This window comes from Arthrobacter sp. 05T410 (assembly GCF_056396505.1).
This window is the reverse complement of record NZ_JBFTLP010000007.1, coordinates 112,847-164,130: the sequence shown is the minus strand read 5'-3', so window position 1 is coordinate 164,130 and position 51,284 is coordinate 112,847. Positions and strand designations below refer to the sequence as shown.

The following is a 51,284-nucleotide window of genomic DNA, read 5'->3' as shown; positions in this document are numbered from 1 at the left end:
CAGGACCCCGACTACCGGGACCCGAAGTACTGGCAGGAATGGGTCAACCTGATCGCGCTGGCCGTGAACGAGGAAAACGCCTCCGGCGGCCGCGTCGTCACCGCCCCCACGAACGGCGCCGCCGGCATCATCCCGGCCGTGCTCTACTACGCGCTGCACTTCGCCCCCGGCATGGACCAGGCCACCCAGGCCGACCGGGACGAGACGATCGTCAGGTTCCTGCTGACCGCCGGCGCCATCGGSGTGCTSTACAAGGAGCAGGCCTCGATCTCCGGGGCGGAAGTCGGCTGCCAGGGCGAGGTGGGCTCGGCGTCGTCGATGGCGGCCGCCGGCCTGGCCGAAGTCATGGGCGGCACGCCCCAGCAGGTGGAGAACGCCGCGGAAATCGCGATGGAACACAATCTGGGCCTGACCTGCGATCCGATCGGCGGCCTCGTGCAGGTCCCGTGCATCGAACGGAACGCGATCGCCGCCGCCAAGGCCATCAACGCCGCCAAAATGGCGCTCTGGGGCGACGGCACGCACCGGGTCTCCCTCGACGAGGTCATCGTGACCATGCGCGAAACCGGCAAGGACATGTCCTCCAAATACAAGGAAACCGCAATGGGCGGCCTCGCCGTCAACGTCGTCGAATGCTGAAGGAAAGAGAACTAATGACACTGGCACCAGAAGGCCGGAAGATGCTGCGCATTGAGCAGCGAAACGCGGCCACACCGGTGGAACGGAAGCCGGAATGGATCAAGGCCAAGGTCCAGATGGGCCCGGAGTTCGTCCAGCTCAAAAACCTCGTCAAGAAGGAGGGCCTCCACACCGTGTGTGAGGAGGCCGGCTGCCCCAACATCTTCGAGTGCTGGGAAGACAAGGAAGCCACCTTCCTGATCGGCGGCTCCGAATGCACCCGGCGCTGCGACTTCTGCCAGATCGACACCGGCAAGCCCTCCCCCGTGGACATGTTCGAGCCCACCAAGGTGGCCCGCTCGGTCCAGGCCATGGCGCTGCGCTACGCCACCGTGACCGGCGTGGCCCGCGACGACCTCGCCGACGAGGGCGTCTGGCTCTACGCCGAGACGGTCCGCAAGATCCACGAACTGAACCCGGGCACCGGCGTCGAACTGCTGATCCCCGATTTCTCCGGCAAGCCCGAGCACATCGCGGCGATCTGCGACTCCAAGCCCGAGGTCTTCGCCCACAACGTCGAGACCGTGCCCCGGATCTTCAAGCGGATCCGCCCGGCGTTCCGCTACGAGCGCTCCCTGGACGTCATCACCCAGGGCCGCAAGCTCGGCATGGTGACCAAGTCGAACCTGATCCTGGGCATGGGCGAGACCCGCGAGGAAATCTCCGAGGCGCTGCGGGACCTGCACGAGGCCGGCTGCGACCTGATCACCATCACCCAGTACCTGCGCCCGTCCGAGCGGCACCTGCCGGTGGACCGCTGGGTCAAGCCGCAGGAATTCGTCGACCTGCAGAATGAGGCGGACGAGATCGGCTTCCTGGGCGTCATGTCCGGGCCCCTGGTGCGTTCCTCCTACCGCGCCGGCCGGCTCTGGGCCACCGCGATGCGCAAGAAGGGCTGGGAAATCCCGGCCGAGCTCGCACACATCGAAAGCTCCGGCAGCACCCGCCAGGAAGCCAGCTCGCTGCTGGCAGCTACGGCCTGAACAACCCAACCTTGATGCCCAAAACCTGATACCCAAAAACCTGATGCCCAAAAAATCTGATGTTCAGAGAGGACCAATGATGTTCCCCATCAGAATAGAAATCATCCCTTCCGGGGGAATCGTTGAGCGCGTCACGGACCTGGTGCCGTTGACCACGACGCTCACGGTGACGTGCCTGCCCCATCACGGCATCGAGCGGACCATGCGCACTGCCGTGCAGCTTGGTGTGCTGGGCTACACCGTCATCCCGCACCTCGCCGCGCGGACCCTGCATGACCGGGCCGAGCTGACCGGAATCCTCCGCGACTGCGATGCCGCCGGCATCCGCGAGGTCTTTGTCATCGGCGGGGACCGGAAGCAGCCGGCCGGCCCGTATGAGTCCGCCCTTCCTCTGCTGGAGGACATCGCGCAGTACACAGGCGGGTTGATGCGGGCAGGCATTGCGGGCTACCCGGAGGGCCACCCCTCCGCCGGCCCCGTGGAGGTGCTGGACGCCCTCCTGGCAAAACAGCACCTAGCTTCGCATGTTGTGACCCAGATGTGCTTCGCCCCGGAGAAAATCCTTGATTTCGCGGCGCTCCTGCGCCGCGAAGGCGTTGAGCTGCCCATCTGGGCAGGGGTGGCGGGGTCCGTGCCCCGGACCAAACTGGTCTCGCTGGCTACGCAGATCGGCGTCGGAAGTTCCCTGAAGTTCCTGAGCCGGAAGGGCCCGCTGGCCCGCAAACTCCTGAGCGGCGACCACTACTCGCCGCAAAGCCTGGTGTCCGGGCTGGAAAACCAGCCTGGCAACCTCGCGGGCATCCATCTCTACAGCTTCAACAGCCTTGACTCGGTTCCCGGCGGACCGGGTCAGGCGCCCATCTCAGCAGCACTCCAGACAGCATTGATTCGAGGAGCAGCACGTGACAACTGAAACCGTAACTTCCCACCAGGAACCGCATCTTGAGCGGCAGCTCAGCAACCGGCACATCCAGCTGATCGCCATTGGCGGCGCCATCGGCACCGGCCTGTTCATGGGCTCGGGCAAAACCATCTCCGCGGCCGGGCCGTCCGTCATCTTCGTCTACATGATCATCGGCTTCATGCTGTTCTTCGTGATGCGGGCCATGGGCGAGCTCCTGCTCAGCAACCTGAACTACAAATCCTTCAGCGACTTCGCAGCGGACCTCCTCGGGCCCTGGGCCGGCTTCTTCACCGGATGGACGTACTGGTTCTGCTGGGTGATCACGGGAATCGCGGACGTCATCGCCATTGCCGGCTACTCCAAGGAACTCTGGCCGGGGCTGCCGCTGTGGATCCCGGGCCTGGCCACCGTGGCCATCCTCCTGCTCCTGAACCTCACCACGGTGAAGGCGTTCGGCGAGACGGAGTTCTGGTTCGCGCTGATCAAGATCGTCGCTATCGTGGCGCTGATCGTGGTGGGCCTGTTTATGATCTTCAGCGGGTTCCAGTCCGATGCCGGCCCTGCCAGCTTCACAAATCTGTGGAGCCACGGCGGATTCTTCCCGAACGAGTTCATGGGTTTTGTGGCCGGCTTCCAGATCGCCGTGTTCGCTTTTGTGGGCATTGAGCTGGTGGGCACCACCGCCGCGGAGGCCAAGAACCCGGAGAAGAGCCTGCCGAAGGCCATCAACTCCATCCCGATCCGAGTGCTGCTCTTCTACGTGGGCGCCCTGATCATCCTGATGTCTGTCACTCCCTGGACCCAGTTCCAGGCTGGCCACAGCCCGTTCATCGCCATGTTCTCCCTGGCAGGGCTCGGAGCCGCGGCAACGATCGTGAACCTGGTGGTGCTCAGCTCGGCCATGTCCTCGGCCAACTCCGGCATTTACTCCACGTCGCGCATGGTCTACGGGCTGGCCCAGGAGGGCGACGCGCCGTCAGTCTTCAGCAGCCTGTCCCGGCGTAAGGTCCCGCAGAACGCCCTGTTCCTGTCCTGCGTCCTCCTGCTCTCCGGCGTGGTGCTGATGTACGCCGGACAGGACATCGGCAAGGCCTTCGACATGGTGACCACCGTGTCGGCCGTCTGCTTCGTGTTCGTATGGTCCATCATCCTGGCCAGTTACCTGGCCTTCCGCCGTCGCCGCCCGCACCTGCATGACGCGTCCAAGTTCCAGATGCCCGGCGGAATCCCCATGGTCTGCGTGGTCTTCGCGTTCTTCGCCTTCGTCCTCTGGGCGTTGACCACGCAGCCGGACACACTTCTGGCACTCCTGGTAACGCCGGTCTGGTTCATTCTGCTCGGCGCCGCGTGGTTCGTGCTGCGCCGGCGCCCCGCGCACTTGGCCCGCTATGAAAGCTTCCAGGCTGAGCTCGCGCAGGACGAGGAATCAGCTGTTGCGCGAAAGTTTGAGAAGGTGCAGAAATGACCGCACAGACCCCAAACAGCCCCGATCCTGCAGCTGTGGAACCCGGTGCCACGGCAGAGCACATCCTGACCGTCGACTGTGTTGAGTCGCCGGGCATCGTCCATTCGGTCTCGGGATTCCTGCTCAACCACGGCTGCGACATCCTGGACATCAAGCAGTACGGGGACAAGGGGCAACGGCACTTCTTTATGCGCGTCCACTTTTCCTCGGGTTCCTCCTCCGACGCCTCCTTAGGGCAGGATTCCTTCAGCACCGAGGACCTGCGCCGCGACTTCACGCCTGTGGCCGAAAAGTGGGAGATGAATTGGCAGCTGGAGCCGCACGGCCGCAAACGCCGTGTCCTGGTGATGGTGTCCAAAATGGGCCACTGCCTCAACGATCTACTCTTCCGGGCACGCACCGGCGACATCCCGGTGGAAATCGTCGCGGTGGTATCCAACCACCGCGACCAGGAGGGCCTGGTCCAGTGGCACGGCATCCCGTTCTTCCACCTGCCAGTCACCAAGGACACCAAGCCCGAGGCGGAGGCCCGGCTAATGGAGCTGGTGGACGCCTTCGACGTGGAACTCGTGGTCCTGGCCCGTTACATGCAGGTCCTGAGCGATGAGCTCTCGGCTCAGCTGGCGGGACGGACCATCAACATCCACCACTCGTTCCTGCCCAGCTTCAAAGGCGCAAAGCCGTACCACCAGGCCTACGACCGCGGCGTCAAGACCGTGGGCGCCACGGCTCACTACGTCAACGCCGAACTCGACGAGGGCCCGATCATTTCCCAGCAGGTCATCGTGGTGGACCACACGTACACCGCTGATGACCTGGTGGCGGTGGGCCGGGACGCCGAATGCGCGGCCCTCCGCAACGCCGTCCGCTGGCATTGTGAAGGCAGGATCCTGCTGCTCGGCAACCGCACCGTCATCTTGCGGTAGGCCATGAAACCGACAAATGTGCCACGCTGGCGCCCAGTGTCGTGGAACGCCTTGCCCGTCGGGCAGCCGGTGAGGCTCTCGCAGGACGGACGCCCTATCGGCTCCGGCACCGTGGACGGAACCACGCCAGACGGATCCATCATCTGGGTTGTCCTTGACGGCTGGTCCGAACGGCGAATGTTCCACCGGGAGGATTATGTTCGGGTCGAAATTAGCGCGTAGCCGGCCGCGGCCAGCGCGCGAGTCATCGCACCGGAAGCGCGCTGATCGGCGGTTGCGCAGGGAAACCTGGGCTGTCATTCTCGCGGCCGGTGCCCTGTTGGCAGTGATCCTGTGGCAGGCACTGTCCTATGGAAACTGACAAAACGCCAGCGGACGACGCCGACTGGGCTCCATAGAAGGTCAAGACGACGGCATCAGAGTCCGTCGAATTCAGACTGGTTCGATTTTGCTGGGCCGGGGTTCAGCATGATGTCCGTTCTGCTTGCTCGGGATCTCGGTCGGCGCTCAGGGGGAGCGCGTACACGCGTCGGGCGTTGTCGCGTCCGACGAGTTGCACGATCCTGCGGGCGTCCGCCTCGGAACAGTCGTCGTCGTCGATCCATCCGCCGACTACCTTGGTGATTGCGTTGCGCCACAGTCTCGCTCCGAGGTAGTGAAGTTCGGCTGGGCCGCCACCGCCGCGCAGCTCGCCGCCTCCATCAACCTTCCTGCTCAGCGACGACGGCACCAACGTCAACGGCGCCACCGTCGCTCGTTTACCTGCGTCAGGAGGGCGGCGCAGCGACGGTTCAAGTCCACCCTCCGGACGCCGCGACCGGCTTTCTGGAAAAGTTGCGCAGCCAGGTGTGGGACAAGCCCGAGGTGATAGGGCAGCTGATGACGGCAGCGCCGACAGCCAGGGTTCTGGAAGAGGTGGCCCGCGAGGGCCAGGGCGCGGGCTGACCGCTGAGAATCCGGTGGTCCCCGCCGGATGAGCTAGCCGCAACTTCATGTCGTCCCAGGACGACGGCGGGACGTCCCGCCGCCGTCGGATTCCATGTCCTCCCGCGCCCCGTCGGCTCTTGGGCTCTTGACCTATATTCGGACGAGGGAAAAGGATCGGACTGCATTGCCGGCACAAAGGAAGGCGGATTTCTGAATGGCTCGAATGCCGCCAGCCACGGTGGAAGTGAGTGACGCGGTGGTCCAGCGCCTCGTCCGGGACCAGCGGCCCGACCTCGGCGATTTTCCTTTAGCGCGGGTTGCCAACGGCTGGGACAACGCGACCTTCCGGCTCGGTGACGGCCTGGCCGTCCGGCTTCCGCGCAGGGTGGAGGCCGTTCCGCTGATACTGCATGAGCAGCGCTACCTTCCCGACATAGCCCGCCGCTCCCCGGTTGCTGTTCCTGTCCCCGTCCATGCCGGCAGGCCGACGTCGGACTTTCCATGGCCGTGGAGCATCGTACGGTGGGTCCCGGGAGCCGCTGCGGCCGACGTCGGCCCGGCAGACCGCGGGCCGGCGGCTATAGGCCTGGCCGATTTCCTGCTGTCCCTTCACGTGCCCGCCGAAACGGGCGTCCCGGTCAACCCTTTCCGAGGCGTGCCGCTGGCGGACCGTGACGCTGTGCTGGTGGAACGGCTCGGGGACCGCGAACGCTACCCGCAGGCGGCCGCGCTGAGAGCAGTGTGGGCGCAGGCCTGTGCCGCCAAAGCCTGGGATGGTCCGGCGATGATGCTCCACGGGGACCTCCACCCTGGCAACATCCTGCTGGCCGACGACGGCTCCCTGGCCGGCGTCATCGATTTCGGCGACGTCGGGGCAGGGGACCCGGCTGTCGATCTTGCGGTGGGGTGGCTGATGTTCGACGCCGGCACCCGCCACCGCTTCATGGGCGCCTTTGGCCCCGCAGTAGATGGAGACACCTGGATGAGGGCGCGTGGTTGGGCCCTCATCCTGTCCACCGCCATGCTGAGCAACTCCGACGATAATCCGCGGATGTTCGCCGTAGGAAAGTTCGGGATAAGGCAGATCCTGGATGACGGACTTCGCCTGCAACTCTGACGCCAGAGTTAAATGTCAGTGGCGCCTGCCATGCTCTGAGTGTGGAAGGCAAAGCAGCTGCGGAGACGTTGGAGGCCATGGAGGCCTCCCTTGCCAGGTTGTCTGCATTTGCCGGTCGCGGAGCCGGGAACGCGGCCTCGACTGGCGCCGACCCTCTTCGGGACGAAGCGGACGCATGCCTGGACGGTATGGCTGAGGTCGCCAGCATGGAAGCCAGGCTGGCCGCCCTGAAAGTGCACTTCGCCGCCGGATATGCCCGCGCTGCCGTCGCCATGGCGGGCCCAGCCGTTTCCCCGCAGGAGCGCACCGCCCAGGAAATGGCCATGACAGCAGAGGTGGCCTGTGTCCTGACCGTGAGTGAAAGATCGGCGGCGGCGCTCCTGGCAGAGTCGGCCACCCTGACCACTAAGTTGCCCCTGACGCTGTCTGCGCTGCAGACAGGAAGCATTTCATGGCAACACGCGCGGGTGATGTGTGATGAAACGTCCGGTCTGGACCCCGCCGCGGCGGCTGCCTTGGAGGCTCATTTCCTGGACCCCGAAGCTCCCTTTGCCGCGCGTGGCTGCCCCGCGGGGGAGCTGGTGCCGGGCAGGTTCCGGGCCAAGGCGCGCAGATGGCGTGAGCTGCACCATCCCGTAAGCATCGAAGCCCGCCACCGCAAGGGTGTGGAGGACCGTCGGCTGGAATATGTGCCGGACCGGGACGGCATGGCCTGGCTCTCGGCCTATCTGACTGCGGATGTCGCGGTGGCTGCATGGTCCCGTGCCACGGAAGCGGCCCGTACCCTGCAGGAGCCGAATGAATCCCGGACCCTGACCCAGCTCCGTGCGGACGTCGCCGCCGACTGGCTGCTGGCGGGGGTGGCGGAAGGAACTCCGTCACCCAAGGCGCAGGTCCTGGTGACCGTGCCGGTGCTGTCTCTCTTGGGAGCCATGAATGAACCGGCCACGCTGGACGGGTATGGTCCCGTTCCGCCGAGCATCGCCCGCCGGCTTGTAGGGGATGGCGCCGGATCGTTCCTGCGTGTGCTGACCGATCCGCGCAGCGGAGCGCCGCTGGAGATCGGACGGACCAGCTACCGGGTTCCGAAGGCGATGCGCCAATGGTTGCGGCTTCGGGACGGCCGGTGCCCTTTTCCGGGCTGTAACAACCATTCCCTGGATAACGAAGCGGACCATCTGTTGGCTTGGTCCGAGGGAGGCGGCACCGGCGTCACCAACCTGGGCCAGCCATGCCGGCGGCACCACCGGCTCAGACACACCACAGCATGGAGGCCGGTTGACGCGACCCGGGACCATCCACCCGGCTGGATCTCACCTGCGGGACGCTCCTATCCAAGCGAACAACAAGACTGGGAACCACCACGCTGGCCGCAGCACCTCGCCCACGCGGGTGAAGGCCGGGAGTCGGAACCGCCCGACGGGCCGGACGAACTTGCCGGCGCCGTCGGACCCGGAGAGACCGGGCCGCCACTACCGTTGGATCCCTTTCCTGACTGGGCACTGTTCATCGCGGCGTAGGATCGGCGCTCCATGTTCCCCTCCCCGTCCAATTAAAGGTTCGAAGGATGTGCCGGCTATTGGCCTGCACCCCTGCCTCCGACGTGACCCTCCGACGTGACCCTGAGCCGTGACCCTGAAAGGCCGGATCGGCCAGGACCAGCGCGATTCAGGCCACTGTCCCCACGCCCATCACGGTCCGGGTCAATCTCGATTCACCGGACGGGTTCGTCGGGTCTGCTTGCTGCGGCGATCATGCGACGCATGACGCCGAATGGACGGGGAAGAAGGCCCTGATGAAAGTTTCTTCATGACCGTTTCATCCCTGCCTCATTGTTGTGGTTCACGCTGGACACACGAACGGCTTGCGCCGGAAGAGCCTGGGTATGGGGAAGCGGGGGCATGGTGGACGGAGCATGGCTGTCTACTGTTCGGGGGCACGGCACGCCTGGAACGCGTCAATCTGATGCGTCGCACCACTGGCTGGCGCCTCCGCCGGTCCATGGAATTGATTCCATGGATTGGCCCTCCGCCGTTCCGGCGTCTGCCGACGACGATACCGGCACGTCCTGGCTGGTTCAGCGGGCTTGGCCAGAAAAGACACCGGGAGAATTTGTACTGGAGGTCCGGACGCCGGGAGTGCCCGGCGTCCGGGGAGCTTATTTGCGTCACGGGCAGTTCGAACTAATCCCGTTGGAGGATCCGGGACTTCCCGCCTTGCGGGGGGAAGCGCAGCAGGGGGAACTGATTTCGTATTGGCCGTACCACCAGGCTGTCGTCCGGGCGGAGGGCCGCTATATAAAGATCTTCGGGCCCGGGGGCGCCGTCGTACCGGCCGAGCGCTGCGCGCAAATGGAGGTCCTGCTGGACGCCGGCAACTTCACAACGCCCAGAATCCTTCGTCAGAGTTCCCAGTCTGACGTCATCGTTTTCAGCGCCATACCGGGACCGACTCTGAACGAGCTGGGCCGGGTGGAAGCGGCCGTCTGCGATGAAGCGTTCGCCAGGGCATGGGAGAAATGGTCGCGCGCCTGGGTCGCGGAACTGAACGGCTCCCATGGTCCAGCAGCACGAGGTGCTCTCGACAGCCTTCCGCTCCGTTCAGCAGAGTGGGAAGCGACGAAGGTGTGTCGACGGGTGGACGACTGGTTGCGGCACAATGAAAACGTCCCCGAGTTGTCGTCTCAGCGCGCTGTCTTGCGCGCCGCCGCAGAGCACGTGGCCATGAACCTGATAGGGACGGCACCGGATCCGGTGGTATGGGCCCACGGAGACCTGTACGACAAGCAAATCATCGTTCCTGACGGCGACATCCCGCCCGGACTGCTGGACTTCGACAGTACGGCCCGGCACGAGGCCGCCCGGGATCTGGCCGGCCTGGACGTCCATCTGGAGCTTCATCTACGCAATAACCGCATGACGCCGGCACGATATCTGACGGCTCACACGCAGGTGCTGGCCGTGGCCGAGGAACTGCGCGTCAGTCCAGCCCGGTTCGATGCGTACTCGGACGCCATCTGGCTCCGTCTGGCACTTTCTCCGTTACCTGGCCGCTTCTCTCTGGCCATCGGCGTCCTCGCGGAACGGGCCGAAAGGAGCTGAGGCCCTCGAAGCGGCCAGACCGGCGAGCCCTTGGCATGTTTTGCCGGTTAGCCGCTCACTTAGGTGTAAAAGCGACAGAATGATTGCTACTCTGGATTCTGCACCTAGAGAGAGTGAGCAATGATGCTTCTCGAAAGAGACCTCATCCAGTCCGTCGGCTTCCGCAACGTAATGGACGGCGGACGTGTAACCGGCTTTCAGTTCCGGGTCCGGATGCCTTCCTACCGGGGCATGGCCGCGTCCCTCATCGATGGCATCGCCGTTCGCGTGGGCGGCATCGTCGACGTCGGACCTGACGTTCCGCTGTGGACTTTCGGCGGGCGGACCTACACCCTGCAGCAGCTCTGGGAAAGTGATGGCGTGCGCTGGCCCCTTGAGGAAGCGGCAGTGGTCACCGTTCCCCTCGACGGCGGCCTGCCGCAGGGCGTCCACGAGCTCTCCATCGAGCTGCGGCTGCGGATGTCCTACATACCAGTCGAGCACCAGCCCACCACCCACCGGACCAGCCGCAAGGTGACCCTCGCGCCGGAAGGCGGCGAAGGTACCTTCCGCTACGGCGTTTCCCTCTACAGTTTTATGGGCGATTACGGCACGGTGATGGACCTTGATACGGCGCTGGCCGCCGTCGCTGACGTGGGCGCCACCGGCGTCGAGATTCTCGGCGAGGGTCACGTTCCCAACTATCCGGAACCGTCCCCGGCCTGGATCGATAACTGGTTCGGCCTGCTGGAGAAGTATTCGCTGGAGCCGACGAACTACGGTTCCTGGATTGACACCCGTCTTCACCCGGGCCGCACCATGACGGTCGCCGAGGGTGCGGAGGCCCTGCAGCGGGACCTGCGGCTTGCCAACCAATTGGGTTTCGGCTTCGTGCGCCCCAAGATCGGCGTGGTGTCCAGCGATCTGGTCCCAGACCCCATCTGGACCGAGTCCGTGGAACGCTCCCTTGATCTGGCCCACGAGCTGGGGATCATCATCTGCCCGGAGATTCATTCGCCGACGCCCATCAGGCACCCCGTCGTCGAGGACTACATCGGCCTCATCGAACGGACTGGCACCAAGAACTTCGGCCTGCTCATCGACACCGGAATCTTCCAGGACCGGCCCATTCCGCTGCGTGCAGGTGAGACCCGCGAGACCCGGCCCGCCTTCCTCGACGGCATCGGCGTCGACCCCGCCGACTTCGCCGATATCGCCCAGTATGTGGTGTTCGTCCAGGCGAAGTTCCACGACATCAACGAGCGGCTGGAAGACCAGCAGATTCCCTGGCTGCCCGTGCTCAAGGCCCTCAAGGACTCCGGCTACACCGGTTATCTCTCCAGTGAATATGAAGGCGAACGCACGCCATGGCACGCCATTGACCAAGTGCGGCGCCAACACGCCCTGATCCGCCGCATCACCGGCGAACTTACCTGACCCATCCCCTTTTCCCAGTAAAGAGAGCAACAATGCCAAACGGACTTCTTGACGATGCAAGCCTCCGCACCCATCCCGACGGTCTCGCGCTTGCCCTGACCCTGCCGTGGTACCGAAGTCTGTGGCTCTCCTCGGTCTCCAGCCTGCGGCTCACCGTCGACGGCCAGGATATCCCCGCCGGGAACTTGTCCCTGGAACTGGGCGGTGTCCGCTATGCGCTCCCGGACCTGCCCGCTCAAAGCGAAACGCTCTGGTACCTCCAGGAACATCCCTTGCTAATCGCCACAACGGAGAGCCCTGTTGCCTTGGGCGAGCAGCACACCGTCCGGCTCATCGGTGAGCTGCGCCTGCCGTACATGCAGATTGTGCCCGGCCAGGACGGCGGTCCCGGCATGTACGTTCCCAACTTCGTGAACCAGACGTTGGAGCTGACCGTCACGGACAGGGCTGCGGCGGCACCGGAACTGACGACAGCGGTCACGCCGCCCCCACCGAAAGCGGAGGAAGATCCGTTCTCGCTGGGGCTCACCCTGTACTCGGCAAGCGCCGAATTCCGGGCCGGCTGGTACGACTTCGACGGTCTGCTGAACCGCGTGGCCGAGCTCGGCATCGGCCCCGGGATCGAGATTGTGGCATCGCAGGTCCTGCCTACCTATCCCAACGTGACTGACGACTTCGTGCGCTCGTGGCAGCGCGCCTTCGACAAGCACGGCTTCACCGCCAGCTCCTTCGGCGCCAATCTGGACATGGGACGCCGCCGTGACCGCGACATGACCCCGGACGAGGAGTACGAGTTCACGCAGACACTCTTCCACGGCGCCAAGAAGCTCGGTTTTCCGCTGGTCCGCATCCAGAGCGCGAAGCCGGAGCTGCTTCGCCGGCTGCTGCCGCTCGCCGAGGACCTCGAACTCAAACTTGCCTACGAGATCCATGCACCGCTGGGACCCAACTCGCCCGAGATCATGAAGGTCCGCGACGTCTACGCCGAGCTGGATTCACCGCTGTTGGGCTTCGTGGCTGACTTCTCCTCAACCATGCACAGCATGTCTCCCACGCTCCTGCGCGCGGTTCGCCGTGCCGGGCTGGACGATGAAGCTGTCGAAAGGCTGCAGGCTATATGGGGCACTGAGGCACCGATGCGGGTGCGGCAGGAGGAGTTCATTGCGTACCTGCGGGGACATGACTTCGATCCTGCCCGGCTTGGGTCCTTCGCCCACCTGGCGTTCAACATGCACGGCCACGTCAACCCGAAGGAGTGGGCTGACATCATGCCGCAAATCATGCACGTCCACGCGAAGTTCTACGACATTGATGAGCAGGGCAACGAGCCGGCCATCGACTATCCGGAACTGGTCCGCGTATTCGTCGAAGGCGGCTACCGCGGTTACTGGTCCAGCGAATGGGAAGGCCATGCCTTCGCTGAGCTCGGTGAGGTGGATCCGCTGCTGCTGGTGCGGAAGCAGCATGACCTCATCCGCAAGAGCATGCGGACGGCGCTGGCATCAGCCTGACCTGAAAGGCCGACGTCCCATAGCCTCGATGCCCGTCCGTTTAGCCGGCCGGGCATCGAGGCATTTAAGGGGCTTCCTTGGTTGCGGCGGCTGCCACGATGTCGGCAGCCTCTTTGAAGAGGCCCCGCATCCACTCATGCTCGGAGTCGCGGTTGTGCACGGGGTGCCACCACAAGGCATTAACCAGCGGCGTGGCATCGAAGGGCAGCGGCAGGATCCGAATCCCGCCCACGCGCAGGGCGAACGGCACCAGGGCCGCCTGGATGAGCGCGATCCGGTTGGTCCCAACCACAAAATGCGGCAAGGACTGGAAACTTTCAACAACCACGTCCACGCGGGGCTCAACGCCCAGCTGCTGGATCTGCCGTTCCGCCGACGTTGAGGCTGAGCGCGTCTGATAGGTCATCACCCAGGGAAGTTCAGCGATGTTTTCCATGGTGATTTGCTCGCCGACGGCTTCATTGGACGTGGAGACCACGGCGACCCACCCGTCCCTCCACAGGTCCAGGTAGGGCAGCCCGGTGAGGAATCCATGGGGAATCACCATGCCGTCCACCGATCGAAGGCGGTTGGCTGCATCCTCCACCACCATCGGATTGTGGAGCATGAACCGGAACCGGACTCCTGGGGCGCGCTCGGCTGCAAGCTCGGAAGCAACCCGGCCAATGGTGGTGAAGCCGTAATCCGAGCCGTAGATGGAGAACTCGCGCTCGGATTCTGTGGGCTCCCAGGTGGCCTGGCTTTCGAAGACGCGGCGTGCGGCCTCCAGCGCGGTGGTGGTGTGTTCGGCGAGCCGGAGGGCGAAGGGGGTGAGCTCGTAAGCATTGCCGCGGCGGGCCAGGATCGGGTCCCCGAAGTGGGATCGGAGCCGGGCGAGTGAGGCGCTGAGCGCCGGCTGGCTGAGGTGGAGCCGCTCGGCCGCCCTGGTAACGCTTCGCTCGGTAATGAGGGCATCCAGCGAGATCAGCAGGTTGAGGTCGAGACGGGAAAGCAGGACATGTTTCGTCACGGCGCAGCGATCCTTTGGGAGTGGAACCGTTTCAAGGGAGTGTATCAGCGGGATCAATAACGTAGGCGAAGTCATCAGGGATCTGGATAGACCTTCCGCGGACCCCCGTTAAACTTATGTCCGTCATAGCAAAGACTTATGTGTGTTTTAGGCACATCTCCTGCATACTTGTGAGTGACCGGGGTCACGACACCCGGATTTTTGGACAATGAAGTCAGAAAGGCTGGACATGACACAGCACCGTCGCTATTCAGGCCTGAAGGTCGGCGCCCTCGCCGTCCCCACCGTCGCAGCACTCATTCTTACCGGTTGCTCGGCCTCCACCGGCAGCAGCTCCTCTTCGGGTGGTTCCCAGGAATTTTCACTGTCCTTCGCGACATCCAACACCATCGAGAGCCCCTTCCAGGTGTTGGCAGAAAATTACATGAAGTCACACCCGAACGTGAAAATCACCTTCAATCCTCAGCCGAACGACTCCTATGACCAGACCCTGCGCACACAGCTCCAGGCCGGAAACGCCTCAGACGTCGTAGTGACCTCACCCGGCTCCGGCACCGGCCGCAGCATCCTGCCGCTCGTCCAGGCAGGTTTCCTTGAGCCGCTTGACGATGCCGCGAAGCAACTGCTCCCCGAGGGAAGCGCCAGCACGTTTGGAACCGACGGCAAGGTGTACGGCCAGGCCACGGAAATTACGATCTCTGCCTTGGTGAGTAATGAGACGGCTGCAGCTGCAGCCGGTGGCTTCCCTGCCGACTATTCCTCCCTCCAGCAGCAGTGCAAGGCTCTGGAGTCCTCCGGTAAATCCCTCTTTGCCCTTGCCGGATCAGCCCCTCCCAACACAGGGCTGATGGCGATGTCCCTGGCAGCCTCGCGCGTCTACGCGGAAGACCCGAAATGGAACGATAAGCGCGCTGCCAAGGAAGCCACCTTCGCCGGCTCGGACGGTTGGAAGTCGGCCCTCGAAGCAGTTAATACCTTGAAGGACGCGGGCTGCTTCCAGAAGGGTGCTGCCGGCGGCGGCTTCGATGCCATCACCAAGGGGCTTGCCAGCGGAACGTCCGTGAGCGGCTTCATCCCGGCCCCAAGCTGGAAGCAGCTGCAGTCCGCCGCTGGGGGCTCCCAGTTCGCCGTACGGCCGTTCCCGGCCGAACAGGGCTCAGGCAATAGCTACGTATTTGCCAGCGCAAACTACGCCTTCTCCATCAACGCGGCCTCCAAGAACAAGGACGCTGCCAAGGCCTTCCTCGACTGGGCCGCCCAGCCTGAGCAGACCAAGGCCTTCGCAGAAATCGACGGTGCCCTGCCGGTCAGCGGACTCGACAAGTACGATTTCGACGCCGGCGCCTACAAGAACGTCGGAGGCCTGATCAAGGACGGCAAGTACGGCCCCCTGCCCAACATCCAGTGGCCGAATTCCGCCGTCTACGACGCACTGGCCACGGGGGTCCAGGGCATCATCACCGGCCAGAAGAGCCCTGACCAGGTCCTGCAGGCCATGGACGCGGCCTGGGAACAGTAGAGTTCTTCACCATCAACGTTCCGACGACTCAAAGGGACAAGCAAGGAATACCAATGACTGCGACGATGCAACCGAAAAGCGAAGCAGCTGAAGCACCCCGGCGAGGCAAGCGGACGCCGGGGACGGGTGAGAACACCCGTCCCCGGCGGGGGCCCATGCAGTTCGGACACTGGTGGTGGGCGCTGCCCGGGATCGCCCTGGTGTTTGCCATCCACTACGTGGCAACCGGAATCGGCGGATTCTTCGCCTTTACCAACTGGACGGGCATCGGCTCGTTCAAAATCACGGGCTGGACAAACTTTGAGGCCATCTTCAAGGACCCCACGAAACTCGGAGCCCTCTCCAACACCCTCTTTCTGGCCTTTGGCTCGGTTCTCCTGGGCAACATCGCCGGGTTGGTCATTGCGCTGGGCCTGAACCGCGTCGTCAAGACGCGCTACATCCTCCGGACCCTCTTCTTCATGCCGGTGGTGCTCAGCCCGCTAGCCACGGCCTACATCTGGAAATACATCTTCGACTTCGACGGTCCGCTCAATGCCCTCCTTACGGCAATAGGCGCCGGCGACCAGGCCAAGCCGTGGCTGGCCGACCCGCAGTGGGCCATCTGGACCGTCCTGGTGGTGCTGGTCTGGTCTTCCACCGGCTTTGCCATGGTGATTTTTATGGCCGGCCTGGCCGGTGTCCCCGTGGAAGTGGAGGAGGCGGCGGCCATTGACGGCGCCAACCTGTGGCAGCGGTTCCGCAACGTTACCCTGCCCGCCATCCGCCCCGCCGTCGCCATCGCCACCACGCTGGGAATCGTCCAGGGGCTGCGCGTCTTCGATCCCATCATGGCGCTCACCGGCGGCGGACCGGCCGGAGCGACGGAAACGCTGGCCACGCTGGTTTACAAGCAGGCCTTTGCGCTCGGGAACTTCGGCGGCGGTGCCGCCCTGGCCCTGGTGCTCGCCGCCATCATCCTGATCTTCGCCGTTCTCCAGCAGCGGCTGACGCGTTCGAACCCTGAGGACTAAGCCATGTTCCGCTACACCAAACTCACCCTGCTCCGCGAAGTCGGCCTCTGGGCGCTGGCCCTGGTGTTCCTCGCGCCGTTCTACTTCCTGGTGACAACTGCCCTGAAGCCGGACAACGAGTTGTTCACCACCTCGGCCCTGGCTCCGCCAACAAGCCCCGACTTCAGCAACTTTATCGACGTCCTCACCGCCACCGGCAACTCCAACGTGGTGATGGGCCTGGTCAACAGCGCCATCATCACCGCAGGCAGCATCGTGGGGCTGATCGCACTCGGTTCCATCACCGGATATGTCATCTCCCGCAGCACCCGACGCTGGAGCAAGGGCGCGTATTACCTCTTCCTGATCGCCATCATCCTCCCCGGCCAGCTCGGCGCCGTCCCGCTCTACATGGGTGCACGGGCCCTTGGGCTCACCGGATCCGCTTGGGGCCTGATCATCCTCTACACGGGCATGCTCCTGCCGTTGTCGATCTTCCTCTACGCAAACTTCTTCCGCGGCCTCGGCACGGACTACGAAGAAGCGGCCACCATCGACGGCGCCAGCAAATCCCAGATTTTCTCCAAGGTGGTGTTCCCCATGATGGCCCCAGCCACGGGAACGGTCACCATCTTCGCCGGGCTCATCGTGTGGAACGACTTCTTCACGTCGCTGATCTTCCTGGGCGGCTCCGTCAACCAGACGCTGCCGGTGGCCATGTACTACTACATCGGCTCCCTGGTCTCCCAGTGGAACTCGATCTTCGCGATAGTGATCGTCTCCATGATTCCCATCCTGGCGCTGTTCCTGTTCGCGCAGAAACGGTTCATCCAGGGCTTCTCCGGCGGCTTGAAGGGCTGACCCGCGATGGTTGACAACCGCGCAGCGTTCGAGCGCTTCGTGGAGATCTTCTACACCCAAAAACGGGTGCGTGAAGCCTTCGACTTCCTTGTGGCCGACGACTACCGGCAGCACAACCCGACCATTCCTGACGGGCCTGAGGCGGCAGTAAGAATGCTGACGCCGAAGTTCGACGGATCGCCAGACTCCCGGTTCGAGGTTCAGCGCATCCTGGTGGACGGTGACCTGGCGTTGGTGCATGTACGCGCTTCAGGTCCCGGGCGTCCCGACGCCGCCGTCGCAGACATTTACCGCTTCGAAAACGGGCGGATTGTTGAGCACTGGGACGTGCTTCAGCCGGTTCCCGAGCACCCGGTCCACGACCACCCCATGTTTTAGACCACCATCTCAATTCCCTAGGAGACATCCATGTTTCAACTTTCGCCCAATATCGACCTTTTGTTCGCCGAAGCAGGCGAAAGTGCTGCCGACCGGGTTCGCGCGGCGGCAGCAGCCGGCTTCGACGCCGTCGAAATGTGGGGCCCAACGGGCAAAGACATCCCGGCCCTGAAGCACGCACTCGAGGAAACCGGAGTCCAGCTCACCTCCCAACTGGCGGAACCGCGTATGCAGTTCATGATCCCGCCCCGCAACCACGATGCTTTCTACACCGGGCTGGACGCCGGCGTCGAAGTGGCACAGCAGCTCGGCTGCCCCCGGATGGTAGTGGGCAGCGGTACCGGATTCGGCGGCCGCAAGCGGCAGGACCAGCTGGACGAACTGATCGAGATCTTCACCCGAGGCGTCGCGCACATCGAGGGTTCCGGCATCACCCTGGTCCTCGAACCGGTCAACGTCAGGGTTGACCACCCGGGAGCCCTCCTGGACCGGACCTCGGAAGCCGTCTATGTCGCCAAGGGCGTCAACTCGCCCAACTTCGGCGTTCTCTACGACCTCTACCACTCCACGGTCGAGGGCGAGGACGTGGCCGCCGAGCTCGCCAACGCCGGCGACCTCATCAAGTATGTTCAGATCGCCGATGCGCCGGGGCGCGGCGAACCCGGCTCGGGATCCATCGACTGGCACGCCCGGCTCACGGACCTGGGGAACAGCGGGTATGCCGGCCCCATCGGGCTCGAGTACTATCCGACGATCGACTCGGCGAAGTCCGTCCGGCGCATCCAGGAACTGGTGGCGGGATGGTGAGCGGTAACCGGTATCCCGTTGCGGTCGACGTCGCCATCGTCGGCAGCGGCCCCACGGCATCGGCATACGCGCGGATCCTCAGCGAGGAAGCTCCTGGTGCCACCATCGCCATGTTCGAGGTGGGCCCCACGGTCAGCAATCCACCCGGGGCGCACGTCAAGAACATTGAGGATCCTGAACGCCGCAGCCTCGCGCAGCGGGCATCGGAAGGTCCCGGTGCAGGTGCCGAAACCGTGAACTCACCCGGCGCGGTCAAAAGCGGGGAGCGAAGGGCCAGGCCCGGCACCTACCTGCTCCAGGATGGCTACGTCTTTCCCGGCGAGGACGGGATGCCCGTTGCCGCCATGTCCAGCAACGTGGGCGGCATGGCCGCCCACTGGACCGCTGCCTGCCCGCGCCCGGGCGGCAAAGAGCGCATTCCGTTCCTGCCGGACCTTGAAGAGCTTCTTGACGACGCCGACCGACTGCTGGGGGTGACCACCTCCGCCTTCGACGGGGCTCCGTTCTCTGACCTCGTCCGGGAACGACTCGCCGCCGCCGTGGACGCGGGCCGTGACACCGCCTACCGCGTCCAGCCCATGCCTCTTGCTGTACACCGGCGGGAGGACGGCGGCCTGGTCTGGTCAGGTTCCGACGTCGTGATGGGGGATGTGACCCGCGAAAATCCGCAGTTTGAACTCTTTGATGAGGCGCTGGTAACGCGTGTGCTCCTGGAGGATGGCGCTGCTGCCGGCATCGAAGTCCAGGACCGCCGCAGCGGCGAAACCCATCAGGTGGCCGCCCGCTACGTTGTGGTGGGTGCGGATGCCCTGCGCACGCCGCAGCTGCTGTGGGCTTCCGGGATCCGGCCTGACGCCCTGGGCCGCTACCTCAACGACCAGGCGCAGGTAGTGTTCGCGAGCCGGCTGCGCGATGTCACGGCTCCGCAGGGCCGGGCAGCCGTCAACGGCGCGCTCAGTGAGCAGAGCGGAGTTGCCTGGGTTCCCTACACGGACGGGGCGCCCTTCCACGGCCAGATCATGCAACTGGATGCGTCACCGGTTCCCTTGGCCGACGATGACCCCGTTGTCCCGGGCTCTATCGTGGGGCTTGGCCTGTTCTGCGCCAAGGATCTGCAGCGCGAGGACCGGGTGGCATTCGACGACGGTGTCCGCGACTCGTACGGAATGCCCGCCATGCGCATCCACTATCGCCTCACAGAGCGGGATCACGAGGTGCTGGACCGCGCCAAGCAGGAAATTGTCCGCCTGGGCAAGGCGGTGGGTGAACCGCTCGACGAGCGTCCGTTCGTCATGCCGCCCGGCGCATCGCTTCACTACCAGGGCACAACCAGGATGGGTGCAAGGGACGACGGCGAGAGCGTGTGTTCGCCCGACAGCCAGGTGTGGCAGGTCCCCGGCCTCTTCGTGGCTGGCAACGGCGTCATTCCCACCGCCACGGCATGCAATCCCACGCTGACCGCTGTGGCGCTCGCAGTGCGCGGCGCCCGGAAACTCACAGAAGAACTCAACAGCTCTTTACTTATGTCTGAATCAGACAATAGACTGACTAAATAATGAATAAGTGGTGCGATGCCGCTGCTATTTCGTTCCATCACAGGCAAGGCATGCCGCAGACAAGGAGGTCTCGATGATCGCCGACCGCATAATCGAGCAGGGAACACTGATCACCCAGGACGGCCGTACCGCCGTCGAAGTCCGCATCCCCTGGTACCGGGCCCTGCCGGGTTCCTGCATCGCTGGAGCTGCATTGACAGTGGACGGCGTCGCCGCCCCCGAGGGCTCACTGCGCTGGACCATGAACAACCGCACTTTCAGCTTCGAGGAACTCGTGGACGAGACCGGCGAATGGTGGTTCCCGCTGGACTCGGCAGTCCTTTCGGGTGACCTTCCCGTCCCGGACAGCCGGACCGAGCACGAGGTCAGGGTGGACCTGAAGCTCTACATCCCCTACATCATCACCGACCACGGCGTGCTGCACATTGAAGAGCACGACACCAAGACCATGAAGGTGGGACAGCGATGACCAGCCTCGGCACGCCGATCCAGGGCGTCACCCTTTACAGCTTCACCCGGGCCTTCCACGCCCGGCAGTATGACCTCGATGGCATGATCCGCAAAGTGGCGGCCGAAGGCTTCGGCCCAGGGCTTGAAGTCATCGGATTCTCCAGCCTGCGCGGCTTCCCGGACCGGATCGATGACAACTTCGTGGGCCAGTTCCGTGATCTTGTGGCCGAGGTTGACCTGGTCCCCACCTCCCTCGCAGTCAACGTTGACACCGGAATCCGCCGCGACCGGCTGATGAACCATGACGAGCTTGTCGAATACATGCGCAAGCAGATCGAAGTAGCGGCCAGGCTCGGCTTCCCGATCGCCCGGGTGCAGATCTCGCTGACTCCGGACGCCATGGAAAGCCTGCTGCCCGTGGCTGAGAAGTACGGCGTCACCCTGGCCCTCGAAGTCCACGCGGACCAGCACGGCGCCCACGAGCGTGTCCTGGCCCTTCGCGACCGCTACGAGAAACTCAATTCCCCCTTGCTCGGCTTCACCGCCGACTGGGGTGCCACCGTTACCGGTTTTGCGCCGTCCCTGCTGGAGGCCTACCGCCGCCGTGGTGCTTCGGAGGAACTTCTCGGACAGGTGGTTGACCTGTGGAATGGTTTCTACGTCGACGGACCGCCAAACACGCAAAAGGTTCACGGTGAACGCTTCGGTGCCTTCATCGGCCTGGCCGCCCGGAACGGCCGGCCCGATCTTGGCATTGACTTCGCCATCAACGGAACAGGGCTTTTCGGTCCTGCCCCGCTGGACACCTGGCTGGAGATCATGCCTTGGGTCCGCCACGTGCACGGCAAGTTCTTCGGCATCGACGAGACCGGCGAAGAGCCCTCGGTGCCGGTTCGGAGCCTTGTCCGGCAACTGGTTGAGCACGGCTACTCCGGCGCAATCTCCAGCGAATACGAAGGCTGGCACTGGAACAACTGGCAGGACCCGTTCGACATTATCCGCGGCGAGCAGGCAGTCCAGCGCTCAGCGGCCGCCAACGCCGGTTCGGCCATGATCACCGACCCTTCAGAAGCCCGCCGCATCCTCAATAGCCATCTCGCCCAGCCCGTCCGCGGCTGACAACGAAGGAACCAGAAATTATGTCAGAAGGCATCGCAGGCTCGGGCATCGAGCTTGGCATTACCCTCTATTCGCTCACCTCCGAGTTCGCCGCCGGGCTCTACACCCCTGAGACGCTGATCAAAGCTGTTGCAGATGAAGGCCTCGGCCCGGGGGTTGAGTTCAACATCGCCCAGATGCTGCGCACCTACCCGGACGTCGACGACGACTTCGTCCGCCTGTGGCGCGACAGCATGGACCGCTACGGCCTGACCCCCAGCGCAGTGGGCACCAACCTGGACATGGGCCGCCGCAAGGACCGGGACATGACACCCGATGAGGAGTACGACTTCTTCGCCGCGCAGCTGCACACGGCCAACAAGCTTGGTTTCCACCGCGTGGTGATCCGCTCCGCGGGCAAGGAATTGCTCCGCCGGCTGCTTCCCCTGGCCGAGAAATACGACCAGAAGCTCGGCTACGAAATTCACGCGCCGCAGGGGCCGAACGATCCCAAGATCCTGCAGATCCGCGAGATGTACGAGGAACTGGGAAGCGACCGGCTCGGTTTCACCGCAGACTTCAGCTCGACGATGCACAGCCTTTCCCCGACCCTCTTCCGCACGTTGACGCAAATGGGGCTGCCCGAGGAGCACTTTGCCGTCATGCAGGACATCTGGCGCAAGCCGTTGCCGATGCAGGAACGCAACCAGGAGTTCGAGGACTACCTGAACGCCAACAACTTCGACCCCGCGCGCCTTGGTCCCTTCACCCGGCTGGCGTTCAACATGCACGGACTGGTTCCGCCGGAGGAATGGCTGGATATCATGCCGCAGATCTTCCATGTCCACGCGAAGTTCTACGACATCGACGAACACGGCAATGAACCCGCGATGGACATTCCCCGCATTGTGCGCCAGTTCGTCAAGGGCGGCTACCAGGGCTACCTGTCCAGCGAGTGGGAGGGCCACGCGTTCGCCGACCTGGGCGAATCCGATCCGATCGACCTCGTCAAGAAGCAGCACACGCTGATGCGGCATGCCATCGAAGAAGCCGCTGATCCAAATGCATCCGACTCCCACGCGACCCTGGTCGAGACTGTTAAGTAAGGAAAGCCATGGCAACTCACAATTCCCTGTTCCAGGACACCGACGTCCGCAGGCACCCCGAGGGGATTGCCGTATCGGTGCAGCTGCCCTGGTACCGCAGCCTCTGGCTGTCCGCCGTTGACGACGTCGTTGCAACGGTCAATGGCGTGGAGATTCCCAAGGAGTCCCTCCGCTTCGAATTGCAGGACAAGTCCTACTCCATAGCTGAACTCCCGGAGCAATGGGAAACCCTGTGGTTCGTCGCAGACAAGCCCGACGTGATCATCCCGCTGGACCGCGTCCCCGACGCCGGCGAGGAGATCGACGTCGAGGTCATCCTCACCCTGCGCCTGTTGTATATGCAGATCGCGCCGATGCGCTACGTGGGCAACCGCGTCGCGGTTGAACGGACGGTGGTGCTCGCATGAAAACCCTGCGCGTGGCCATGATCGGTTATGGCTTCATGGGTGCTGCCCACTCCCAAGGCTGGCGGACGGCGCCGCGGGTATTCGGCCTGCCTGCCGAGCCGGAAATGGCGGTTATCGTCGGCCGTAACGCTGAAGCGGTCGCCGCCGCTGCCAGCAAGTGGGGCTGGGCCGAGTCAGCAACAGACTGGCGGGACGTGATCGCCCGTGACGATATCGACGTCGTCGATATCGTCACCCCCGGCGACTCCCACGCCGAAATCGCGATCGCCGCGCTGGAGGCCGGTAAGCACGTTTTGTGCGAAAAACCACTCGCCAACTCGGTGGCGGAAGCCGAAGCGATGGCCGAAGCTGCCGAACGGGCGGCTGCCCGGGGCATCCAGGCAATGGTCGGTTTCACCTACCGCCGCGTTCCGGCCGTCACCTTCCTCCGCAACCTCATCGCCGAAGGCGCCGTGGGCACGATCAACCAGGTGCGTGCCTCCTACCGGCAGGACTGGCTGGTGGACCCGGAGATGCCGCTGGCGTGGCGCCTGCAGAAGGAACACGCCGGCTCGGGGGCCCTGGGGGATATCGGTGCCCACGCCATCGACCTGGCCCAGTTCGTCACCGGCTTGAACCTGGCGAAGGTGTCCGGCGTTATCGACACCATCGTGAAGGAGCGGCCTCTTTTGAAGGGCTCCACTTCAGGCTCCGGACCTTCCGATACCGGGCTTTCCGGCGCTGCCGGCGTCGGCTCCGGCCAGGTGACGGTGGACGATATCGCCATCTTCACGGGCCGCTTCGAATCCGGCGCGCTGGCGTCGTTCGAGGCCACCCGGTTTGCCACCGGCCGGAAGAACGCGCTGCAGATTGAGGTTTCCGGGGACAAGGGCGCCCTGGCCTTCGACCTGGAGGACCTCAACAGCGTCCAGTTCTACGACCGCACGGCCCCTGCGGACCGCCAGGGCTTCCGGAAGATCCTGGTCACGGAAGCGGAGCATCCCTACGTTTCGGCGTGGTGGCCGGCAGGGCACATGCTCGGTTACGAGCACGGGTTCTCCCACCAGGTCAAGGACCTCGTGGAAGGCATCGTGGGCGGCGCCGTCCCGCATTCGTCGTTCGCCGACGGGCTGAGGGTGCAGCGGGTGCTCGACGCTGTCGAGCGCAGTTCCGAAAACGATTCCGCCTGGACACGGGTCGCTGCCGGCGTTCCCGTGCCGGCCAGTTGAGGAGGGGAAGTATTTGGCACGACCAATTACCTTGTTCACCGGCCAGTGGGCCGACCTGCCGTTCGAGGAGGTGGCCCGGCTCGCCGGCGAGTGGGGCTACGACGGGCTGGAGATCGCCTGCTGGGGTGACCACCTGGATCCCTGGCGCTGGGACGACGACGCCTATGTGCAGGGCAAGCTGGACATTCTTGAACGCCACGGCCTCAAAGTGTGGACCATCTCCAACCACCTCAAGGGCCAGGCCGTCTGCGACGACCCGATCGACGAACGGCACCGCGGCATCCTGCCGGACGTCGTATGGGGCGACGGCGATCCTGAAGGGGTCCGCCGTCGTGCTGCCGAGGAACTGAAGAACACTGCACGGCTCGCCGCAAAGCTGGGCGTGAAAACGGTGACCGGCTTTACGGGATCGTCCATCTGGAAGTACGTGGCGATGTTCCCGCCCGCCTCCGAAAAGATGGTCGACGCCGGCTACCAGGATTTTGCCGACCGGTGGAACCCCATCCTCGATGTCTTTGACGAGGTGGGCGTCCGGTTCGCCCATGAGGTGCACCCGTCAGAGATCGCCTACGACTACTGGACAACGCAGCGCGCCCTCGAGGCGATCGGGCACCGCGAGGCCTTTGGCCTGAACTGGGACCCGAGCCACATGGTGTGGCAGGACATCGACCCTGTGGGGTTCCTGTGGGACTTCAAGGACCGGATCTACCATGTGCACTGCAAGGACACGAAGAAGCGCCTGTCCAACGGGCGCAACGGCCGGCTCTCCTCCCACTTGCCCTGGGCTGATCCGCGACGCGGCTGGGACTTCATCTCCACCGGCCACGGCGACGTGCCGTGGGAGGATGCGTTCCGGATGCTGAACGCCATCGACTACCGCGGGCCGCTGTCCGTGGAGTGGGAGGACGCCGGAATGGACCGGCTGGATGGCGCCCCCGAGGCGCTGGCTTTCGTGCGCCGGCTCTCCGGCTATGAACCCTCCGCCGCAGCTTTCGACGCCGCATTCAGCACGAAATAATTCGCAGACAAGTGAGGCCGGCCCCGCGGGGCCGGCCTCTCCTGTGCCATGAGCTTCTTGTCTCCGGTCAGCTTTTTATATCGGTCAGAGGGCAGCCCGGGCCGCTAGTGCCGGCTCCACCGCTGCTGGCTCCGCGAGGGCTGCCCCCGCCAGGGCCAGGTGACTCCGCGTCATCTCCGTTGGGTCGTCCTGCAGCCACTCGTGGCCGCCCCATTCGCTGGTCAGCGTGCCCGTGAAGCCGGTCCCGCGCAGCAGGCTGCCGAGGTCATGCAGCGGCTGGGAAACCCGGCCGCCGTCGTCGTCCAGATCCCAGAACTTCAGATGGAAGGCGCCCACCAGGGGGAGGATGCCCTGCAGGTCTGCGGCGTCACTGCGGCCGAAGCGGATGAGCAGGTTCATGAAGACCGTGTGGATGCGCGGCGGAACCTTCCCTGCGCGGAGCAGGGCGGTAACGGCATCGTGGGTGGCGGGATCGCGCCAGTCGTTCTCCAGGCGCGCCAGAAGATCGGAAGGTACGCCGCCCCGCCGCAACTCATGAAGGTACGTGACGGGAAGGGCCGGCATGAGCATGCTGATGTCGACGAGTACCCGCACGCGCTCATCTGCCAGTCCGGCTATCGCATCCAGTGCTGGTGCCACCGAAGGGTTGTTTGGAGTCTGCTGCCCTTGGATTTCTTCGTACAGCACCAGATCGAGTTCATGCAGCAGCGGCTGCAGCAGCGTGAGCAGTTCCGTGCCCGCCTGTCCGATCGGTAACCGGATCCCGCGGGCACCCACTCGGCTGGCGGCGCTGAGCTGGGGGACCAGGAAGTCCAAACGCTCCTGCAACGAGCGGCGGTCGGTTGGGGACGTGAAGTCGTCGAGGCTGGCGCCAACGATGCTGACGCGTCCCCCTCTTGCCGCCAGCGAATCCCGCAGTTCGTCTACCTCGGCGTCCTGCGGAGCGGGGAAGGACCGCCACAGCAGCCCAGGTTCGAGCTCTATTGTCTTCGTCACGGACTCCGCGATGCCAATCACAACGTCCGCGGCTGTCCGCCGGGCTGCCGTGATCTCCGGAGTCCAGTTGAACGAGCTGGCGCAGAGGGTCCAGTTCTCAGGAAGTGCGGAGGCCATGTGATGCCTTCCCATTTATGTTTGTTAATGACAAACTTATGTCATTTTTAGGATAAAGGACGAAAGTCATGTTGCAAACCGCTTTGCGCGAAGATGCGCTGACGGCCACGCCGGAAGGCTTTGAACTCCGGCTCGGCCTGTCATGGATCCGCTCAATGCCCCTTTCCAGCGTGGCTGAGCTCGCAGTTGAGGTCGACGGCGTCCCGGTGGCACCACGGGAGTTGGTGGTGGTGCTGGGGGCCCGACGCGTGGGTGCGGACGCATTGCAGGCGGAGTCCGGGTGGTGGTTCGTGCAGGACAGGCTGGTCCTGGCCGGCAGGCGCGAGCTTTCCCTCGGGGTGCACGCCATCGCCGTCGACTTCCAGCTGCTGGTGCCCTACCTTCAGGCGCGTCCCGGTTCGCCGCTGGTCCTGCCGTTCCATCTGGAGGCCCAGCTGGAGCTTGACCGGGCGCCGGTACTCAGCGTTTCCCGCGACGTGGCCTGAGCGGCTATGCCCAGTCCACGCAGTGGACCCTATGCGGGAACGGCGTGCCGTTCCGGTGAGGGCCTGCCGTCAGCAAACCAGCGCGGGAAGGTGACATCGAACAGCTGCTCGCGCGCCAGCTCGGCTCCTCCGCGCAGGGGTTCGCGTTCATCGTTGACGGACAAGGTGATGGTGAGGTCGCGGGTGGCGAGCGGCAGGGACAGTTCGTAGACCCGCTGGCGCACTTCGGCCAGGAATACTTCGCCGGCCGATCCCATGGCCCCGCCGATGACGATGATTCCGGGGTTGAACATGTTCACCAGGGCTGCAATGGTCTCACCCGCTACCCGGGCCGACTTTTGAATCAGTGTGATGGCCAGCGGGTCCCCGGCCTGGGCCGCGAGGGTGATCTCCTCGAGGGTCAGTGTCCCCTTTTTTGCCAGCGGAGCCAGGGAGCTGTGGGTGCCTTCCCTGACAGCCTCTTCCGCGTCCCTGACCAGGGCCCAGCCGCTGGCCACCGCTTCGAGACAGCCGATCTTGCCGCAGCGGCATTGGGCATGGGAGTCGGAAACCCGGACATGGCCGATGTCGCCGGCCGCGCCGTTGGCGCCGCGGTGGATCCTGCCCTGGGACAGCAGGCCGGCACCGATGCCGGAACCGATCTTGCAATAGATGAGGTTCGCGAGGGATTCGCGACGCCGGGCGCGCTCACCAAGGGCAAGCAAGTTGACGTCGTTATCCACCCACACCGGTGCGTTAAAGCGGTCCTCGAAGGGTGTGCGGACATCGAATCCATTCCACCCGGGCATGATCGGAGGTGCCACCGGTTGTCCCGTGGCGAAGTCAACCGGGCCGGGGAGGCCCACCACCACACCCCAGACGGGCACTTGGTGATCCTTTTTCAGCACGTCGTCAACGAGGGCCATCACGGCGTCAATGGTTTTCTCGGGGCCCTGGGCGATATCCCAGGTGCGGTGCGTGTGTGCCAGGATGTCGCCGTCCAGGGCAGTGACGCCAACCCTTATATGAGCGGCTCCGAGGGCACATATGACGATCCGGCCCTGCTCCGCGCGGAAGCGAAGGGTCCGGGGTGCGCGGCCACCGGAGGAGGCGCCGAATTCTCCATCCCCGAGAAAGCCGATTTCAATGGCCTGGTCCACACGCTGGCTGACAACGCCCCTGCCCAGCCCGGTGACCTTGCCGATTTCAGGGCGCGTTGTTGCCTCGCCCGTTCGCACCAGGTTGACGATCCTCAGCAGGCTCGTCACTTCATCCGTTTGTGCTCCAAAGCGGAGTGTGGACTCTGTCGTCATGATCACAATTCTCACACATAAGAGGGGACTAAGGTGGGGTTGAACGCGACTATAGCCGGATATTTCCGTACTTATGAATAATAAGGACAAAAGGGGGAGGGCAACGATGCCTTGGAGTATAGGAGTTCTTGGGGCCGGGCCGGGCGTCGCGGCCCTGCATCTGCCGGTGCTGGGGCGCCTGGCGGAGCTGTTCAAGGTGGTGCACATTGCCGATGCGGGAAGTGGGCGCGCCCAGGGCCTGGCCGAAAGGCTTGGTGCCCGGTGGTCAGTGGGGGAGGCGGACCTGCTTGCGGACCCGGCTGTCCACCTTGTGGCCATCTGCAGCCCGCCCGCTGAACATGCCCGCCAAATCCTGGCGGCTGTAGCCGCGGGGAAGCCTGCAATCTTTTGCGAGAAGCCGTTGGCCACCAGCAGGGAAGAAGCCGACGAAGTCATCTCTGCCTGCCGGCTCGCGGGAACGGTCCTTCTGGTGGGGACGAACCACCTGTTTGACGCCGCGTGGGGGCGGGCCAGGCATCATCTTGTGGCCCTCGCGGGCCGGGTGCAGGCGATCTCCGTGACGCTGGCGCTCCCGCCGAATGACAGGTACCACCGGCTGGTCGCCGAGGGCGGCCCTTTCCAGTCCGCCCGGAGGGGACGCCTGGACCTCGACAGTCCTGCGGTTGCGGCCGGCGTCCTGCGGCAGCTGCTGACCGGTCTTGCGATCCATGATCTCCCGGCCGTGAGGGACATCGCGCCAGGCATCGACGAGGTTGTCTACGCCAGGGTCGCTCCGCCAGTCGGCTACCTTGTGGGGTATCGGGCCGGCGGAATCCTGGTCCAGCTGGCGCTTACCATGCTTCCGGAAGGACCGGATGCCCTCTGGAGGATGAATATCGCCACCTCCCACGACCGCATCGAGGTGAATTTCCCGCCCGCCTTTGTCCATGCCGGAAGCGCGGCCACCCGAGTGCGAAGCACGGACGGGCAGTGGACGGAGTACAGGCGGGATCCGGAAGACGGCTATATGGCTGAGTGGCGCCTGCTTGCCTCGCTCCTTGAAGGCGGGGTCCCGGTGGAGTACGACGAGCTGCTGGCTGACTCGCACTTTGCAATCGACCTGGCCGATGCTGCCGCAGCCAAGGTTCTGGAAGGGATGTCGCAATGAGTTCGGCAGATCCAGGGCTCGGCATCTTCACGGTGTTGCCCTCCTATGTCGCGGCTGTCGCCGAGCTTTCCGTCAGTGCTGCACTCACCGGAGACGTCAGCGGGGCGGTGGCTGTGGTGCCTGGATCCGGCGATTGGTGGCAGGGCATGCTGGACGCCCGGGCCAGGGGAGCGGCGGCCGTGGTGATTGCGGACCCTGCTGCGCTCCCGCAGAAAGGAATCGGAGCCTACCCGTGGCCCGGTGACATCCCGGTCATCGTTGAACGTCCCCGGCTGCGCCCGGATGTGGTTGCCGATGCCCTCCGGGCCAGACGAGGAAGGCCGGCCCGGCTCGTCACCGTCGAGTGCGCTGCCCCCGCGGCAGGTCTTGAAGCGGTAATCCGCGACGGCTTGGGCTGGGCCCGGTCACTGGTCCGGGGCCCGTTGACGCTCCAGGTGTGCAGTGCCACGGCGCAAGCCAGGATTGCTCTGCTGGATTCAGGGGGATCCGCGGGCGGGGCAATACCCGTCACCCTGGGGGCGACGGGGTCAGCAGGCCTTCACGCCGACGGCCTGCTCCAGGTGCTGGCCCTCGGCGAGGTGCGAACCGAAGTTACCGTGGACCAGCAGGCCGGGCTGACGCGGCTGGAGACGTCCACCGGGGACGGGGCACTAAGGGCTCCGGAGCGCTATGAATCATCAGCCCGTCTGGCGCTGCGCCGGGCTATCGAGGCGCAGTCTTCGGGTCAGCCCGGAACGGACCTGGATGAGCTGCTCGAGGACATGTCCCTCACGCGCGCCGTGCTTGCTACATAAGGAATGCCCCCATAGGCGTCTAATTCACGCATTCTTTTGTTGCTTTCAAACTAAAGTGAGATAGCATGAGTAACGGCGCCGGGGTTCCTTCCGAACCCGTTCTCCGTCGTGATGGTGCGCCGGAGGCACAATACGTCGCGTCGACGGCCCGATCGTTCGGGTAGATCACTATGCCACTTTCACCTTTGAGACTCCGTCTCCTTGTTATCTCCCTGCTCACGGTTTCGTTCCTCGGGGCCTTGGACCACACCGTGGTGTCCACATCCCTGGCTACGGTTGCGGGTGAGCTGGGCGCGCTGAAGCTCATGAGCTGGGTTGTTGTGGGATACACCCTCGCGAGCACAGTGCTGCTGCCGGTGCTCGGCAAACTAGGTGATGTCCTGGGAGCCCGCCGGATCTTCCTCGGTTCGCTGGTGATGTTCCTGGCGGCCTCCCTGGCCTGCGGGTTCTCGCAGGACATGGCCTGGCTTATCGCCGCGCGCGTCCTGCAGGGGATGAGCTCCGCGGGCCTGCAGCTGATGTCGCAGACCATCATCGCCAGGGTCACCTCGCAGCGGGAACGTCCGCGCTACATGGCCATCATTGGCGCAGCTTTCCCCATCGCGGTCCTGGTTGGACCCGTTCTCGGCGGCGCCATCACCGATTACTGGGGATGGCAGTGGGTTTTCTGGATCAACATCCCGGTGGGCGCTGCAGCCCTGGCCCTTGCCCTGGTTGCGGTTCCCCACCTGGAGCCTGGCCCCATGCCCCGCCACTTCGATGTTGCCGGGGCGGCTGTATTTACTGCTGCACTGGTGGCCCTTGTCCTCGCCGCCACCTGGGCCGCAGAACGCAGCGCGGGCCCCGCCACCGCTGCCGCGCTCGCGGTCAGCATGCTGGGCTTTGTTGCCTTCTACTTTGTTGAGCGCCGCGCACCCGAACCCATCGTCCCCCTGCATTTCTTCGCCAACCGGACCATCGCGGCAGGCACCGCACTCTCGGCGATTATCGGGGTCGGCCTCTTCTCCATCACCGCCTATTTGCCCACATACGTCCAAATGGCGTACCAGACCACCGCCACCGTGTCCGGGCTCGTGCCGATCGCAACCGTGTTCGGCATGCTGACCAGCAACCTGCTCACCGGATGGCTGGCCAGCAGGACGGGGCGGTACCGGATCTTCCCCATCCTGGGAACATCGTTGGGGGCCGCCGGACTCTTTGTGATGGCGGTGCTGCCCGCCGGGCTTCCGCTGTGGGTTCCCATGATCGTCATGGCCGTTGTTGGGATGGGCACCGGCGCGTTCATGAGCCTGATCGTCACTGTGGTCCAGGGAGCTGCTCCCGCCAGCCAGACCGGCACCATCACCGCGACCATCAACCTGGTGCGGCAGGTGGGCTCAACAGTGGCGACGGCGATTATCGGCGGGGTGATCGGCTTCGGCGTGGCGGCCCTTTTGCCGGCGGGCCTGGACGCTTCCACCCTGACCCCGCAACTGGTCAAAGGGGCCGCTCCGGCAGTCCAGGCCAGCGTGGCTCAGATCTACGGCTCAGTCTTCACCCCCATCTTTATTGCCTTGGCGGCCACCTACGCCGTGGGAATAGTCGCGGCGGTCCTGCTCCCGCACGGGCGCCTCTCCGACGAACCCGTTCCCGCCCCCCAAACAACTTCCGAATCCCTTTCGGCCTGATTTCAAAGGAGACAACATGTCCAACCCAACCATCGCCATCGTCGGCAGCGGGCCCATCGGCTCCACCTATGCGCGGGTCCTCCTCGAGCAGGTCCCGAACGCGCGGGTGGTGATGTTCGAAGCCGGACCGCAGGTGACGGAGGTTCCCGGCGAAAGCGTCCGCAACATTGCCGACCCTGGCGAAAAGGCTCGTGCGCGCGAAATGTCACAGGGGCCGCAGGCCGGCGCCTACCGGGAGTCGCTCGGCATCCCGGCAGCCACAGTCACCGAGGGCATGTTCACCGCGCGCCAGGGAACCCACCTTCTGGACTTCGGCGGCGCGGGCTCCGCCCACGCCTCGAGTTTTCCCGCGGCGGCCGCGGCCACCAACGTGGGTGGCCAGGGTGCGCACTGGACCTGCGCGACGCCGTCGCCCGCTTTCAGTGAAAAAGTCCCCTTCATAGCTGACGACGAATGGGACGGTCTGATTGAGGACGCGAAGCAGCTGCTGCACGTCCACAGCGCAGCGTTTGCCGACTCCGCCGTTGGTGAGGCCATTCGGACCCTCCTCGATGAAGAGTTCGGCGCGGAGCTGCCGGAAGGGTACGGCGTGGGCACCCTTCCGGTTGCCGGGGACCCGCAGCCCGACGGCTCCGTGCGCTGGGCGGGGGCCGACGTCGTCCTCGGCCCGCTGATCGACAAGGACAGCCCGCTCTCGAAGCAGTTCGAACTCCGTGACCTCACCCTGGTCCGCCGCGTGGAACTGGACGGACACCGGGTCACCGGTGTCACCGTCGAGGACCTCCGCACCGGGGAGAAGTCATTCGTGGCAGCAGACATCGTGGTGGTGGCCGCCGATGCCTTCCGCTCCCCGCAGCTCCTCTGGGCATCCGGTGTGCGGCCGCAGGCCCTCGGCCACTACCTGACCGAGCATCCCGTGGTCATCTCCACGGTGGCGCTGGACGCCGAAAGGATGGGGCGGTACGCCACCGAAGAGGACCTTAAGGCCGAGCTGGCCCGGCGCGCACTGAACCCGGCAGACCCCGTCGCGGCGGTCAACCGCATCCCGTTCTCAGAGCCGGAACACCCCTTCTCCGTCCAGGTCATGTACACCGAGACCACGCCGTTCCCAATGGAGCCGGGAACCCCGTACTCCGAGAACCGCTGGGGCTACGTCAACATGGGCTACGGCATGCGCAAGCACCCGCGCTACGAGGATGCCGTCACGTTCGACGACAATGAGCCGGACTACCGGGGATTCCCCAACATGAGAATCGAGTACGCGCTCACAGAACGGGAAAACGCGGAAATCGCCGAGGCAACCGAGCGGCTGCGGCGTGCCGGCAAGGCCCTTGGCGCCTTCGTGGCCGAGCCCAGGCTCATGCCGAACGGCTCGAGCCTGCACTACCAGGGCACCATGCGCATGGGTGAAACCGACGACGGCACCTCGGTGGCGGATCCCTGGTCACGCGTGTGGGGCTACAACAACCTGGTGGTGGGCGGAAATGCGCTCATTCCGACGGCCACGGCCATGAATCCCACGCTGATGAGCGTGGCCATCGCCGTCCGCGGTGCCCGGAAGGTTGCTGAGGAGCTTGGTTCGCAGAGTGCCTAGGTCAGCTGCTCGTTGGGGCTCAGACGCCCGCCAGCTGTGGCCGGGCTGACGTCGAGGCACGGATAACCTGTGGGTATGAAGAACCTGGACCTCAACCTGCTGCCCCAGCTGCAGGTCCTGCTGGAACTGCGGAATATCTCCCGGGCAGCCGAGAGGCTCCAGCTCAGCCAGCCGGCCACCAGCGCCGCAATGGCCAGGCTCCGGCGCCATTTCGACGACGAACTCCTGGTGCGGAACGGCCGCGCCTATGACCTCACGCCCTTCGCACAGTCCCTGGTCCCGCTGGTTGATGAAGCCATGCTTCACATCCAGCGGGCCACGCGGGTGCGGTCCGGCTTCGACGCCGGCACGAGCGAGCGGGAGTTCATTATCGCCGCCTCGGACTACGCGGCGGCCCTGATCGTGGGGCCGCTGCGGGGGATCCTGCGCGGGGAGGCCCCCGGAGTGTCAGTGGACTTCGTTCCCACAGCCAAGTCCGGGATCCAGGGCCAGATGGCTGACTACTCAAAAATCGACCTGCTCGTCGGGCCCACGGGGTACCAGATGCAGGGCGCCAGCAAGCAGCTGTTCCGGGACAGCTTTGTTGCTGTGGCTGACACGGGAAATCCCCTGCTCCAGCGGCCCCGGCTCACTGTGGAGGACCTGGCCACCGTTCCCCACGCCGTCGGCTATTTCGGTGAGGGAATCAGCACCCCGGCGGACAAGCTGTTCGAATCGCGAGGTATTCAGCGCCGCGTGGCGGCTGTGGTGGCCGGGTTCCTGTCCCTGCCACTCCTGGTGGAAGGGACAGACCTCGTGGCGCTCGTCCCCGGGATGCTGGCAGCACGGGCCCAGCGCGGCGCGGATATCGTTGTGCTGGGGTTCTCCGAAGACGCTGAAGCGTCCCTCGTGGAAGCGATGTACTGGCACCCGTCCCAGGCGGAGGACCCTGCCAGCGTCTGGCTGCGTTCCGTGGTCCAGCGGGCCTGTTCGCGGCTGCACGAACTTTTCCCCATCACCGCGCACCCGGTAACTATCCACGCGGCGGATACCACCTAGAACCAAAGCGCCGTTCCCCATCCGGACCATCCCTGCGAAAGTCGAAGAAACGCACTTTCGAAAGGGATCCCCCATGCCTGTCTCCAGCCAGCGCCTCGACGGCAAGACCGCCGTCATCACCGGAACGGCCAGCGGCCAAGGCAGGGCGGCGGCGCTCGTCTTCGCCGAGGCGGGCGCCGTGGTGGTGGGCTGTGACATGGACGACGACGGCGCCGCGGCCACCGTCCGCCAGGTCACCGCCGCCGGGGGCCGGATGAGCAGCAGCCGGGTTGACCTCACAGACGAGGCCGCTGTGGCGGCATGGGCGCAGGACGTAGCCGCAAACCACGGCCAGGTGCACATCCTGTATGCCAACGCGGCGGTCACCCGCTTCGCCCCGGTGGAGCAGCTCACGTTTGCCGACTGGAAGTGGAATGTCGAACACGAGATGGATGTGGTCTTCCTGCCGGTCAAATACTTCTGGCCACAACTGATCCGGGTGCAGAACGCCGCCATCGTGCTGGTGGGATCCACGGCAGGAATTACCGGTTCCATGACCAACGGCCGGTTGGCCCACACCGCCACGAAGGGGGCCGTGGTGGCCATGACCAGGCAGCTCGCGGCCGAAGGGGCTCCGCATGGACTCCGCGTCAATACTGTCAGCCCCGGAATGATCCGCACCGCAGCGACCGAGGGTAACCTCCTGGCCGCCGACCACCCCATGCGGTCCATCGCCGGCAGCATCCCGTTGGGCCGGATCGGCACGCCGGAAGAAGTGGCCAAATGCGCGCTGTTCCTGGCCTCCGACGAAGCGTCATACGTGACGGGCGCCAACCTGATGGTCGACGGCGGCTGGTCGGCCGTGCTGCCGGGCTAGTTGGAATCGTGCACCGCGTCAGCGCATGGCGTCGGAGACAGACTTTGCTCCGCCGTGGCCCGACTGGCCGCCGTCCACCGGGATCTCGGCACCGGTCACGAAGGACGAGAGCGGGCTGAGGAGGAACAGCACGACGCCGGCCACTTCCTCCACGCTTCCAGTGCGGCCCAGCGGGGTCTCGGCCAGGGTGGCCTGCCTGAATTCCGGCTTGGCGCTCGCAGTCATGGGCGTTTCGATGAAGCCCGGATGGACAGTATTAACGCGGATCCCCCGCGGGCCGAGTTCCATGGCCGCCACCTGCGAGAGTCCCCGCAACGCCCACTTGCTGGCGGTATAGGCCACCGGATAGTGCGCGGTCAGGCCTGCGACGGAACCGACATTGACGATGGATGCGGCACTGCCCATCAGCGGTGCGAGCGCCTGGATCCCCAGCAGGCATCCGGCGACATTGACTTCATAGACGCGCTGCAGGTCAGCCACAGAGGCATCCAGCAACCGGCTCCGCTGGGTGATGCCTGCATTGTTGACCAACCCGTCCACCTGCCACCCATGGGACTCGATCCAGGAAGCGAGTTCGGACCAGCCGGAGGCATCGCTGACGTCCAGCTGCCGGTACACCAGCGCACCGGCCGAAGACGATGACACGGCGGCCAGCTCGGCCGGCATGTCCACTGCGAGGTCTGTGGCAATGACGCGGGCCCCGGCCTCCACCAGCATGTGCGCTTCGGCAGCGCCCTGGCCCTGGCCAGCGCCGGTGACCATCACGGTCCGGCCATCGAGCTGAAGGGAGACCACCCTACGTCCCGGAAGGAACCGCAGAGGCGACCCGGTTGCGCGGACGCTGCCGGGCACGCACCAGGGTCCCGGCGTTACGGCGTTCACCTACCGTGTTCTCTATAGTCCCGATGCCTTCCACCGTCATGCGGACCACGTCTCCCGTCTTCAGCGGCGGGGGAGTCTTCGCGCCGTTCCGTCCCCAGAGCTCCGCGAGGCAACCGCTGCCGCACGTGCCGGAGCCCAACATATCGCCGGGCCGGACCACGGAGTCCTGCGAGGCGTAGGCCACTAGCTCGGCGAACGGCCAACCCATATTGGACAGCAGGTCCTGGCCGATGGCATTCCCGTTGACTTCCACGGCCATGGAGATCGGCAGGAACCCCTCGGCGTCGTGCAGGTCCTCGAACTCATCCGCGGTGACAATCCAAGGCCCCAGCGTATTGGCGAAGTCTTTGCCCTTGCACGGCCCCAGGCTGACTCTCATCTCCCGGCGCTGCAGGTCCCGCGCCGACCAGTCGTTGAGGACGGTGTAGCCGAAAATGTGCCGGTGCGCCTCCGCTGCAGTCAGGTTCCGGCCGTCGCTTCCGGGGACGCGCCCGACGACGGCGGCGACTTCGGTTTCAAAGTCCAGATCCTCGCAACCCGCCGGAATACCAATCACCTCGCCGGTGCCGGTCACCGTATGCGGGTTGGTGAAGTAGAAGGTGGGCGCCTCGTACCATTCGGGCACCACGCCGGCCACGCCGTCGATGCTCTTCCGCACGCCTTCGACGTGTTCCTCGAACGCGACAAAATCCCGAATGGTGGCGGGCGCCAGCGGTGCGAGCAGCCGCACGTCCGCCAGCCTAACGGCCGGGCCAGACCCGATGATCCGCCGGGCCAAACCCAGGGTCTCCTCGAGCCCTGCTTCCAGGAGTGTCTGGACCGTGTGGCCTGCGGGGAGGGCATAGCAGTTACCGCCGTCAACGAAGCCGGACTGCGTCCCGCCGTCGTGGTTCCAGCTAGCAATCTTGACCATAAAAAAGTCCTTAAGCTGTGCGGCGGGCGGCGAGGAGGGAAGCGGGCGTGATGCCGAGGGCAGCGGCGTTGCCGGACAGCACCCTGGCCTCGTCCTCGGCGGAAAGCTGTGCCTCGATGACCTCGGCCGCGGGGCGGTCGGAGCCCATGTCGAACGGGTAGTCCGAGCCCAGCAGGACCTGCTCCGGGCCAGCGGCGGCCACGAGCGCCCGCAGTTCAGCCGGGCTGTGGACCAGGGAGTCGAAGAACAGCTTCTTCACATACGACGACGGCGGCTCAGCACAGCCGCGTGCCTCCGGCCGGACCCTCCAGGCGTGATCGGAGCGGCCAAGGCTGGTGGGAAGGTAGCCGCCGCCGTGCGCGGCCAGAACCAACAGGCTCGGGTGCCGGTCCAGGACACCGCTGAAGATCAGGTGGGACAGGGCCACCGCGTTTTCCGCGGGCTGGGAGACGGTGTTGGCGAGGTAGAAGCGGTCCAGCCGCTCGTCCAGCGAGCAGCCGAACGGGTGCAGGAAGACCAGGGCACCAAGCTCCTCGGCCCGGCTCCAGAACGGTTCCAGCCTGGGGTCGGACAGCTCAACGGTGCTGCGCTCCGGGTCGGCGGGGGTGGCGGCGAACGAGCCGATTTCCACGCCTAGCAACCCGCACTCCAGCATGGCGTGTTCCAGGGCTTCGACCATCAAGGAAGGGTGCTGCAGCGGGACCAGGCCCAGGCCGTTCAGCCGTTCCGGGGCGCGGGCCACGAACTCCCGCACCGCCTGGTTGGCGGCCCTGGCAACCTGCAGGGCCAGCTCTTCCGCGGCGAAATAGTAGAAGTGCGACGGCGACGGCGAGACGAGCTGCACGTCCACGCCTTGGGCGTCCATGTCCGCAAGACGGCGGTCCAAGTCCGTCAGCTGCGGCCAGCGCTCCTTGATCATCTTTCCCGAAGCGACCATCGACTCTGGTCCGTTGCGCCGGACTTCCAGGGCCTGTTGAGCGCCGAAGCCCTTGGGATCAGCTTCGGCCACCAATTGCTGCAGGGCCGGAAGCAGAATGTGGGCGTGGACGTCCACGGTGGGTTTTTCAGCAGGGCCGGTGCTCATGCGGGCTCCCTAACCAAGCTGGAGACTGAATGCATGAGGCCCGGCACGTTGGCGTCCCGGACGCCGTCGAGCATCCACTGGCCCAGCTGGACGGAGGCGTCGACCACTGCTTTTGCCCGGTCCAGTCGGCGGTCGGCGAACTCTTTCCAGAGTGTCTCGGTGATCTCGTCGGCGCCGATCAGGAGATCGGCCAGCACGGCTGCGTCTTCCATTGCCATGGCAGCACCTTGCGCGATGGTTGGCGGGCAGCTGTGGGCGGCGTCGCCGATGATGACGGTGCGGCCGCGGTTCCACGGCCCGTCCACCAGGTGGGTAGTGAACCAGGTGTAGTTGATACGGGCGCTCTGGTCCAGGTTGGCGCGGATCTCGTTCCATGGGCCGCCGTAGGCTGCGGCGAGTTCGGCCATAATGCGCGGGCCGTCCTCGTGTTTGCGCTCCTGGGCCCTTTCCACGAGGTAGGCATAGATGGTGTCAGGGCCGGTGGGGCAGTAGCCGGCAATAAAGCAAGGGCCGCCGTACGTCAGGTCGGTGCGGACCACGTCCTGCGGCCGTTCCACGAACGCGCGCCAGATGCCCATGCCCGTGGACCGGGGTTCAACATCGATGCCGATGGCCTTGCGGACAGCTGAGTGCAGGCCGTCGGCGCCGATCAGGAGGTCGTAGCGGTCGGTGCCGCCGTCGGAGGTGCTCACGGTGACGGAACCGCCGTCGTCCGTTATTTCGGTGACCGTCTTGCCGTAGCTGATCCGTGCGCCTGCCTGCCCGGCACGCTCGCGGAGGATGGCGGTGAGGTCGGGGCGGTACATGCCCAGGGTGGCTGGCAGGTCGTCGCCGCCGGTCCGCATGTCATCCAATACGGCGATGACGGTGCCGGCGGGGTCTGGGGCGCGCAGGCCGAGGGTGCTGAACGCGTAGCCCTTCGCCTCGATTTGCTCCCAGACGCCCAGCTGGCGGAGGACCCGCAGGGCGTTCCCCTGCAATGTGATTCCAGAGCCAAGGGTTTGCGGGGCATCGGCCTTCTCCAGGATTTCAACCTGGATTCCCGCGTCGGCCAGCAGGATGGCGGCGGTCAGTCCCGCGGCTCCCGCCCCGACGATTCCGACGTTCTGTACTGCTGCCATCGCTGACTCCTTTGTATTGACGGCCTGACTGATGATGGTTGTGGTGCTGTTGTATCTATCTTGCCGCTGGCGATTACCGGACGGCGATTACCGGAGGGCGATCGGGTTGACGGGCGATCCGACAGCGCCGGTAATGGGCAGGGGCGCCGCGGTGAGCAGGAAGTCGTACCTGCCGTCTGCCGCGCAAGCCTCCGCGAGGCCGTCCGGGTCCCACATTTCGCCGAGGAACAGCCCAAGGTTGGGGATGGCGATCTGGTGGAGGGGCTGGAAGGCGCCGTCGAACTCGTTGGGCCGGACCTCGAAACCCCATGTGTCCGTGGCGATCCCCGCGATTTCACTGCGGTGAAGCCAGGGTGCGGTGCTGAAGGACAGCCCCGGGGCTGAGCCGCCGGCGTAGTCGCCCCAGCCGTCGCGGCGCACCCGGGTGTGCTGTCCGGTGCGGATCACAAGGATGTCGCCCCGGCCAACCTTTGAGCTGGGGCCCTGCAGGTCGATGGTCCGCTGGAGGTGTTCGGGGGTGATGGCGAAACCGTCCGGCAGCTCGCCGTCGTTCCTTCCCAGTTCGGGTCCGAGCGCGCGGCCGACGTCCAGCAGGACGCCGCGGGTGACGATCTTGGCCGCGGCGGTTTCGATGCCGGTGACCAGGTCGCCTTCGGAGGTGACCACGTCCCCTGCGGCGCGGCCGTTCCAGGCCTTGCCCTGGTCGAAGATGTGGCCGAGGCCGTCCCACTGGGTGGAGCACTGCAGCGGCATGGCAATGACGTCGTCCGCGCCGCCGAAGCCGTGCGGGAAGCCCTGGTTGCCGCGTTCGGCGTCCACGCCGGTGTCGGTCATGGTGTGGACAGGGTTGGTGCGTCGCCGCCAGCCCTTCTGCGGGCCGTTGGTGTCGAACGGCTGGGACAGCGAGAAGGCCTCGCCCGTCTTTACCAGGGCTGCTGCTTCAATGCGCTTGTCCGCGTCGATGAAGTTCAGGGTCCCAAGGACGTCGTCCTGGCCCCAGCGGCCCCAGTTGTTGTGGAATTCGGCCATGGCGCGGATGCTGCCGAGCGGATCGTCACGCCGGATGACCGGGGAATCGGTGGCTGATTCCCCGGTGCCGGTGGTGGTTGGTGCTGTGTCCTGGCTGGTCACTGCTGGCTGCCTTCAGTGACAACTTCGTCCTTGCAATGGATGAGCTGGGTGCCCAGGCCCGTAATGGTGCCCTCCATGACGTCGCCGTCCTGGAGCAGCCTTCCCCAGTGCTGGCCGTTGCCGGCGGGGCTTCCGGTGAGCACCAGGTCTCCCGGGCGCAGCGGCATGATCTGGGAGGCCTCGCTGATCAGCTTGGCGACACCGAAGATCATGTCTGAGGTGGACTCGTCCTGCATGGCCTTGCCGTTGAGCTTCAGCGTGACCTGGACGTCCTGCGGGTCGCCGAAGAACTTGGCGGGTACCAGCAGCGGTCCGGTGGGCAGGAAGCCGGGGGCGTTCTTGGCGCGGTACCAGTCCGAGCCGATCGCCGGCATGTCCTTGCGGAACACGTACTCACGGGTTGTGATGTCGTTGACCATGGTGTAGCCGAAGACGTAGTCCAGGGCTTCCTCGGGGGTGACCCGGAACGCCGTCCTGCCGACCACCGCGGCCAGTTCAAGTTCCCAGTCGTGGGACTTGGAGTAGGCAGGCAGGGTGAGGTCGTCCGTGGCGGACGCGATCGCCGTCGGCAGCCCGATGAAGAAGTACGGCGTTCCCTGGCCCGCGCGCTTGTCCATCATCGCGGCGGTCCGGTCCCGGACTTCGTCCTCGTCCTGGCCGGGTTCGCGGTGGGCTGCGGCGAGGTCGATGACGTGCTTGCGGTAGTTGGCGCCGGTCTGAAGGACCTGGACAGGCACTACCGGGGCGAGGACCTCGATGTCGGCCATCGCCAGGCCGGTGTCCTCGCCGGCCGATGCGGCGATGGCGTCCAGTTGGCTCTCGGTGGTGTCCCAGTGCTCGATCAGTGTATTGATCTCCTCATTCAGGGCCACGACGCGGTCGCCGACCAGCAGGCCCGCGCGGGCCTTGCTGTCACCGGTCTCCTGGAACCGGATGAGTGCATATTGTGTTTCGGCCATGGTGTCCTAGCCCCGTCCCTGCTTGGCGTAGGGGTTCAGGAGGGCTTCTTTCATTTCGGGGGAGGCGCCTTCTTCGGTGGCGGTAAAGCCTTCCGCGGGAGGGAAGGATTCGGTCATGGAGTGCGGCATGGCGCCGTTTTTGTAGAAGTTGTTGGAGCCTTCGGAGGGCTTCCAGGTGTTGGCTTCCCAGTCCGGGACGTAGTTGCGGTATCCGCCGGAGTTGAGCTCGACGCGCAGGCCAGAGGGGTCGCGGAAGTAGAGGAAGTTTTGCTCGCCCACGCCGTGGATGGAGGGGCCGTATTCCATGGCGGTGCCGTTTTCCATCATGACGTCCGCGGTGCGGAGCAGGTCTTCGGTGGCGTCCACCCAGAAGGCGATGTGGTTGACGCGTCCCGCGCGGCTGGAGGTGTCCAGGACCACGCCCAGGTCGTGGGACTTTTCGTTGGTCGTGAGCACGGAGAAGACGGTGATGGGTGCCTCGTCCAAGTCCACGAAGGCCATGACGCGGAAGCCCAGGGCCTCGTTGTACCACTTGGCGAAGCCTCGGACATCGGAGGAGGCCACGGTGACGTGGTCCAGGAAGCGGGGCGCTGCGGCGTGGCTGCTGCGGCGCTCCGGCCGGTCCGGGTAGGTGGATTCAAAACCGGGTTCGGCCACGAACTTCTCAACGTCGAAGAAGAGGCGCATGGGGTGGCCATAGGGGCCGGTGAATTCGTAGGCCTTGCCGTAGCCGTGGCCGCCGGCGGTCCAGCTGCCCTGGACACCGGTTGCTTCGACGCGCTGGGCTGCGGCTGCCAGGGCGGTCTGGGAGTTGGCGCGCCAGGCCATGCGGCCCAGGGACGCTTCCGGCCCTTCGGTGAGGACCAGGCTGTAGCGGTAGTAGTCACCCCAGCAGCGCAGGTAGACGTTGCCGTCCACCCGGTCGACGATGCGCATGCCGAACTTTTCCTCGTAGAACCGTGCCGAGGCTTCGACGTCGGGAGTGGTGATTTCGAGGTGGGCAAGATGGGAGAGGGGAGTTTCCACGTTGAATTCCTTCTAAGTACTGATTGCCTTGAGTGGGGTCGCTGCAGGTCTAGTAACCAGACTGAGGCAAGAGAGGTATTCGGTGAAGAGGCGTTTACTGATGCCACCTATTTGTATGGCAGATAGTTGGCCTGAGGGGTCGATCCGCGCGCAACGCCGTACCGGCTGCTCCGGCTTTTGAACCAGTGTCGGGTTCCTAGCCCGCCGCGGGCGCGGTGCGGGTGGTTGTGCCGAGGCCCGCGGGGTCGGCCAGGAACGGGGTAAACGCCAGCTCCGCGGCCCCGATCATCATCAGGTCAGAACCGAGCGCTGCACGGTAGATCTCGACCTGGCCGGCGGGGCCGTCCATTGCCTGGGATAGCAGCACTCCGTCCACCGACTCCGGTGCGAGGGCGTACAGCGTTCCCAGGAAGCCGTCCAGGACGATTGCCTCGGGGTTGAAAATGTTCACGGCATTGCGCAGGGCTATGTCCAGGAACATGAGCTGGCGTGCCACTTCGTCGTTCACCTCAGCACTGCTGCTGGTTGCCAGCGCCTTTTCGAGGTCGGCGGTGTCGCCGCGGCTTAGCCCGGCCAGTTCGAGGAGGCGGGACTGGGAGACTTCGGTTTCCAGGCAGCCGGTGGCGCCGCAGTGGCAGCGCTTTCCTCCGGAGCGGACAAAGGTATGGCCGATCTCCCCTGCGTAGCCGGAGGCGCCCCTGAGCAATTGCCCGTCGGAGATGATTCCGCCGCCGATGCCGCTGGCGCCGCCGTTGAGGTAGATCAGGTTCCCCTGCCCGGCGCCGGCGCCGAAAATCAGCTCCGCTTCGGCGCCGAGGGAGGCGTCGTTCGCGGCCTGGCACGGATAGCCGGTGGCTTCGCTCAGCATTCGGGCGACCGGCTCGTTCCGCCAGCCCAGGTGCGGAGCGTGCCGGACCACGCCGTCGTCGCGGTTGACCAGGCCCGGCACGGCCATGCCAATGCCCGTGATCCGGTAGGACGCATCCAGCTCGGAGCGCATCCCGGCGATCACGGCCGATGCGATATTCACCGCTTCGCGGGCGCTCGGTATCCGTTCCGTGTCGAAGCGGATCTTCTTTTGCACCTTCCCCCCGAGACTGACCAGGCCGATAGTGACGGCGTCGATTTCTGGGTTGACTGCCAACGCCGCGACCGACGGGCTCGGATGGACGTTCGGACTCGGCCTGCCGACGTGCCCTTCGCCGGCGGGCGCCGTTTCATAGACCAGGCCCAACGCAACGAGCTGTCCGATCAGCGTCCCGACGGTGGAACGGTTCAGTCCCGTGTGCCGGGTCAGTTGGGCACGGCTGAGGACGCCGTGGTGGTGGACGAGGGAGGTCAGCAGCGACAAATTGTTGCGGCGGGACGGATCCGGCTCCCTCGCCGCCGCGGAAGCAAGAGTACGTGGAGGCATCATCGTGACACTATCAGCGGCCGGCCACCGCGCGGTCCAGGAAGGCGTTGCGGAATTTCTCATCCGAATCCAGCCGGAGGTCTTGCGGTTCCGACGCAGTGCGCGGATGGGTTTCGTAGCTGAGGTTTTCCGGCCAGTTGCGTTCGGTCACCATCTGATCAATCACGGTGGGATCCTTCCCCCAAGGGCCTCATTGCTTGATTTGCCGGCCAAATTGCTGTTACGAACAACTTAACATTCACCCACCCGCAGGGCCAGAGCCGGGTATCCATTCCGTGCTTGGCGGGGTTGACACGGCAAAAATTCATAATATGTTTGGGTCAAGAACAATTCCCTCTGGTTTCCCCGCCAGCCGCGCAACAGCAGCCACACCTACCTTCGGAGCATTCAATGGCGATTCAGCCCACCCGTGACGACAAGTTTTCCTTCGGCCTCTGGACAGTGGGCTGGGAGGCCCAGGACCAGTTCGGCTCCGCCACCCGCCCGCCGCTGGACACGGTGGAAGCCGTCAACAGGCTCAGCGACCTCGGCGCCTACGGCATCACCTTCCACGACAACGACCTCTTTCCCTTCGGCTGCTCCACGGCTGACCGCCAGCGCGAAATCGACCGGCTGACCGGCGCGCTGAAGGCCACCGGCATGATCGTCCCGATGGTCACCACCAACCTCTTCAGCCACCCCGTCTTCAAGGACGGCGGCTTCACCAGCAACGACCGCGGCGTCCGGCGCTTCGCCCTGCGCAAGGTCCTGGACAACATTGACCTCGCCGCCGAGCTGGGTGCGGAAACCTTCGTCATGTGGGGCGGCCGGGAAGGCAGCGAATATGACGCCGCCAAGGACATCCGCGGCGCCCTGGAACGCTACCGCGAAGCCGTGAACCTGCTGGGCGACTACGTCACGGACAAGGGTTACAACATCCGGTTCGCCATCGAGCCCAAGCCCAACGAACCCCGCGGCGACATCCTGCTCCCCACCCTGGGCCACGCCCTGGCGTTCATCGAAACCCTCGAGCGCCCCGAACTGGTGGGCATCAACCCCGAGACCGGGCACGAGCAGATGGCCGGACTGAACTTCACCCACGGCATCGCCCAGGCGCTCTACCAGGGCAAGCTCTTCCACATCGACCTCAACGGCCAGCGCAGCATCAAGTTCGACCAGGACCTGGTGTTCGGCCACGGCGACCTGCAGAACGCGTTCTCCCTCGTGGACCTGCTCGAAAACGGCGGCCCCGACGGCGGACCGGCCTACGACGGCCCGCGCCACTTCGACTACAAGCCCAGCCGCACCGAGGACATCGACGGCGTATGGGACTCCGCGGCCGCCAACATGCAGACCTACCTGCTGCTCAAGGAACGCGCCAAGGCCTTCCGCGCCGACCCCGAGGTCCAGGCCGCGCTGCAGTCCTCCCGCGTGGCGGAAATCAACGAACCCACCCTCAACCCGGGCGAAGGCTACGAACAGCTCCGCGCCGACCGCGCCTCCTACGAGGACTTCGACGCCGACGCCTACTTCGGCGGCAAGGGCTTCGGTTTCGTGAAGCTGCAGCAGCTCTTCATCGAGCACCTGCTCGGCGCCCGCTAAGACCGTGAGGGCTGCTTCCATGAACCTTGTTGCCGGCGTCGACTCCTCCACCCAAAGCTGCAAAGTGGTAATCCTCGACGCCAGCACCGGCACGCTGGTCCGCGAGGGCCGGGCCGCCCACCCGGACGGAACGGAAGTCCACCCCGGCCACTGGTGGCGGGCCTTGTCAGCGGGGTTCGACGACGCCGGCGGGCTGGCGGACGTCAGCGCGCTCTCGGTGGGGGGCCAGCAGCACGGCATGGTGCTGCTGGACCACGCCGGCAACGTGGTGCGCCCGGCGCTGCTGTGGAACGACACCCGATCGGCGTCGGCAGCGGCCGCTCTCACCGACGAAGTGGGGGCGGACGACTTTGCCCGCAGGACCGGGCTGGTCCCGGTGGCCTCCTTCACCATCACCAAGATCCGCTGGGTCCGGGACCACGAACCGGACCTGGCGGACCGGGTGGCGGCTGTTGCGCTGCCCCACGACTGGCTGACCTGGCGGCTCCGCGGTTACGGTCCGGCAGCAACCAGCCCGCTGGGCCCGGACCTGGACCAGCTCACCACCGACCGCTCCGATGCCAGCGGCACCGGATACTGGAGCCCTTCGGCCGGCGAATACGATCTGGAGCTGTTCAAACTGGCCTTCGGCCGGGACGCCAGGGAAGCCAGCGGGGCTGCCGGGCACCGGGATCCAGGCACCGTGGTTCTGCCGCGGGTGCTCGGCCCCGGCGGCTCCGCCGGGGCGGTTCACCCCGGCTGCTTCGGTTCCGCGACTCAGTTGCCCGGCCAGTCCGGATCAAGCCCGGCCGGACCCGGGCACCGCATTCTCCTCGGTGCCGGCGCCGGAGACAACGCGGCCGCCGCCCTGGGTCTGGGGGCCGAACCCGGGGACGTGGTGGTGTCCGTCGGCACCAGTGGCACGGTGTTCTCGGTGGCGTCCCGTGCCGTCGCCGATCCCAGCGGAACGGTGGCGGGCTTCGCGGACGCCAGCGGAGAATACCTGCCCATCGCCGTCACGCTTAATGCCGCGCGCGTGCTCGGCTCCGTGGCAGGCATCCTGGGCGTGGACTTCGACGAACTTGCGCGACTTGCCCTGGGCGCCGAACCCGGCGCCGGCGGCGTGGTGCTCGTGCCCTACTTCGAAGGTGAGCGCACGCCCAACCTGCCCCACGCCAAGGCCAGCTTCCACGGGCTCAGCATTGCCTCCAGCACCAGGAGCAATCTGGCCCGGGCCGCCATCGAAGGCATGCTCTGCGGACTGTCCGGCGGCCTGGATGCCCTCCGGGCGCAAGGGAGCCCCGCAACACGGCTCCTGCTGATCGGCGGCGCCGTGCAGAACCCCGCGGTGCAGGCCATCGCGGCCCAGGTCTTCGACCTGCCGGTCGTGGTCCCGAGCCCGGGGGAGTACGTGGCCCGGGGTGCTGCCGTCCAGGCAGTCTGGGCCTCCAGCGGCAACCGGCCGGATTGGCCGGTCGCGGTGGACGCCGCACCCGCCCCGGACTTCCACCCGGCCATCAGGCAAAACTACCTGCGGGCGAGCAGCCGCGTTGACCCCGGCAACTGAGTCGGAGCTCGTGAATGCCTTTGCTTCATCGCGGCAACGAAATGCCGGCTGACCGCTGAGAATACGGTGGTCCTCGTCGGATGAGCCAGCCGCCACAACACCGCCGCCCGACCCCGCAATCCCTAACAGGTTCCTATCGGTCCTTGATCCCTGTCATCGCCATTACGGTGCGGGCTGCTCGGCCGATCCCGAATCCGAGGACACCTCGGGCTGCGGGGTCTGTTCGGTTGCGGGGGCAGGCTCCGGGCTCTGGCCGGTTTCGGGGGCGACGTCCGCCGGCGTGGTGTCGCTTGGTGCGCCGGCTCCCGGCACTGCGGTTCCGGCCGAGCCGCTGTCCGCGCCACTGGGGCTACCCTCCGTGGTCAGGCCATCTGTCTTGGTGGCACCTTGCTCGACCTGCCCGGGCACTTGCGCGATTTGCCCGGGTCCTTCCTTCACGTCCTTGGTCGATGCGTCCGTTTTGTCCGGGACAGTCGGAGTGCCACCCAGGGCCGTGCCCAGCGTCGTCGTGGGGCCAGCCGCACCGTCGATGCTCGACGCCGACGAGACCAGGCTGGAGATGGGCTTATTGGTTCCGAATTCGACTGCAGTGACACCGACCATCGCGATCACGAATGCGGCAGCACTGACCGCCCCGATCTTAATCCAGGTCTTTGGGGTGACCTGCCTCTTCAGCCGGTTGGCTCGAGGTCCTTCGCTTTCGGCCGGGGCGCTGGCGGCCAGCATGCCGTCGTCGTCAGCGGGCAGTCCACCCCTGCGTCGCTTTGGGATTTTCGTCATTGCCACGGTGGCGGCCGAACTGAGTGTCCGGGCATACAGGGCGGCGCCCACCGTGGCAACGATGGAGCCGAGTGCGGCGCCAATAAGCGTCCCGGCAACGCCTAGAAAGGACCCCACCAAGGCAGAGGTCACCGCGGCCAACGCCGAGCCAATAGTCTGGGTGCCACTTAGCCCGAGGAGCTGTTTCGGCTTGTCTTCATTAGCGGAGTCTGCAGGCATCTTCAAACACATTTCAGTCAGATAAATGTTACGAACAGATAACTTTACCCTGCCGGCGGGTGGCCTCCGGCTGTCGCCGTAATAATTTGAGACGCTTCTCACGGTAGATCTTCGGCGCCATCCATGCCTCCGACGACGGCTCGCCCGCGCTGTCCAGCACCTCACCAAAACGGAAGCGGACGACGGCGGGAAGCCCCCGCCGTCGTCCGGTACACGATCAAACCTCGGCCGCAGCCCGTCGGGCCCGGGCGGCTCGCACGAGCCCGCTGGACACGGCCGCTCCCACGAGGGCGAGCGCCGCGAGCACGAGGAACACGATGTGGTAACCGGCGGCTCCCGGATTTGCGTCGAGGATTGTCCCGTAGACGATGAAAGCGAACATCCCTGGTGCATAACCGACCAGGCATGCGATTCCGAAAGCCGTGCCGCTGGTCTCCTCCGGAATCCCGACCTCGTCCATCGGCGCCCAGAACACACCCCGCATGGTGAAGACGATAAGCGAGAACAGCAGGGTCACGATCATCGCCGGGATCTGGCTGCCGGGATCGGCCGGGAGGAACAGCAGCACCGCCACCACCGGGATCAGGCACAGGAACGCCAACCGGATGTACCGGCTCGCACCTTTGACCACCTTGTCCGCGAGGACTCCGCCGATCGGGCCACCGATGATTTTCAGGCCGTACTGGTTGATGATGCCGTAGGCGCCGACCAGCGCGACAGGCAGCCCGTACACGTAGGTCAAATACGGGATGAAATAGGTGAGGCCGCAGTACACGACGTACACCATGAACACGGTGAAGCTCACCCACCACAGCTGCGGCTGCTGCGCGGCACGCCAGATTTCGCCGAGGCCGGCCTTCTGCTTCTTCGCCACGGGCTGCTCGCTCGCCTGCTCGCTTGTCTGATTGCTTGGCTGACTGCGAAGCAGCAGGAACAACAGCACGCCGACGACGACGTCAATGATGGCGTAGAAGGCAATGGCCGCACGGAATCCGCCGGTACCCGAACCGAGCAGGACGAAAATTCCCAGCGCGGAGAACGCCACGGCAGTGTCGACGACGCCGCGACCGCCCTCGAGGAGGCCGAAGAGCCGCCCCTGTTCCTTCGAGCCGCCAAGCTGACGGATGCTCTTCAGCAACGCGGGCCAGACCAGGCAGTCCGAGCACACGGCGAGCAGCGCGAACAGGAGCAGGAGCGTGCTGAAGCCGGGGAACGTGCTGAGGAACAGGCCCAGCGCTCCGGTGCCCACGAGTCCGAGCGGGATGAGGATCCGCGTGGAGAAGCGATCGGCGAGGTAGCCGCCGACGATGAAGAGCGCCGTCGCGACCATCGAGTTGACGCTCAGCAGGGTGCCGATCTCAGTGTGGCTGAGGCCCATTGCCTCCTGCATGGGGACGTAGAACGCGTCCTTGAGGTTGGCGAGCTTGTAGATGGTGCCGCCCGCCATGACGAGCAGAGCGAAGCGGATCCACTTGCTCCAGTCGACGCGGTTCGTGGACTTCCCGGGGGTCTGAGTCAATGTGGTCATCGTGCACCTGCCAGGGACTTCGTTGTGTCGAGCTGCGCGACGGCGATGTCGCGCAGCGAGGCGAGTAGCTCCTTCACGTGGGCCACCTGGTGGTCGGCCCAGCCGGGTTCTGCAGCGAGCAGTTCATCCCGGGTCCATCCGTGCGGGATGCCGGTAGTGCTCAGATCGCGGTACGGGATGAACGGGTCCGCGCCTTCGCCGGCGTGGCGGAAGGCGGGAGCGTAGTAAAGATTTTCCTGTTCGAGGGCCAGGGCGATGACCTGAGGCTCGTCCTCGCCGAGTATCAGGAGCTCGAAGAGCATCCGCGCACCGGGCAAGTCGTCCTCAGGGCTTCCCTGCAGGACACCGCGGTGACCGTATCCGTCTCCCTCGGGAAGAACATGGACCCCTTTCAGGTGAACCTGCAGGATGTGCGGCGCGAGCGCGGAGAGGGCATCCATGGGACGCTCGCAGGCATTGATCATGTTCCCGAAATCGAACATGGCGTGCAGGCGCGGATGGGAGACCCGGCGCAGCAACTCGGCGATCTCGGTGGAGCGCAGTTCCTCGTGCTGCTCGAAGGAGAAGTGCAGATCGTGCTCGTCTGCGAGCACGGCGAGCCGGCGCAGGTCCTGCTCGATCAGTGTCATCACCTGCGAGAGCGTGCCCTCGAAGCGCGAGTAGACGCGGATGTGCCGGACGCCGAGGACCCCCGCGATGCGGACTACCTCGTCCACGTCCGCGCGCAGGGTGGTGCTGATTTCGAGGTGGATCCCCAGACCCAGGTGGCGCGCGCGGTCGGCGAACTCGCGAAGCCTGTTCTCGCTCATCCGGCCCAGGCTCCGCTCCTCGCCGTCGAGGAGGTGGATGCAGGCGCCGGCCAGGCCGTGCCGATGCGCGAAGTCGAGCACGTCATCGGGCCCGTACCCGCCGTAGGTCAGGTTGCCAAGGAGGGCGTAGGCGTGGGCGAACAGAGGGGCGCGGTCGATCCGTTCGATCAGGGTCCGGGCCAGCTCGTCGGTCAGGCGGGGCAGGGAGTCGATCTCCTCTTGGTTGAGGCGGGATCTTAGGAGCGCCTTAAATTGGGCGTCGGCAGGGGGCATCGTTGGCTCCTCGGGAGGCGTGTCAGGGGTGGTGGCGAATGTCACTCATCATTTGTACGCCGGTAATGGATCGCAAAAAAGGTCCATTAAGGCCACAGTCGTTAAGTCCATTCAGGAACCTGCGGCGATGCGCTCCCATCGGTCCCACGCGGCGGCCATCCTGCCGACAGCCTGCGGCATGTGCTCCTCCGCGGTGCCGGCGAACCCGATTAGCAGCGCCGGGGGGAGCTGCCGGGTGAGCCGGTACTCGCCGAGGGGGTAGGTGTACACCCGGCCCGCGGCCAGTCCCCTGGCTACCTCGATATCGTCGACCGGTTCACGGAGCCAACCCATGACGTGCAGGCCAGCGTCGACCGGGGCGGCTTCAATCCTGTGGCTCAACTGGTGATCGATTGCTTCGAGCAGGGCGTCCTGACGTGCCGCGTAGAGACGCCGGGTGCGGCGAAGGTGGGCGTGCAGATGCCCTTCCGACAGGAAGTCCGTGAGGGCCATCTGGAGCACCATCGCGGGCGGGCGCCCAATGACCGATGATGCGGATGCGAACGGCTTCACCAGGTCCTCCGGCAGCACGCAGTATCCGAGGCGGATCGACGGC

47 protein-coding genes (1 of these 47 cut by a window edge) are annotated in these 51,284 nt (G+C 65.4%); 31 read left to right on the top strand and 16 right to left on the bottom strand.

The features are described 5' to 3' along the window. From AC1DFR_RS12410 to AC1DFR_RS12365, 10 genes are all read left to right on the top strand, one after another. A partial coding sequence (locus tag AC1DFR_RS12410; RefSeq protein WP_476873468.1) for an L-serine ammonia-lyase occupies positions 1 to 639 on the top strand: 639 nt, incomplete at its 5' end. Positions 640 to 653: 14 nt separating this feature from the next. Beyond that, positions 654 to 1,661, top strand: a complete 1,008-nt coding sequence (gene lipA, locus AC1DFR_RS12405) for a lipoyl synthase (RefSeq protein ID WP_476859992.1) — start codon at positions 654 to 656, stop codon at positions 1,659 to 1,661. 76 nt (positions 1,662 to 1,737) lie between these two features. Beyond that, positions 1,738 to 2,574 (top strand): methylenetetrahydrofolate reductase, encoded by an 837-nt coding sequence (locus AC1DFR_RS12400; RefSeq protein WP_476857631.1) that lies wholly within the window; start codon positions 1,738 to 1,740, stop codon positions 2,572 to 2,574. Further along, positions 2,564 to 4,030, top strand: coding sequence for a D-serine/D-alanine/glycine transporter (cycA, locus tag AC1DFR_RS12395; protein WP_476873467.1), 1,467 nt, complete (start codon positions 2,564 to 2,566; stop codon positions 4,028 to 4,030). The genes AC1DFR_RS12400 and cycA overlap by 11 nt, the downstream gene beginning before the upstream one ends. Beyond that, positions 4,027 to 4,956 carry a formyltetrahydrofolate deformylase gene (gene purU / locus AC1DFR_RS12390; RefSeq protein ID WP_476873466.1) on the top strand — a complete coding sequence of 310 codons (930 nt, stop codon included), beginning with the start codon at positions 4,027 to 4,029 and terminating at the stop codon, positions 4,954 to 4,956. The genes cycA and purU overlap by 4 nt, the downstream gene beginning before the upstream one ends. A gap of 1,141 nt (positions 4,957 to 6,097) precedes the next feature. Beyond that, positions 6,098 to 7,000 carry an aminoglycoside phosphotransferase family protein gene (locus AC1DFR_RS12385; protein WP_476873465.1) on the top strand — a complete coding sequence of 301 codons (903 nt, stop codon included), beginning with the start codon at positions 6,098 to 6,100 and terminating at the stop codon, positions 6,998 to 7,000. A 77-nt stretch (positions 7,001 to 7,077) separates the two neighbouring features. Continuing rightward, on the top strand, positions 7,078 to 8,520 hold the full coding sequence (locus tag AC1DFR_RS12380; protein ID WP_476873473.1) for an HNH endonuclease signature motif containing protein: 1,443 nt from the start codon (positions 7,078 to 7,080) through the stop codon (positions 8,518 to 8,520). An 831-nt stretch (positions 8,521 to 9,351) separates the two neighbouring features. After that, on the top strand, positions 9,352 to 10,101 hold the full coding sequence (locus tag AC1DFR_RS12375; RefSeq protein ID WP_476873464.1) for a hypothetical protein: 750 nt from the start codon (positions 9,352 to 9,354) through the stop codon (positions 10,099 to 10,101). A gap of 123 nt (positions 10,102 to 10,224) precedes the next feature. Continuing rightward, positions 10,225 to 11,517, top strand: coding sequence for a C-glycoside deglycosidase beta subunit domain-containing protein (locus tag AC1DFR_RS12370; RefSeq protein ID WP_476873472.1), 1,293 nt, complete (start codon positions 10,225 to 10,227; stop codon positions 11,515 to 11,517). Between the two features lie 32 nt (positions 11,518 to 11,549). Next, positions 11,550 to 13,028, top strand: a complete 1,479-nt coding sequence (locus AC1DFR_RS12365; protein WP_476873463.1) for a sugar phosphate isomerase/epimerase family protein — start codon at positions 11,550 to 11,552, stop codon at positions 13,026 to 13,028. A 64-nt stretch (positions 13,029 to 13,092) separates the two neighbouring features. Here AC1DFR_RS12365 and AC1DFR_RS12360 read toward each other — a convergent pair whose 3' ends face one another. Then, a complete protein-coding gene (locus AC1DFR_RS12360) occupies positions 13,093 to 14,037 on the bottom strand; it encodes a LysR family transcriptional regulator (protein WP_476873462.1) in 945 nt (314 codons plus the stop codon). Positions 14,038 to 14,266: 229 nt separating this feature from the next. Here AC1DFR_RS12360 and AC1DFR_RS12355 point away from each other — a divergent pair, with 229 nt between their 5' ends. From AC1DFR_RS12355 to AC1DFR_RS12300, 12 genes are all read left to right on the top strand, one after another. Continuing rightward, a complete protein-coding gene (locus AC1DFR_RS12355) occupies positions 14,267 to 15,556 on the top strand; it encodes an ABC transporter substrate-binding protein (protein WP_476873461.1) in 1,290 nt (429 codons plus the stop codon). A 53-nt stretch (positions 15,557 to 15,609) separates the two neighbouring features. Further along, positions 15,610 to 16,569 (top strand): carbohydrate ABC transporter permease, encoded by a 960-nt coding sequence (locus AC1DFR_RS12350; protein ID WP_476873460.1) that lies wholly within the window; start codon positions 15,610 to 15,612, stop codon positions 16,567 to 16,569. Positions 16,570 to 16,572: 3 nt separating this feature from the next. After that, positions 16,573 to 17,409, top strand: a complete 837-nt coding sequence (locus AC1DFR_RS12345) for a carbohydrate ABC transporter permease (protein ID WP_476873459.1) — start codon at positions 16,573 to 16,575, stop codon at positions 17,407 to 17,409. Positions 17,410 to 17,415: 6 nt separating this feature from the next. Then, complete coding sequence (locus AC1DFR_RS12340; protein WP_476849724.1) at positions 17,416 to 17,787, top strand: nuclear transport factor 2 family protein; 372 nt, start codon at positions 17,416 to 17,418, stop codon at positions 17,785 to 17,787. 30 nt (positions 17,788 to 17,817) lie between these two features. Then, positions 17,818 to 18,594, top strand: a complete 777-nt coding sequence (locus tag AC1DFR_RS12335) for a TIM barrel protein (RefSeq protein ID WP_028275819.1) — start codon at positions 17,818 to 17,820, stop codon at positions 18,592 to 18,594. Further along, positions 18,588 to 20,150, top strand: coding sequence for a GMC oxidoreductase (locus AC1DFR_RS12330; RefSeq protein WP_476873458.1), 1,563 nt, complete (start codon positions 18,588 to 18,590; stop codon positions 20,148 to 20,150). Before AC1DFR_RS12335 ends, AC1DFR_RS12330 begins: the two co-directional genes overlap by 7 nt. Before the next feature lie 73 nt (positions 20,151 to 20,223). Further along, positions 20,224 to 20,619 (top strand): C-glycoside deglycosidase beta subunit domain-containing protein, encoded by a 396-nt coding sequence (locus AC1DFR_RS12325; RefSeq protein WP_476859983.1) that lies wholly within the window; start codon positions 20,224 to 20,226, stop codon positions 20,617 to 20,619. Further along, positions 20,616 to 21,719, top strand: a complete 1,104-nt coding sequence (locus AC1DFR_RS12320; RefSeq protein ID WP_476873457.1) for a sugar phosphate isomerase/epimerase family protein — start codon at positions 20,616 to 20,618, stop codon at positions 21,717 to 21,719. The genes AC1DFR_RS12325 and AC1DFR_RS12320 overlap by 4 nt, the downstream gene beginning before the upstream one ends. A 20-nt stretch (positions 21,720 to 21,739) precedes the next feature. Beyond that, entirely contained in the window at positions 21,740 to 22,804 is a 1,065-nt protein-coding gene (locus AC1DFR_RS12315) for a sugar phosphate isomerase/epimerase family protein (protein ID WP_476849720.1), read from the top strand. A gap of 8 nt (positions 22,805 to 22,812) precedes the next feature. After that, entirely contained in the window at positions 22,813 to 23,211 is a 399-nt protein-coding gene (locus tag AC1DFR_RS12310; RefSeq protein ID WP_223913478.1) for a C-glycoside deglycosidase beta subunit domain-containing protein, read from the top strand. Beyond that, entirely contained in the window at positions 23,208 to 24,419 is a 1,212-nt protein-coding gene (locus AC1DFR_RS12305) for a Gfo/Idh/MocA family protein (RefSeq protein ID WP_476849719.1), read from the top strand. The genes AC1DFR_RS12310 and AC1DFR_RS12305 overlap by 4 nt, the downstream gene beginning before the upstream one ends. A 13-nt stretch (positions 24,420 to 24,432) precedes the next feature. Beyond that, positions 24,433 to 25,437, top strand: a complete 1,005-nt coding sequence (locus AC1DFR_RS12300) for a sugar phosphate isomerase/epimerase family protein (RefSeq protein WP_028275812.1) — start codon at positions 24,433 to 24,435, stop codon at positions 25,435 to 25,437. An 84-nt stretch (positions 25,438 to 25,521) separates the two neighbouring features. Here the strand turns inward: AC1DFR_RS12300 and AC1DFR_RS12295 are convergent, their stop codons facing one another. Next, positions 25,522 to 26,550, bottom strand: coding sequence for a restriction endonuclease subunit R (locus AC1DFR_RS12295; protein WP_476873456.1), 1,029 nt, complete (start codon positions 26,548 to 26,550; stop codon positions 25,522 to 25,524). A gap of 68 nt (positions 26,551 to 26,618) precedes the next feature. Between AC1DFR_RS12295 and AC1DFR_RS12290 the strand changes: the two genes are divergently transcribed. Next, complete coding sequence (locus tag AC1DFR_RS12290; protein WP_476873455.1) at positions 26,619 to 27,035, top strand: C-glycoside deglycosidase beta subunit domain-containing protein; 417 nt, start codon at positions 26,619 to 26,621, stop codon at positions 27,033 to 27,035. Between the two features lie 29 nt (positions 27,036 to 27,064). Here the strand turns inward: AC1DFR_RS12290 and AC1DFR_RS12285 are convergent, their stop codons facing one another. Beyond that, positions 27,065 to 28,327, bottom strand: a complete 1,263-nt coding sequence (locus tag AC1DFR_RS12285; protein WP_476849715.1) for an ROK family protein — start codon at positions 28,325 to 28,327, stop codon at positions 27,065 to 27,067. Between the two features lie 106 nt (positions 28,328 to 28,433). Between AC1DFR_RS12285 and AC1DFR_RS12280 the strand changes: the two genes are divergently transcribed. From AC1DFR_RS12280 to AC1DFR_RS12255, 6 genes are all read left to right on the top strand, one after another. Further along, the gene (locus tag AC1DFR_RS12280; protein ID WP_476873454.1) at positions 28,434 to 29,474 is read left to right on the top strand and encodes a Gfo/Idh/MocA family protein; all 1,041 of its coding nucleotides are present in this window, start codon (positions 28,434 to 28,436) and stop codon (positions 29,472 to 29,474) included. Then, positions 29,471 to 30,268: a hypothetical protein gene (locus AC1DFR_RS12275; protein ID WP_476873453.1), complete on the top strand. Its 798-nt coding sequence runs from the start codon at positions 29,471 to 29,473 to the stop codon at positions 30,266 to 30,268. The genes AC1DFR_RS12280 and AC1DFR_RS12275 overlap by 4 nt, the downstream gene beginning before the upstream one ends. Before the next feature lie 185 nt (positions 30,269 to 30,453). Continuing rightward, positions 30,454 to 31,935 carry an MFS transporter gene (locus AC1DFR_RS12270; protein WP_476849712.1) on the top strand — a complete coding sequence of 494 codons (1,482 nt, stop codon included), beginning with the start codon at positions 30,454 to 30,456 and terminating at the stop codon, positions 31,933 to 31,935. Between the two features lie 16 nt (positions 31,936 to 31,951). Further along, a complete protein-coding gene (locus AC1DFR_RS12265; RefSeq protein WP_476873452.1) occupies positions 31,952 to 33,529 on the top strand; it encodes a GMC oxidoreductase in 1,578 nt (525 codons plus the stop codon). 75 nt (positions 33,530 to 33,604) lie between these two features. Continuing rightward, positions 33,605 to 34,567, top strand: coding sequence for a LysR family transcriptional regulator (locus AC1DFR_RS12260; RefSeq protein WP_476873451.1), 963 nt, complete (start codon positions 33,605 to 33,607; stop codon positions 34,565 to 34,567). A 73-nt stretch (positions 34,568 to 34,640) separates the two neighbouring features. After that, positions 34,641 to 35,423: an SDR family NAD(P)-dependent oxidoreductase gene (locus tag AC1DFR_RS12255; RefSeq protein ID WP_476873450.1), complete on the top strand. Its 783-nt coding sequence runs from the start codon at positions 34,641 to 34,643 to the stop codon at positions 35,421 to 35,423. 18 nt (positions 35,424 to 35,441) lie between these two features. Here the strand turns inward: AC1DFR_RS12255 and AC1DFR_RS12250 are convergent, their stop codons facing one another. The 9 genes from AC1DFR_RS12250 to AC1DFR_RS12210 form a co-directional block, all read right to left on the bottom strand. Then, a complete protein-coding gene (locus AC1DFR_RS12250) occupies positions 35,442 to 36,218 on the bottom strand; it encodes an SDR family NAD(P)-dependent oxidoreductase (protein ID WP_476873449.1) in 777 nt (258 codons plus the stop codon). A gap of 1 nt (position 36,219) precedes the next feature. Beyond that, complete coding sequence (locus AC1DFR_RS12245; protein ID WP_476873448.1) at positions 36,220 to 37,218, bottom strand: fumarylacetoacetate hydrolase family protein; 999 nt, start codon at positions 37,216 to 37,218, stop codon at positions 36,220 to 36,222. 10 nt (positions 37,219 to 37,228) lie between these two features. Continuing rightward, positions 37,229 to 38,302 (bottom strand): amidohydrolase family protein, encoded by a 1,074-nt coding sequence (locus AC1DFR_RS12240; protein WP_476873447.1) that lies wholly within the window; start codon positions 38,300 to 38,302, stop codon positions 37,229 to 37,231. Then, positions 38,299 to 39,423, bottom strand: a complete 1,125-nt coding sequence (locus tag AC1DFR_RS12235) for an FAD-dependent monooxygenase (RefSeq protein ID WP_476873446.1) — start codon at positions 39,421 to 39,423, stop codon at positions 38,299 to 38,301. Before AC1DFR_RS12235 ends, AC1DFR_RS12240 begins: the two co-directional genes overlap by 4 nt. Positions 39,424 to 39,510: 87 nt before the next feature. Next, positions 39,511 to 40,554 carry a cyclase family protein gene (locus AC1DFR_RS12230; protein WP_476873445.1) on the bottom strand — a complete coding sequence of 348 codons (1,044 nt, stop codon included), beginning with the start codon at positions 40,552 to 40,554 and terminating at the stop codon, positions 39,511 to 39,513. Then, entirely contained in the window at positions 40,551 to 41,513 is a 963-nt protein-coding gene (locus AC1DFR_RS12225) for a fumarylacetoacetate hydrolase family protein (protein ID WP_476873444.1), read from the bottom strand. Before AC1DFR_RS12225 ends, AC1DFR_RS12230 begins: the two co-directional genes overlap by 4 nt. 6 nt (positions 41,514 to 41,519) lie before the next feature. After that, positions 41,520 to 42,539, bottom strand: a complete 1,020-nt coding sequence (locus tag AC1DFR_RS12220) for a VOC family protein (RefSeq protein ID WP_476871426.1) — start codon at positions 42,537 to 42,539, stop codon at positions 41,520 to 41,522. Positions 42,540 to 42,735: 196 nt separating this feature from the next. Next, the gene (locus AC1DFR_RS12215; RefSeq protein ID WP_476849702.1) at positions 42,736 to 43,956 is read right to left on the bottom strand and encodes an ROK family transcriptional regulator; all 1,221 of its coding nucleotides are present in this window, start codon (positions 43,954 to 43,956) and stop codon (positions 42,736 to 42,738) included. 10 nt (positions 43,957 to 43,966) lie between these two features. Next, entirely contained in the window at positions 43,967 to 44,119 is a 153-nt protein-coding gene (locus AC1DFR_RS12210; RefSeq protein WP_230010248.1) for a hypothetical protein, read from the bottom strand. Between the two features lie 224 nt (positions 44,120 to 44,343). Between AC1DFR_RS12210 and xylA the strand changes: the two genes are divergently transcribed. Together xylA and AC1DFR_RS12200 are read left to right on the top strand one after the other, a co-directional pair. Beyond that, positions 44,344 to 45,534 (top strand): xylose isomerase, encoded by a 1,191-nt coding sequence (gene xylA, locus AC1DFR_RS12205; RefSeq protein ID WP_476873443.1) that lies wholly within the window; start codon positions 44,344 to 44,346, stop codon positions 45,532 to 45,534. A 19-nt stretch (positions 45,535 to 45,553) separates the two neighbouring features. Then, entirely contained in the window at positions 45,554 to 47,080 is a 1,527-nt protein-coding gene (locus AC1DFR_RS12200) for a xylulokinase (RefSeq protein ID WP_476873442.1), read from the top strand. Positions 47,081 to 47,242: 162 nt separating this feature from the next. Here the strand turns inward: AC1DFR_RS12200 and AC1DFR_RS12195 are convergent, their stop codons facing one another. The 4 genes from AC1DFR_RS12195 to pdxR form a co-directional block, all read right to left on the bottom strand. Then, positions 47,243 to 48,079 carry a hypothetical protein gene (locus tag AC1DFR_RS12195; protein ID WP_476873441.1) on the bottom strand — a complete coding sequence of 279 codons (837 nt, stop codon included), beginning with the start codon at positions 48,077 to 48,079 and terminating at the stop codon, positions 47,243 to 47,245. 217 nt (positions 48,080 to 48,296) lie between these two features. Further along, complete coding sequence (locus AC1DFR_RS12190; RefSeq protein WP_476873440.1) at positions 48,297 to 49,607, bottom strand: MFS transporter; 1,311 nt, start codon at positions 49,605 to 49,607, stop codon at positions 48,297 to 48,299. Beyond that, positions 49,604 to 50,734, bottom strand: coding sequence for a sugar phosphate isomerase/epimerase family protein (locus tag AC1DFR_RS12185; RefSeq protein WP_476857604.1), 1,131 nt, complete (start codon positions 50,732 to 50,734; stop codon positions 49,604 to 49,606). The genes AC1DFR_RS12190 and AC1DFR_RS12185 overlap by 4 nt, the downstream gene beginning before the upstream one ends. A 66-nt stretch (positions 50,735 to 50,800) precedes the next feature. Continuing rightward, a protein-coding gene (gene pdxR, locus AC1DFR_RS12180) for a MocR-like pyridoxine biosynthesis transcription factor PdxR (protein ID WP_476857603.1) crosses the window boundary here: on the bottom strand, positions 50,801 to 51,284 show its 3' portion. The gene runs 1,007 nt beyond the window's last position; the window shows 484 of its 1,491 coding nt (coding positions 1,008-1,491); its start codon lies beyond the right edge, outside the window — the gene reads right to left on this strand; its stop codon occupies positions 50,801 to 50,803.

What these genes read in the sequence shown, in the direction of transcription:
- lipA (WP_476859992.1), top strand. Translation starts at nt 654, where the DNA reads ATGACACTGGCACCAGAAGGCCGGAAGATGCTGCGCATTGAGCAGCGA.
- AC1DFR_RS12400 (WP_476857631.1), top strand. Translation starts at nt 1,738, where the DNA reads ATGATGTTCCCCATCAGAATAGAAATCATCCCTTCCGGGGGAATCGTT.
- purU (WP_476873466.1), top strand. Translation starts at nt 4,027, where the DNA reads ATGACCGCACAGACCCCAAACAGCCCCGATCCTGCAGCTGTGGAACCC.
- AC1DFR_RS12385 (WP_476873465.1), top strand. Translation starts at nt 6,098, where the DNA reads ATGGCTCGAATGCCGCCAGCCACGGTGGAAGTGAGTGACGCGGTGGTC.
- AC1DFR_RS12380 (WP_476873473.1), top strand. Translation starts at nt 7,078, where the DNA reads ATGGAGGCCTCCCTTGCCAGGTTGTCTGCATTTGCCGGTCGCGGAGCC.
- AC1DFR_RS12375 (WP_476873464.1), top strand. Translation starts at nt 9,352, where the DNA reads ATGGAGGTCCTGCTGGACGCCGGCAACTTCACAACGCCCAGAATCCTT.
- AC1DFR_RS12370 (WP_476873472.1), top strand. Translation starts at nt 10,225, where the DNA reads ATGCTTCTCGAAAGAGACCTCATCCAGTCCGTCGGCTTCCGCAACGTA.
- AC1DFR_RS12365 (WP_476873463.1), top strand. Translation starts at nt 11,550, where the DNA reads ATGCCAAACGGACTTCTTGACGATGCAAGCCTCCGCACCCATCCCGAC.
- AC1DFR_RS12355 (WP_476873461.1), top strand. Translation starts at nt 14,267, where the DNA reads ATGACACAGCACCGTCGCTATTCAGGCCTGAAGGTCGGCGCCCTCGCC.
- AC1DFR_RS12350 (WP_476873460.1), top strand. Translation starts at nt 15,610, where the DNA reads ATGACTGCGACGATGCAACCGAAAAGCGAAGCAGCTGAAGCACCCCGG.
- AC1DFR_RS12345 (WP_476873459.1), top strand. Translation starts at nt 16,573, where the DNA reads ATGTTCCGCTACACCAAACTCACCCTGCTCCGCGAAGTCGGCCTCTGG.
- AC1DFR_RS12340 (WP_476849724.1), top strand. Translation starts at nt 17,416, where the DNA reads ATGGTTGACAACCGCGCAGCGTTCGAGCGCTTCGTGGAGATCTTCTAC.
- AC1DFR_RS12335 (WP_028275819.1), top strand. Translation starts at nt 17,818, where the DNA reads ATGTTTCAACTTTCGCCCAATATCGACCTTTTGTTCGCCGAAGCAGGC.
- AC1DFR_RS12330 (WP_476873458.1), top strand. Translation starts at nt 18,588, where the DNA reads ATGGTGAGCGGTAACCGGTATCCCGTTGCGGTCGACGTCGCCATCGTC.
- AC1DFR_RS12325 (WP_476859983.1), top strand. Translation starts at nt 20,224, where the DNA reads ATGATCGCCGACCGCATAATCGAGCAGGGAACACTGATCACCCAGGAC.
- AC1DFR_RS12320 (WP_476873457.1), top strand. Translation starts at nt 20,616, where the DNA reads ATGACCAGCCTCGGCACGCCGATCCAGGGCGTCACCCTTTACAGCTTC.
- AC1DFR_RS12315 (WP_476849720.1), top strand. Translation starts at nt 21,740, where the DNA reads ATGTCAGAAGGCATCGCAGGCTCGGGCATCGAGCTTGGCATTACCCTC.
- AC1DFR_RS12310 (WP_223913478.1), top strand. Translation starts at nt 22,813, where the DNA reads ATGGCAACTCACAATTCCCTGTTCCAGGACACCGACGTCCGCAGGCAC.
- AC1DFR_RS12305 (WP_476849719.1), top strand. Translation starts at nt 23,208, where the DNA reads ATGAAAACCCTGCGCGTGGCCATGATCGGTTATGGCTTCATGGGTGCT.
- AC1DFR_RS12295 (WP_476873456.1), bottom strand. Translation starts at nt 26,550, where the DNA reads ATGGCCTCCGCACTTCCTGAGAACTGGACCCTCTGCGCCAGCTCGTTC.
- AC1DFR_RS12290 (WP_476873455.1), top strand. Translation starts at nt 26,619, where the DNA reads ATGTTGCAAACCGCTTTGCGCGAAGATGCGCTGACGGCCACGCCGGAA.
- AC1DFR_RS12285 (WP_476849715.1), bottom strand. Translation starts at nt 28,327, where the DNA reads ATGACGACAGAGTCCACACTCCGCTTTGGAGCACAAACGGATGAAGTG.
- AC1DFR_RS12280 (WP_476873454.1), top strand. Translation starts at nt 28,434, where the DNA reads ATGCCTTGGAGTATAGGAGTTCTTGGGGCCGGGCCGGGCGTCGCGGCC.
- AC1DFR_RS12275 (WP_476873453.1), top strand. Translation starts at nt 29,471, where the DNA reads ATGAGTTCGGCAGATCCAGGGCTCGGCATCTTCACGGTGTTGCCCTCC.
- AC1DFR_RS12265 (WP_476873452.1), top strand. Translation starts at nt 31,952, where the DNA reads ATGTCCAACCCAACCATCGCCATCGTCGGCAGCGGGCCCATCGGCTCC.
- AC1DFR_RS12260 (WP_476873451.1), top strand. Translation starts at nt 33,605, where the DNA reads ATGAAGAACCTGGACCTCAACCTGCTGCCCCAGCTGCAGGTCCTGCTG.
- AC1DFR_RS12255 (WP_476873450.1), top strand. Translation starts at nt 34,641, where the DNA reads ATGCCTGTCTCCAGCCAGCGCCTCGACGGCAAGACCGCCGTCATCACC.
- AC1DFR_RS12245 (WP_476873448.1), bottom strand. Translation starts at nt 37,218, where the DNA reads ATGGTCAAGATTGCTAGCTGGAACCACGACGGCGGGACGCAGTCCGGC.
- AC1DFR_RS12240 (WP_476873447.1), bottom strand. Translation starts at nt 38,302, where the DNA reads ATGAGCACCGGCCCTGCTGAAAAACCCACCGTGGACGTCCACGCCCAC.
- AC1DFR_RS12235 (WP_476873446.1), bottom strand. Translation starts at nt 39,423, where the DNA reads ATGGCAGCAGTACAGAACGTCGGAATCGTCGGGGCGGGAGCCGCGGGA.
- AC1DFR_RS12225 (WP_476873444.1), bottom strand. Translation starts at nt 41,513, where the DNA reads ATGGCCGAAACACAATATGCACTCATCCGGTTCCAGGAGACCGGTGAC.
- AC1DFR_RS12215 (WP_476849702.1), bottom strand. Translation starts at nt 43,956, where the DNA reads ATGATGCCTCCACGTACTCTTGCTTCCGCGGCGGCGAGGGAGCCGGAT.
- xylA (WP_476873443.1), top strand. Translation starts at nt 44,344, where the DNA reads ATGGCGATTCAGCCCACCCGTGACGACAAGTTTTCCTTCGGCCTCTGG.
- AC1DFR_RS12200 (WP_476873442.1), top strand. Translation starts at nt 45,554, where the DNA reads ATGAACCTTGTTGCCGGCGTCGACTCCTCCACCCAAAGCTGCAAAGTG.
- AC1DFR_RS12195 (WP_476873441.1), bottom strand. Translation starts at nt 48,079, where the DNA reads ATGCCTGCAGACTCCGCTAATGAAGACAAGCCGAAACAGCTCCTCGGG.
- AC1DFR_RS12190 (WP_476873440.1), bottom strand. Translation starts at nt 49,607, where the DNA reads ATGACCACATTGACTCAGACCCCCGGGAAGTCCACGAACCGCGTCGAC.